At 62.0% G+C, this 57671-nt stretch carries 28 protein-coding genes and 1 tRNA gene (1 of these 29 running past the window's edge); 14 read left to right on the forward strand and 15 right to left on the reverse strand.

Annotated elements, in window-relative coordinates; translation table 11 throughout:
* Nucleotides 1–39: 39 nt before the first annotated feature.
* On the reverse strand, nt 40–1563 hold the full coding sequence (locus IAE77_RS11600) for a hypothetical protein (protein WP_294226451.1): 1524 nt from the start codon (nt 1561–1563) through the stop codon (nt 40–42).
* 264 nt (nt 1564–1827) lie between these two features.
* Nucleotides 1828–2469 carry a helix-turn-helix transcriptional regulator gene (locus tag IAE77_RS11605; protein ID WP_294226453.1) on the reverse strand — a complete coding sequence of 214 codons (642 nt, stop codon included), beginning with the start codon at nt 2467–2469 and terminating at the stop codon, nt 1828–1830.
* Nucleotides 2470–2735: 266 nt separating this feature from the next.
* On the opposite strand from IAE77_RS11605, the gene IAE77_RS11610 reads away from it, so the two are divergent.
* Entirely contained in the window at nt 2736–3791 is a 1056-nt protein-coding gene (locus IAE77_RS11610; protein WP_294226456.1) for a sugar phosphate isomerase/epimerase, read from the forward strand.
* Between the two features lie 4 nt (nt 3792–3795).
* Here the strand turns inward: IAE77_RS11610 and vccD are convergent, their stop codons facing one another.
* From vccD to vccA, 4 genes are read right to left on the reverse strand one after another with little or no spacing between them, the layout of a single operon-like run.
* Nucleotides 3796–4452 carry a Verru_Chthon cassette protein D gene (gene vccD / locus IAE77_RS11615; protein WP_345780979.1) on the reverse strand — a complete coding sequence of 219 codons (657 nt, stop codon included), beginning with the start codon at nt 4450–4452 and terminating at the stop codon, nt 3796–3798.
* Nucleotides 4434–5498 (reverse strand): Verru_Chthon cassette protein C, encoded by a 1065-nt coding sequence (vccC, locus tag IAE77_RS11620; protein ID WP_294226462.1) that lies wholly within the window; start codon nt 5496–5498, stop codon nt 4434–4436. Before vccC ends, vccD begins: the two co-directional genes overlap by 19 nt.
* Nucleotides 5499–5531: 33 nt before the next feature.
* Nucleotides 5532–6080, reverse strand: coding sequence for a Verru_Chthon cassette protein B (gene vccB / locus IAE77_RS11625; protein WP_294226464.1), 549 nt, complete (start codon nt 6078–6080; stop codon nt 5532–5534).
* Nucleotides 6081–6099: 19 nt separating this feature from the next.
* Nucleotides 6100–10626, reverse strand: coding sequence for a Verru_Chthon cassette protein A (gene vccA / locus IAE77_RS11630; RefSeq protein ID WP_294226467.1), 4527 nt, complete (start codon nt 10624–10626; stop codon nt 6100–6102).
* Nucleotides 10627–10764: 138 nt separating this feature from the next.
* On the opposite strand from vccA, the gene IAE77_RS11635 reads away from it, so the two are divergent.
* A complete protein-coding gene (locus IAE77_RS11635) occupies nt 10765–12009 on the forward strand; it encodes a hypothetical protein (RefSeq protein ID WP_294226470.1) in 1245 nt (414 codons plus the stop codon).
* Nucleotides 12010–12085: 76 nt separating this feature from the next.
* Here IAE77_RS11635 and IAE77_RS11640 read toward each other — a convergent pair whose 3' ends face one another.
* Nucleotides 12086–29704, reverse strand: coding sequence for an autotransporter-associated beta strand repeat-containing protein (locus IAE77_RS11640; protein WP_294226472.1), 17619 nt, complete (start codon nt 29702–29704; stop codon nt 12086–12088).
* A gap of 334 nt (nt 29705–30038) precedes the next feature.
* Here IAE77_RS11640 and IAE77_RS11645 point away from each other — a divergent pair, with 334 nt between their 5' ends.
* On the forward strand, nt 30039–31298 hold the full coding sequence (locus IAE77_RS11645; protein ID WP_294226475.1) for a hypothetical protein: 1260 nt from the start codon (nt 30039–30041) through the stop codon (nt 31296–31298).
* On the opposite strand, the gene IAE77_RS11650 is transcribed toward IAE77_RS11645, so the two are convergent.
* From IAE77_RS11650 to IAE77_RS11660, 3 genes are read right to left on the reverse strand one after another with little or no spacing between them, the layout of a single operon-like run.
* The gene (locus tag IAE77_RS11650) at nt 31293–31985 is read right to left on the reverse strand and encodes a response regulator transcription factor (RefSeq protein ID WP_294226477.1); all 693 of its coding nucleotides are present in this window, start codon (nt 31983–31985) and stop codon (nt 31293–31295) included. The two genes, IAE77_RS11645 and IAE77_RS11650, sit on opposite strands and share 6 nt — an antisense overlap.
* A gap of 26 nt (nt 31986–32011) precedes the next feature.
* Nucleotides 32012–33751, reverse strand: coding sequence for a histidine kinase (locus IAE77_RS11655; RefSeq protein ID WP_294226479.1), 1740 nt, complete (start codon nt 33749–33751; stop codon nt 32012–32014).
* On the reverse strand, nt 33748–34734 hold the full coding sequence (locus tag IAE77_RS11660) for an ABC transporter substrate-binding protein (RefSeq protein WP_294226482.1): 987 nt from the start codon (nt 34732–34734) through the stop codon (nt 33748–33750). Before IAE77_RS11660 ends, IAE77_RS11655 begins: the two co-directional genes overlap by 4 nt.
* A 175-nt stretch (nt 34735–34909) precedes the next feature.
* Between IAE77_RS11660 and IAE77_RS11665 the strand changes: the two genes are divergently transcribed.
* Nucleotides 34910–34984: transfer RNA gene (locus IAE77_RS11665), tRNA-Val, on the forward strand.
* A 16-nt stretch (nt 34985–35000) separates the two neighbouring features.
* Here IAE77_RS11665 and IAE77_RS11670 read toward each other — a convergent pair.
* The 3 genes from IAE77_RS11670 to IAE77_RS11680 are packed head-to-tail and all read right to left on the reverse strand — an operon-like array spanning nt 35001 to nt 39645.
* On the reverse strand, nt 35001–38210 hold the full coding sequence (locus IAE77_RS11670) for a LamG-like jellyroll fold domain-containing protein (RefSeq protein ID WP_294226485.1): 3210 nt from the start codon (nt 38208–38210) through the stop codon (nt 35001–35003).
* 53 nt (nt 38211–38263) lie between these two features.
* Nucleotides 38264–39304: a 16S rRNA (cytosine(1402)-N(4))-methyltransferase RsmH gene (rsmH, locus tag IAE77_RS11675; RefSeq protein WP_294226488.1), complete on the reverse strand. Its 1041-nt coding sequence runs from the start codon at nt 39302–39304 to the stop codon at nt 38264–38266.
* Nucleotides 39301–39645 carry a nucleotide pyrophosphohydrolase gene (locus IAE77_RS11680; RefSeq protein WP_294226491.1) on the reverse strand — a complete coding sequence of 115 codons (345 nt, stop codon included), beginning with the start codon at nt 39643–39645 and terminating at the stop codon, nt 39301–39303. The genes rsmH and IAE77_RS11680 overlap by 4 nt, the downstream gene beginning before the upstream one ends.
* 101 nt (nt 39646–39746) lie before the next feature.
* Here IAE77_RS11680 and IAE77_RS11685 point away from each other — a divergent pair, with 101 nt between their 5' ends.
* The 4 genes from IAE77_RS11685 (at nt 39747) to IAE77_RS11700 (ending at nt 46267) form a co-directional block, all read left to right on the forward strand.
* Entirely contained in the window at nt 39747–42287 is a 2541-nt protein-coding gene (locus IAE77_RS11685; protein WP_294226494.1) for a GYF domain-containing protein, read from the forward strand.
* 115 nt (nt 42288–42402) lie between these two features.
* Nucleotides 42403–44967: an alpha/beta fold hydrolase gene (locus tag IAE77_RS11690; protein WP_294226497.1), complete on the forward strand. Its 2565-nt coding sequence runs from the start codon at nt 42403–42405 to the stop codon at nt 44965–44967.
* Between the two features lie 80 nt (nt 44968–45047).
* On the forward strand, nt 45048–45455 hold the full coding sequence (locus IAE77_RS11695; RefSeq protein ID WP_294226500.1) for a c-type cytochrome domain-containing protein: 408 nt from the start codon (nt 45048–45050) through the stop codon (nt 45453–45455).
* A gap of 56 nt (nt 45456–45511) precedes the next feature.
* Nucleotides 45512–46267, forward strand: a complete 756-nt coding sequence (locus IAE77_RS11700) for a hypothetical protein (RefSeq protein ID WP_294226504.1) — start codon at nt 45512–45514, stop codon at nt 46265–46267.
* Nucleotides 46268–46273: 6 nt separating this feature from the next.
* On the opposite strand, the gene rlmB is transcribed toward IAE77_RS11700, so the two are convergent.
* Nucleotides 46274–46852: a 23S rRNA (guanosine(2251)-2'-O)-methyltransferase RlmB gene (rlmB, locus tag IAE77_RS11705; protein ID WP_294226509.1), complete on the reverse strand. Its 579-nt coding sequence runs from the start codon at nt 46850–46852 to the stop codon at nt 46274–46276.
* 93 nt (nt 46853–46945) lie between these two features.
* Between rlmB and IAE77_RS11710 the strand changes: the two genes are divergently transcribed.
* Nucleotides 46946–47602, forward strand: a complete 657-nt coding sequence (locus tag IAE77_RS11710) for an ElyC/SanA/YdcF family protein (RefSeq protein WP_294226512.1) — start codon at nt 46946–46948, stop codon at nt 47600–47602.
* Between the two features lie 71 nt (nt 47603–47673).
* Here the strand turns inward: IAE77_RS11710 and IAE77_RS11715 are convergent, their stop codons facing one another.
* Nucleotides 47674–50022: a PSD1 and planctomycete cytochrome C domain-containing protein gene (locus tag IAE77_RS11715; protein ID WP_294226515.1), complete on the reverse strand. Its 2349-nt coding sequence runs from the start codon at nt 50020–50022 to the stop codon at nt 47674–47676.
* 149 nt (nt 50023–50171) lie between these two features.
* On the opposite strand from IAE77_RS11715, the gene IAE77_RS11720 reads away from it, so the two are divergent.
* The 5 genes from IAE77_RS11720 to IAE77_RS11740 all read left to right on the forward strand — a co-directional run.
* Entirely contained in the window at nt 50172–50852 is a 681-nt protein-coding gene (locus IAE77_RS11720; RefSeq protein ID WP_294226517.1) for a hypothetical protein, read from the forward strand.
* A gap of 17 nt (nt 50853–50869) precedes the next feature.
* The gene (locus IAE77_RS11725) at nt 50870–52354 is read left to right on the forward strand and encodes a DNA polymerase Y family protein (protein WP_294226520.1); all 1485 of its coding nucleotides are present in this window, start codon (nt 50870–50872) and stop codon (nt 52352–52354) included.
* Nucleotides 52355–52358: 4 nt separating this feature from the next.
* Entirely contained in the window at nt 52359–55463 is a 3105-nt protein-coding gene (locus tag IAE77_RS11730) for an error-prone DNA polymerase (RefSeq protein WP_294226523.1), read from the forward strand.
* A 141-nt stretch (nt 55464–55604) separates the two neighbouring features.
* The gene (locus tag IAE77_RS11735) at nt 55605–57026 is read left to right on the forward strand and encodes a hypothetical protein (protein WP_294226526.1); all 1422 of its coding nucleotides are present in this window, start codon (nt 55605–55607) and stop codon (nt 57024–57026) included.
* A gap of 7 nt (nt 57027–57033) precedes the next feature.
* Nucleotides 57034–57671, forward strand: the beginning of a protein-coding gene (locus IAE77_RS11740) for a DUF1549 and DUF1553 domain-containing protein (protein WP_294226528.1). 1465 nt of this gene lie beyond the right edge of the window; only the first 638 of its 2103 coding nucleotides appear in the window; its start codon is at nt 57034–57036; its stop codon lies beyond the right edge, outside the window.

A 57671-nucleotide genomic window follows, 5' to 3' on the forward strand; every position in this document is an offset into this window, starting at 1 on the left:
TGCTCGCTTTCGCCGCTGTCATCGATTGGATGCAGCCGCTCAAGAGGTTTTAAAACACTGCCTAAGGCCAGTGGGTACCGTCGTCTGTCCCCACCCGTTGGCTCCCCACGATACAACCGTACCATCCGCCTTCAGAGCGACGCTGTGGCTACCTCCTACAGCTACGGCTACCACGCCGCTGAGTCCGGCTGGCACCGTGGCCTGACCATTAAGATTGTTACCCCAAGCGACCAAGGTGCCATCGCCCTTAAGCGCTAGAGTGTGATACCCACCCGCAGCAATGGCCGTCACGCCACTGAGTCCGGCGGGCACGCTGGTCTGGCCCTCACTATTGTCTCCCCAGCCCACAACATTGCCATCAACCTTCAGCGCCACAAAATGCTGCGATCCTGCTGCGACGGCAGTCACGTCGTTGAGTCCGTCCGGTGGCCACGGATAATACAAGTAGCTATAGCCCCAAACCTCAACGCCCTTGTCCACAAACAACGGCGCGCGGTCCATGCCCCGGCTGATGCGGTGGTTGCTGTGCTCGGCCACGTAGAGGTGGCCGTCAGGCCCGGTGGCGATGCCGCTGGGCAGGGCAAATCGGGCCTTCAGGCCGATGCCGACGGCGCTGCCGCTGACGCCGGGCAGGCCGCCTGTCGTGGTGACGACTCCGGCGGGTGTCACGCGGCGGATCGTCTGGTTGTAAATGTCCGCCACATGCAGGTTCCCGGCGGCATCCAGGGCGATCTCCGACGGGGAGTAAAAGCGCGCGCTGCTGCCGGCGCCATCCGCACTGCCGCTGCTGCCCGCCAGCCCCGCCACAGTCGTCACCACCCCGGCGGGCGTGACCTTGCGGATGGTGTGGCCGCTGTAATCCGCCAGGAACAGGTTCCCGGCGGCATCCACGGCGATGCCGGTGGGCGAGTTGAAGCGGGCGGCGCTGCCGGTGCCGTTGACGACACCCGCACTGCCCGCCAGCCCGGCCAGGGTGGTCACGACGCCCGCAGGCGTGATTTTGCGGACGAGGTGGTTGGAGAAATCTCCCACATAGACGTTCCCGGAGGAGTCCGTCGCCACGCTGGTGGGGTAGTTGAAGCGGGCGGCGGTTCCGGTGCCGTTGGTGCTGCCCGCGCTGCCCGCCAGCCCGGCAAAGGTGCTGACCACGCCTGCGGGCGTGATCTTGCGGATGGTGTGGTTTTCCGCGTCCGCCACATAGACGTTTCCGGCGGCGTCCACCGCCGTGTCATGGGGCCGCTTGAACCGTGCGGCGCTGCCGGAGCCATCAGCGCTGCCCTGCGCGCCCGCCAGCCCGGCAAAGGTGCTGACCACGCCCGCCGGGGTGATCTTGCGGATGGTGTTCGCCCCCCACTCGGCCACATACAGGTTCCCGGCGGCATCAAAGGAGAGGCCGTGCGGGTTCTCAAACCGCGCGGTGGTCCCGGTGGCGTTCGTGCTGCCCGGACTGCCCGCCTGCCCGGCAAAGACCGACCACTGATAGGACTGGGCGGCGGCGGGTGTGACGAGCACGACCAGCATGCCAGCAAGGACAAGGCGGCGGATCACATAGGATGAGCGCATGGAGGTTTCAGAATGGGTTTGAATGAAAAAGAATACAGTCCGGGCCAGGAAGACGATTCATGACTCACCACGACGAAGCATGAGCGGTTCCCCGAAGTCCCAGTCTGCGCCCGCAGCTCGGCGACCGTGAAAAGCAAAGCTCCGGAAACCGGAACTCCAGAGAAACCACGACAAGATGTCTTGCTCTTCGCTTTCCGCCTATCGGTAGGATTACCTATTCAGCAGCCGCAGTGAGCTTGCTGCCGACAGGCACGCCATCCATTTTTATTGGTGGGTCAACGTGGCGACAGCGGCGGTGCGGTTTTCAACGCCTAGCTTGGCCAAGATGGCGCTGACGTGGTGCGTGACTGTCCGGTGGCTGATGCCAAGGATGATGGCGATTTCCTTGTCCCGCTTGCCTTGGGCCATCCAGTGCAGCACCTCCGCCTCGCGACGGCTGAGTCCCGCCCGGCGCAGCGGCAGATGGTCCTGTGCCTCCACCACCGAACGCTGCTCAAGGGCCCGGGCCAGCACTTCCTCCGTGTGATGAGCCTGCACGACAAACCGCGCAAACTGCGCCGCCAGCCTCACATCCTCCTCCGCAAATGGCCGCCGTCCCTGGCGGTTCAGCGTCAACCCACCAAGATGCGTCTCTGTGATCAGGGGAATCGACATCTGGTGGATGACATCAAGAGGACGAAAGGCGACCTGATACAGATCTGTGCTTTTGAACTGGCGCTGACTCACAAAGTCAGCCAGCCGCACGGGATCAGAACCGCCTCCGGCGATGTATTGGTAGCAAGGGTGCTGCACCGGGACCAACACGCCTACCTGCTGCATGATCTCCTTCTCCTTGGTGCCGTAATCAATGTCGATCGCGGCTTGATACCCGCCGTCTTCCTTCCGCCAAAGCTCGAGGGAGTGCAAAGTGTCTGAAAAAAGCATCCGGGCCGCTGCGAACAGCCTGTTGTGGAAAGGACCCGTACCGTGCTCATGGAGCAGGTGGATGGCATCAAGAAGTGCAGAGTTTCGGTCAGTCATGCAGACAACAGCCAGCAGAATTCACGCCTTGTTTTAGGCATCTGGCAGTTCGACCACAAGCAAAAAACCACAGGCCAGCCAGGCTCATGCATCCAGCTTCGCAGGCAGCATTCCCCATCGACACCGCAGCGGCTTCCGCTAGCATGCGGCGCATGAACCGCCGCTCCTTCCTCGCGCGATCCGTCGCTGCCGCCGCTCTTCCGTCTTTCTCCCAAGCCGCCATCCAGGGCGGAAAGCTCGCCATCGGGCTGGATCACTTTGCCGTGCGGGGCACGGGCTGGAAGGCGGCGCAGTACATCGACTATGCGGCGTCGTTGAAGCTCGACACGGTGTTTCTCTCGGAGCTGATCGTGTTGGAAAGCTTTGAAGATGCTTATTTGAAGAGCCTCAAGGATCAGGCGGACCGGCTCGGCATCAAAGTCTATGTCGGCACCGGCAGCGTGTGCGAAAGCTCGAACACCTGGAAGCCTGCGAACGGCACGGGAGCGGATCACCTCGCTCTGACGATCAAGATCGCAAAGGCGCTCGGTTCGCCCGTGGCGCGTTGTTACCTCGGGAATCAAAAAGACCGCTCGACTGACGGCGGCATCGACAAACACATCGAAAACACGATCAAGTCGATCAAGGCCAACCAATCCCGTGCCGAGGCGGAGGGCATCAAGATCGCCATCGAGAACCATGCGGGCGACATGCAGTCGCATGAGCTGAAGGGACTGATCGAAGCGGCCGGGAAAGGCTACGTGGGCGCGAACATCGACCCCGGCAACGCCGTCTGGGCGCTGGAGGAGCCGATGAAGCACCTCGAAGTGCTGGGACCCGTCACCGTGTGCAGCAGCGTGCGTGACAGCATGCTGTGGGAGGACGAGAACGGCGCTGTGTCCGTGCAGTGGACGGCGGTGGGCGAAGGCCAGGTGGACTTCAAAGCCTACGCCAAACGTTTTGCCGAGCTGGCTCCGGGCGTGCCGCTCCAGGTCGAGACCATCTCGGGCTTCGCGCGTCCGTTCGAGGTGCAGAAGGACGAGATCTGGAAGATTTTCCCCAAACATCGCGACAGCGACATGTTTAAGGCCTGGATGGCGATGGCGAAGCGTGGCAAAAAGATACCCAGCTTCAAAGCTCCGGACGGTCCCGGCAAGAAAGACGCCGAGATCGCCTACCAGAAAGGCGAGGCGGAGCGCAGCTTTGACTGGCTGCGGGCGAACGCGTGATGATTCACGGGCGATAGCTGCGTGTGCGGCCGGTCACGGGGTCGATCTGCACCGTGTAGTAGTTCCGCGGCGCTTCCTCGAGTTCCTCGCGGTAGTTGTTCGAGGAGACCAGGGTCATGTACGCGTTGCGCAGCGGCACACGGAGGCTGGTGGTGCCGTTCGGATAGAACAGGATGCGTTTGAAGGTGGCCTCCTTGTCCGCGAATGGCGGCGTCGTCACCGTGCCGGCGTCGGTGGCGTTGAAGGTGCCGGCGAACAGCGGCGTCAACGCCCCTTCCACCAGGATGACGCGCCCTTCGCTCCAGTAGTTCGGATTGCCCAGCGGCTTTGACTGGTTCGTCGTCATGTCGTAGGTGATCATCTGCACGGCGTGGCAGCCTTTGACGCCGTCCTTGTCATAGAAGTAGAAGTCCACTCCGATGGGGCGGTTTTCCGTGACGGCCATCTGCTGGGCGTGGGAGAGCTTCTGCATGAGCGTGTCCCCGGCGGATGTCAGGCTGGCAGCCTGGATGGCGGAGAGCGTGTAAGGCGTGGCGAAGGTGAAGATGAGCCCCACGAGGACGACCACGACGAGGATTTCAATCAGAGTGAAGCCTCGCGTAAAGCTGTGTTGTGCGGACTGTGAGTGAGCAGGTGTTGTTTTCATCGGAGAAGACCCCATTTCGAGTTGCGCAGTGTGATGGTGGAGGAAAAGACGCGGTAGTTGAGCTGCTGGGCCTTCAGCGCGGCCTCGAGCGACGCCATGTCGGCGGCGTAATCCTGCCGCTGGGTGAAGGCACCCTCCGGCACGAGCTGGGGCATGCCTTCAGGATTGCGGTCGGCCAGATTCCGCGCGGAGCTCTCATCGATGGCGACGAGCGTGACGAGCACGCGCGGCGGCAGCATGTGCTGGGTGCCCTGCGGATTGTCGGTGGTCTCGTTGGCCAGCTCCGTCGAGTCATAGGCATACCTGGGGGCGATCGACCATGGCTGCGTACTCTTCAAAGCAGCGTCATCCGCCGTGACTTCGGGAGAGATGATGAGCGCGATGATGTTTTCCGCGATGGGGCGGCTGTGGGACGGCTTGTCGATGCTGTCCGCGTCGCTGATGACGCCGGTGGCCGCCGTTTGAAACCACTCGCCCGGCTTTGAGATGTAGATCGCGTTCTGCTCCGCCGGCGGCCGGTATTCCCAGAGGCGGAAGCGGCTGCGCATGTCGGTGACATGCTGCGGGCGGAAGGCCTCATCACTGCTGTGCAGGATGAAGAAGCCGCGGCCGCAAAGGAGACGGCTGAGGCCGTCATAGCCCTCGCGGTCACTCAGGCCGAGGCGGGCCTGGAAAAACATGGAGTGCGTCACGAGATTCGAGGACTGGCCGCTGCCGAGCAGCGTCGTGGCCGGTCCGGTGATGAACTGCAGCTCGGACTGCCGGATGTACCTGGTCGGCGCCTGGGTTTTGGACGCCGGCACCGTGGGAGTGTCACCCGTGTTGTATTGATAGGCGTGGTAGGTGTTCAGAATGGCCTGCCGCAGATCCTGCGTGATGCTCTCAAACGCCATGCGGGCCTCGCGAAACTGCTCCACGCGTGCCACGCCGCGTTTCCACGTGCGTTGCGTCTGGTTGAGCACCTGCACGGAGACCAGCAGGATGACCGAGAGGATGACCATGGACAGGGACACCTCCACCAGCGTGAAGGCGTGGGGCTTGGGGAAGACCTGACGTTTCATAAGTTCGATGGAGGTTGAGGTTCGAGCAGGGGCTCACTGGCCCATCTGGGCCACGAGCGCGTAGGCGGAAGTCACGCGAAGGGGTGAGGCGGAGGAGAAATCGAAGGCGGGATCGGCGGAGGTGGCGACGCAGATTTTCACGCGCCGCAGGTAGTTCTCCGAAGCTGCGGACGAGCTGCTGGAGCTGCCGGCAGGAAGAACGACATCCAGCGGCTTGTCCGGGATGTAGATCGAGGCCACGTAAGTCAGCGAGGAGGCGAGATCCTCCTCTCCCGTGGCACCGGAGGCGGAGATCTCCATGCCTTCCGAGGTGAAGTAACGCAGCGGGCTGTAGCCTTGCCAGGTCACCCGGTCCCAGGACATGGATTGCATCTCCCCGCTGAGTTTCTGGATGATCTTCGAGCCCACGGACATCTCCGCCGAGTTCCGGGCCATGGTGATGCCCTGCGGCAGCAGGCCCAGCAGGGTGATGAACCCCATGGCGGCGATGGCGACGGCGATGGTGACCTCCACGAGCGAGAATCCCGCCACAGGGACGGCTTTCCGCTGCGTGCGCCAGTTTGAATGCGATGTGTTTTTCATGCGATGGGCGAGTTGGGGTTCAGGGGTCGAAGCGTTTCTGGGCGATGACGCGGAAGCGGTGCAGTTCATCCAGCGGCTGCTTGGAAAGCGGGTTTCCGCTGGCGTAGTCGAGGTTCTTCTTCGTATCGAAGGCCGGATCGTTCAGATCGAGGTAGCGTTCGATGACGGCGGAGCCGCGATACTCGGAGGTGACCGAGTCGGAGCCGGGCACAAACGTCGCCGGATCGGTCGAGCGTGCCTTTTTGATCGCCTGCACGCGCATGTGCACCTGGTAGGTGTTGGAGCGCGTGGTGAGACGCGGATACATGTTCGTGTAGGGGCGCTCTTTCAGGTTGTCCGCCGTCACGGCGTGGTTCTCCCAGAAGCGGAGGATGCTGCTCGCGTTGTTCGCCTTCAGCAGATCGCTGATGCGGTCGGGCCAGGAGTTGGGAACCAGCGTGTCGGAGCCGCTCATGCGCTTCGGCAGCAGGTACATCTCGCAGATCTGTGCCGGAGAGATGAAGGCGAAGCCGGAACGGAAGCGCTCATCGAAGATCTTGAGCGTGGCATCGATGTCGATCTGGCGGTGCCAGTATTTTTTGCCTGATGCGCTCTCGTCATCCTTCCAGAACCAGGTCTGGCTCTGGTTCGTCGGCGGTTTGGGCGGGCGGGTCAGGTAAACCGGCGCGTCGGAATGAGCCACGGCAGTGAGGTACTCGCTCTTCATCACGGCGGCGAGACCCGTGGCGCGTCGGATGTGGCGGAATGGCGCCATCTGGTAGTTCATGTTGATCTTGCCTGCGGTGGAGCCGGGCTCGCTGATCACATAGGGCTCCACCACGGGCATCCAGAAGAAGTCCATGAAGAGATGGTCGGGCGGATCGATGCCCTGGATCGGCAGCCCGGCGGTGCCGTTGCCAAAGCCCTTCAATGCCTTCGGTGCGCCGATGTGGAACTGCTGTCCCTGCTTGGTGCTCCAGCTCTGCGGGCGGAACAACAGCGTGCGCCACGGCTCGCGCTTCATGCCACCCGTGTTGCCAGATTGATGCACACCCGTCGGCAGCGATCCAAACATGCCCGGCGAGGCCACCTGCCGGTTCGGCGAGAAATAGGTGGAGCTGCCGACCCAGGCCACCCACGGATCGGTGAAGTAGGGCACGAGCTGCTCACCTGTGTTGGTGTTGTACTTGCTGTAGGTGTTGCCCTCATCCGGTTTGTTGATGTAGGCACCGTCGGTCTGGTTCGAGACACCACGGTCAAAGTCGCCATACTTCTGCAATCCGGCTCCTGTGGCGGCCGAATACGGATGGTCGGGGAGGAAGGAGGCGGCGTAGGCGGCGTCCTTCACCAGACGCCAGCCTTTTTTGTCCTCGCCACGATCCAGACCGGGGCCTTCGCTCCAATGCCGCAGGACGATGTTGTGAGCCATGCGCTGCTTGCCGTAGAGCCGGTGCTGCTCGAACTCGGTGTTGGGCACGATGTACTGGCCCATGGTGAGACGTGGATCGCCATGTCGCAGCACCAGGGATTGCAGCGTGTCATCCGGCACCACCAGATTCCCGCGGTAATAGGTGCCGCCGAAAGGCACGTCGCCGTAATTGCCAATTTCATTGCCGATGTAGCGGAAGCGGCCGCCCATGCGGGTGGCAGGATCTGCCGCCGTTGTGGTGATGCGGCCATCCTTGTCACGACCCAGCGCTCCATCGGAGTGGAAGGACCACCAGTACGGCGCAGGCACCGGCTGGCGCACCCACCACGAGCCGTCGGCGTTTTGTCCCCAGGTCGTGTCCTCGTTCTTCTGCGCCAGCAACGGCGCGGGGAACTGGGACGGCGGGAAGCGGAAATTGAAGGTCTGCAGCAGCTTCGGTGTGCTGTCATTGGTCATGATCTTCACCGTGACATTGCCTCCGGAGAAGGCGATCTGCCCGCCATCCGCCAGATCGATGAAATCGCTGACGAGATTGTACTGGTTGCACCCTTTCAACGCATCCGACCGGCTGGCGTAGGTGTCATAATGCGTGCTGTCATTCCCCGGAATGCGCGTGTCCGCGTAAAGGATGCTGCCAGCGGTGTAGCCGTTCACGCCCTTGGCCACGGCCGGAAGCTTGCGCTCCTGAAGGAAGGCGCGGTAGGAGATCGTGCCGCCACGCTGATACACGCCGTTGGCGCTGCTCATGTGCTTGAAGGGACGGATGAGCGTCTTGCCGCCATTGACGGGGAACATCTTCTTGCCGCTGATGGTCAGCGAGCTGGCATCCACCTCGATGGCGATGTTCGGATTGATCAAGGTCCAACCGGTGGACGGTGTGAACCACTCCAGCAGGAAGGTCGCCTGCACACGCTTCACGCCATTGTTCAGCGGCGTGTCCTTTTCCAGCGTCCAGTTCCAGTTCATCGGATTGTAGCCCGGATGATTCGGACTGTCGCCCGGCTGCCCTTCGAGCTGGTGCGAGGCCGGGTAGCGGCTCTTGTAGAATCCCTTGGCGGGGTCCTGGTTGGTCGGGCTGAGCGGCGGAAAGTTCGAGTACCAGTTGCTGCTGTTGCCCCACAGGCCGCCATTCCACTTCGGCGGCTTGTATCCATTCGGCGCCGGGCCTTTGGGATCGATCTTCGGCGCCGATGCGCCGCCTGCTTGAGTGGTGCCCTGCGCACAGGCGATGAAGTGCAGACCGACTTCGCTGATCGTCAGGAAGCGGCCCATGCCGCGATAGACCTCGTCCTTGCCCTTCGGCAGCACCGTGGGCGTCACCTGTCCGTGGCCGGGGAAGCTGCCACCGGTGGAGTTGCGCATCGGCGTGAAGGTCTTTGCCGCCATGCCGGCGGTGTAGGCGTTCGTGCGGGAGGTGGGCAGGCCTGTGATCGAGGGATCAAGCCCCACGTTCTTTTCCGCGATGTTGTCGTCGTAGAGATTCGTGCTGCGGATGTAGTCAAACATCTCCACGAGGATCTGCTGGCGATTGTCGCCGTATTTCCGGGCAAACGTGGCGCTCTGCGCACCGAAACCGGGAATCGGCTGGTCTGTGAGCGCCATGAGGTAGTCAAAGAGCTGCTTGTTGCGGGCGATCCCGGAAAGCTCGGTCTGGCTGGTGCTGTCCTGCCGCGTGAAGAAGTAATCCTTGCCCGCCAGACGCGCGCTGTAGGCGATCGTGCGGTCATACACGGAGCGGAACTGCTCCGTCGTCGTGCGGTGGATCGGCCACATGCTGATCTTCGGCAGTCCGAAGGGATTCGTCTCCGGCGCACGGCTGCGCGGCGTGAGGAAGGGGCGCAGACGCTCGATCACCTCGTGATTCTCCAGCCCGGACCACATCTTGCCGATGCCGAGGTCGATCTCATCACGTCCCTTGCCCGCCTGGCCGTTGGCCCGCAGGAGAAACTCATCCACGCTGGGGAAAAGCCGCTCGCCCAGGGCCTTCTGCACCTCCTTGAAGTCCGTCGGGCTGAAATTGCGGTCCACAGGAACCAGCACGGAGCCTGCCTTCGACCCGCCGGGCAGCAGCTTCGGCATCAGGTCGTAAATCGCCTCCTTGTAGGTCAGCGCACGCTGGAAGGCTGTGTCATCCGACGACGGCGGATTCATGTTCTGGCCGGGAAACAGCACCGCGCTCATGCAGACCGTGGCCGGATGCCCGGGATACCGCTGGTACTCATACGCCATCGGCTGGTAGCGGGCCCAGTCGCCATCGCGATCATGAAACAGGCGCGGCGTGTCCCACGGCGTGCCTTCACCGGCGGTGTTGATGTTGATCTTCGTGCTTTCATCATCCGTCCAGAAGGCGATGCGGGAGATGATCGGATTCGCGCGGGTCGCCTCCACATTGCCGGCGCCGATGAATTTGCCGGTGTTGTCGATGTATCCCAGCGTGCCGTCCTTCAGCATGTAAAGCCACTCCACCGGCATCGGCAGCCGTTGCGTGCTGCCATCTCCGCCCGTGGGCGCCACCACGCCGTTCAGCGACTGGCCGGAGAGTCCGTTCGCATACGTGGTGTAGGTGAAACCTTCCACGGAATGGCCCGCATCGGTGGAGTAGGCCCGCGGATCAAGGATCGGGAAGAAGATGCGCGGCTTGCCGCCCGGATCGTCCACGTTCGGGCGCATGACCGGCTCGTTCATGTCCACATACTGCGCCGGACGCTTGTCCCAGTCCGTCGGCGGCACGTCGGCGGCGATCTCGGCCTCGGTCGTCGCCACCATCTTGCTGTCGGAGTAGAGCTTTGCGCCGCGCAGCAGGGTGCCATCCTCCTTGTACTGGCGCACCATGCCCGGCTGGGAGGTCCAGATCTCGCGGCCCGTGGTCTTGTCATCCTGGTGCGCCACACGCTGGATCTGGCTGATCGCCAGGTTGACCGCCGAATCGGCATGCAGACGCGCTTTCGCGCCTTCGACCTGGGCGGCCGTGGAGTTGTATTCGACCCGTGTCGCGCTCAGCAGCGCGGTCAGCAGCACCATGCTCAGTGCCAGCACGCTCAGCACGGTGATGAGCGCCACGGCACGCCGGCGGCGCACGTTTCCGCCCGCCAGCAACCGGCTGCCTTTGGACATACTTTGTATGGATGATGTATTCATGCGGTTGAGAGTCTGACAACCCGCGACGTTTTTGCCTATGAGCGCGCGGTTGACGTGTGAATCCGCCCCCGGCATGCCGCCTCCCACAGCATCATTTTAGACCCACCGAAGAATTTGCTTAGTTGTTAAGTTTCGCCCGTGACAGCCCACAAGCTTCACAGTAGTGAACCGATCAGATGTAGGAACGCGCCCGCTCCCACAGCAACATTCAATCCCTACCACCTCATGAAGCTCATCTGTTATGTAGTTCTGTTGGCATCAATCATGGTGTCTCTGGCACCGGCACAATCTGTAAGCGTTCTCGGACTCACGAAAACGCGGCACCACGACCAGACTGCGGCAGGAACAACCGCCTTTTATGAATATAGTCTCCGGGGCTTCGTGGAAGGCCAGTCCCTCAGCGCCAGCTTCCCTTCTCCATCCAACCGGTTCACTCGCTCAGGCGGTGGTCCTTATGTTTTGGGATATGTGAACGGCCGTTGGGATTATGAAGAGTTCTTTTCCTCCAAGGCACTTCTCGATGCCGCCTTTCCAAACACAAGTTATGACTTCCTTGTGGGTGCTTCGCCTGCTGTGTCGCTCACCTTTGCGTCGGACGGCTATCCCACCCAACCCGTGATCACTGTCTCCGCAGGTACATGGCACCAAGGCCGTCTTCTCATTTCTCCTGCCCAGGCTGCCTCTGGTTTCACACTGACCAGCAACCCGTCGAACGGCAATGGATTCCTCACGCTTCAGGTATTCTCCAGCGCCACAGACATAGTTGATGAAGTTGTCACGCTCAATCCAGGCCTCGACGCGACGATCTCCGGAACCGTTCCCCCTGGAAGTCTCGAGATTCAACAGTTCTACGACGTGCATGCGGAATTTGACCACGTTACGTCCAGCGCCTCGCTGACTGGACAGACTTGGGCCGCCCCGAACAGTTTTGGCTATGCGCTGTTCAGCTCCAACACCTGGTTTGAAATCGAGGTGCTGAATGAACTCACCGCCTGGCGCCTTCAGTATCTGGGCACCATTGAAAACACTGGCACCGCTGCTGACGATGCCGATGCGGATGGTGACGGCATCGTCAACGCGATGGAATTCGCCACGGGTCAGCATCCCGCCACTCGTGGCGTGCTAAACACCTCAGTCACGCGCACGGGTGGGAACGTGGAGTTCGTCTATCCCCGGAATGTTGCAGCCTTTGCCGCAGGCACAGAATACTTTGTGGAGTGGAGCGATTCCCTGCCTGGCACTTCCTGGAGCACCGTAGGCGTCGTCGAGGAAGTGCAGTCAGACAACGGCACTCTCCAGCAAATCAAAGCCACTCTTCCCGCGGGCACTGGCAACAAACGCTTCGTGCGCCTCCGTATAACCCTGCCAGCCCCGATCGAGTAGTCGATAAAGCAACGGACACGGCATCCACAGGTCACCCGGCTTGCCCCTGGGTGACATGTCGAGAAGAAGCCTGTACTCAACGGCGACGGCGGCGGAGGAACAGCAGCATCAAACCGCCGAACAGGAGGCTCATGCGGCCGGGTTCGGGCACCACGATGATGATGCCGTGGCTGAGGAAGAGGCTGGTGTCGAACACGAAGCCGGAAAGGCTCAGATCGGGCAGTTCCAGGTCTCCCAGCAGGCCGCCGGAGCGGAAGCTGCCGCTGTTGCCGACATCAAAGCCGTTCGAGGTGACGGAGGTCCAGTCGATGAGATTGAACACATCCCCCATCACCGGCTGGTAGTCCGAACCGGTGCTGGTGAAGCGGATGATGCCGCCGCTGTCCATGCTGAAGGACCCGCTGACGTTCACGCGGTCATGATTGCCTCCGGTCTGCGAGTCGTAGAAGGCGGCCTGGCTGGCCACGTAGCTGTTGAAGGTGCCCGCGCCGAGGCTGGCACTGATGCCGGCGGCATCGTTGTAGTCCGCGCCGCCCGTGGCCCCCATCTGCAAAGTGAGGCGGGTGGCGCCAGTGGCGTCGCCAGTCAGCACCAGGTTGCCATTCACCGTGAGAACGCCGATCTGGTCGCCTGCGGTGGCGATATTGCCAGGCGCGGAGGACATGCCCGGGCGCAACTGGCCGAGACCACCATCGCTGCCGATGATGAGGCTCATGGCGGGGTCGGTGACCACGGTGCCGGAGCCGCTGAAGGTCTGGTCGAACACGAGATCCGCGTCGGTGGCGTCAAAGTCGAAGGTCGCTCCGTTGTTCACCTCGATCCAACTGGTGGACGCGATCGATCCGGCTCCCGACAGCGCCAGAGTGCCTTCGGCCACGGTCGTCTTGCCGGTGTAGGTGTTTGTGTTGGTGAAGGTCACCGTTCCCGGGCCCACCTTCTTGATTCCAAGGGTGTCACCAAAATCGGATTCCGAGATGACGCCGGTGAAGATGACGCCCTTCTCGCCAGCGCCCGCGTCGTCGTTCGACGAGGAGGTGACGGTGACCTCGGCCACATTGTCCACGCCCGCGATGGAGCTGTGCTGCAGGGTGATGTTCCCCACGAAGTAGCTGTAACCGGAGGTGAAGCTGCCGCCCAGGATCACGCTGCCGGCGCCGTTGGTGTCATTGATGTCGATGTCATTGAAGATCATGAGGTCCGGCGCGGCGGCGATGAGGGCAACGTCCGGATTTGCCACATCAGCCAGCCAGTGCACGGGGTCGGTGTCATCGCCATTGACGGTGGAGATGTCCGTGGAGGCCATGAAGAAGCGGCCGCCCGCCTGGGTGACACCGCCGGTGACGGCGATGCTGGTGCCGTAGAGCATCTCGGACGATTCGTCGAAGTCTGCGGCGCGCACGAGGTTCATCACGGACTGCGATTCATTCACGCTGACGACGACATAGACGCCGTTGCGCTCCGGATGGTCGCCCTCGTCCTTCACCAGGATGCGTTTGCCGATATCGGCGGTCGTGAGCGTCACGCCATCGACCACGGAGCCCACATTGAGGAAGGCGCCGTTGCCTGCGCCGCCCGCGCCATCGCCGGCCGGATCAAAGCTGCTGCTGGCGGAGGAGATCAGGGACTTCGTGGTGGCGAGGTAGGCGTCAGAGCCCAGCGTGTGGCGGGTGTCACCCAGCTCGACCGCGGTGGAGGACAGCGCGTTGCTGTCAAAGACGCTCAGCGTGCCGCTGCGGATGATGGTGCCGCCATCAATCGCGAGCCCGGCCGATCCGGCGCCCGCCGCGTAGGTGTTCGAGCTGTGGAACTCGACCGTGCCGGTGCCGATCTTGCGCAGCGGCGTCGTGCCGAAACTGATGTCATTGATGGCGCCGTTGAACTGCAGGATGGAGGAGCCGTCCGCCTCGACGAAGACATTGTTGGACATGTCCTGATAGAGCAGCATGGAGGCCGTGGCATCGAATCCATAGGTGCCGGAGGTCTCACGCGTGCCGATGACGGTGATGCCTTCGTCATTGCCGTCCACATTGTTCATGGAGACCGGATTGAGCACGGCATTGGCCGTTCCGGAGAGGAGGAACTCGACCTTGGCATCAATCGGATTCACCGAGACGAAGGGTGAGCCGCCGAGATACATCGTGTTGCCCGGATCGCCGAGGGCGGTGTTGTTGGTGATGACGAGGGTGCCCATGACGACGCCCAGATTGCCCGCGAACGTGTTCACACCCGACAAGGTCTGCGTTCCGGAGCCGACTTTGAACAAGCTGCCCGCACCGCTGATGACGCCGGAGAATTCAGCGTCGTGGGTGTTGTCACCACCGATGCTGAGCGTGGAGTTGTCGATGTTCACCAGGGCGCCTGAGGTGCCCGACAGGGAACCGATGGTGACGATCCAGCCGGTGCCCGCGTTGTCCCAGTAGGGGCTCAGTTTGGCACCGTCACTCACGATGAAGCGGGAGTAAGGCGAGAAGGAGTTGTTCGACCCGGCATACAGGGTGCCCTCCTGCACGAGGGTGTTGCCCGTGTAGTTGCTGAAGGCGTCCACGACGTCGTTGCCGCCCGTGCTGGCGCCAAAGACCGTTTCACCAGCGCCGGTCTTCACGACCGTGAGCGGGGAGCTGCCGCCGCCGAAGTAGGCGCCGGCCACGCCATCACTGAGGCCGACGCCGATGTCCTGGTAGTTCGGGCCGCTCTGAGTGCCGGAGTCAAAGGTGATCGTGGCGGCGATGTTGGAGCCGTTTTCAATGCGGGAGCTGGGGGCCATGCCCGCGCCGCCGGTGAAGAGGAAATCCTGCGTGAAGGTGCGGCTCAGACCGCCGATCTGCAGGCGGCTGTTGTTGCGGAAGTTCACCGTGTTGGTGCCGAGGGCGGTCAGCGTGCCCAGACGCACGATCTGGGCGTCGTCCTCGTCCAGCGTGGTGCCGGCGTCGGCACCGATGGTCAGCGTGCCGGTCCAGGCCAGGTTGTCCCCCCGCAGCCAGATGGTGAAGTCGATGTTGTTGTCATCGTTGGCGCTGCCGCCTTCGTTCGCATCCACCCAGATGTTGTTGGAGCCGGTGATGTTCCCGCTGATGTCGAAAATGGCGTGCTGCAGGTGGCCGACGAGGTTCGGATCGAGGTTTGTCGTGTCCTCATAGTAGAAGCGCACCGGAACGCCCGCCGAGGAGCCGCTGCCGACATAGATGCTGTTGGTGAAGTGGACGACGGAGCTGGCGGGGAAGTAACCGGCGGCGATGCGCACCTCCTGCTTGATGTTGTCGCGGATGATGATGTCGCGATTGAAGGTGAGGTCGATCTCAGGGGAATCGATGCTCGTGGTGGAGTTGCCGAAGAAGGCGTTTTCAATGCGAAGCTGGATGGTGGAGGTCTGCGCGAGCGTGGGATCGCCGAAGTACACGACGCCGTTCGGATTGAACAGGGCGCCGGAGTTCATCTGCATGCCCACAAAGCCGTCCTGGATGTCGAAGTCACCCGTCCAGGTGTGCAGCGGCCGGTAGATGCGCAGATTGCCGTCTCCCAGCTTGATGATGTCGCCCGTGCCCATGACACCACCCTCGTTGGGATTGATGAGGAACTCGGAGTTGCCCGTGCTGCCGGCATCTCCATAGCGGTTGCCCTGCGTCTGGAAGGTGAGGTCGCCGATGATGTTGAGAATGCCGTCAAAGGTCGGCTGGCGCTGCGTGCTGCCGTCGAACAGGATCTGGTCGCCAGCCTGCTCGCCGATCTGGAACCACTCGCGGAAGCGGATCTGGCCGTCGCGGCTGCCGTCACCGCGTTTCATGGAGAATTCGATGATGGCGTTGTTGCGCACGATGGTGGCATCCGCCCACGATTCGGTGGTGCCGAAGATGGAATACTGCGCGTTGTCGTTGCCCTGGCCCTGGATGTCCACGCGGATGGCGTTGACGCCGTCGCCAATGATGGTCAGGCCGGTGTAGTTGTTCACCACGCCGAGCAGGTCCTGTGTGGCACCGTTGACCGCGCTACGGTCGCCAAACTGCACGGTGCCGGAGCCGACGATCGTCAGGCCGCCCGCGTTCGGATTGTTGGTGCCGTAGGCGGAGATGATGTTGTTGGCCTCGGAGGAGATCTGATTGGCCGCGGTGCCCCGAATGATGAAGGTGCTGCCGGGATCGGTGACGCTCAGCGTGCCGTTGCCGCCACCCAGGACGATGTTCTGGGTCAGGTAGGCGCTGAACGCCCCGGTTTCGGAGTAATTGAGCGTGCCGCCGTTGAGGAAGATGCCGGAGGCGGTGCCAAACGCGCCGAGATTGTTGAACGACACCGTCGAGTCACCCACCACGTGCAGACCGCCCGTGAAGGTGTTCGTCACGTCGTAGGTGGTGTTGGAATAGGTCAGGTCCACAGTGCCCGAGCCCGTGACCATGCGGGAGAGCGTCAGCGTGGTGCCATCGACGATGCTGACGATCTTCGTTCCGGCGGCGATGTTCATGCCGGTGACGTCCATTCCGGCGACAAGGCCGGTCGTGTCCGCCAGGGTGACGTTGTAGGAGTTCGTGCTGGTGGTGCTGCTGAGAATGGTCTCCGCAGCGGAGCTGCCGGCGACGAAGGACAGCTCGCCAGAACCTGCCACAACGACGTTTTGCGCGCCGGTGATGCTGCCATCAAAGCTGACCGCGCCTGTGGCGAAGTTGTGGATGATGAGGTCCGTGCCCGCACCGCCGGTCGTGACGCCCACGCCGGCACCGATGATCGTTCCGCCGGTGTGGTTGCTGGTGATGAGGATGCCGCCGTCCGCGAGGGTGATGGAACCGCTGGTGATCTCGCCCGCAGTGGTGTTGAAGCGCAGGGAATTGACCGCGCCGCCGGCGATGGTGCCGGTGACATCGACATTGGAGGCATCGTAGCCGGTGAAGGCCACCACATTGCCGGAGGCGTCCGTGGCCGCCCAGTCCGTGGCAAAGGGTTCGAAGGCCGCGTTTGCTCCAAACGTTGCGTAGGAGCCGATGCGCGTGACATTCTTCATCGCCGCGTTGGAGAAATTGACCACGCCGCCGCCGATGGACTGGAAGTGCACGGTTCCCGCCGCTGCACGCGTGATGGACGACCCGGCGATGCTCACCGTGCCAAAGCTGGAAACGCCATTGCCTGCCGCGGCGATGGCATTACCGCCCTGATTGAGCTTCAGGCTGCCGAAGTTCTCCGTGAAGGTGGCTCCGCTGCCATCCATGACCAGCGTGCCGCCTGCGAGGGTCAGGCCGGCGCCATTGCCCACGCGGCGGTTCAGATTCGTGCCGTAGTCGGTCATGTTCAGGATGCCGCCCATGACGTTCACACTTTCCACGGTGCTGTCACCCGCGCTGGAACCCATGAGATTGACCTGGCCCGCGCCCAGCTTCGTGATGGAGGAGGTCACCAGGTTGCCGCCATCGACGAAGTTCACGCGGAACGACACCTCGCCACCACGTGCGGCGAAGAGGCCGACATCACGCGTGTAAGTGGCCGTGCCCTGCGTGATGAACACGCTGCCATCGCCCGTGCCGAAGGTGACCATGCCGCTGATGTTCACACCGCCCATGGTGGTGTTCCCCGTCGTGTTGCCGAGGCCGTAGTTGCCGTTGCCGGTGGAGTTGCTGGGATCGTAGGTCTCCACGCCGACTTCCCAGGACTTGAGATTGAAGTTCGAGCCGCCGTTGAGCAGGAAGAAGCCGAGATTGGCCGCGCCCGTGCCGTTTCCGGACAGAATGTCACGGCCGCCCATCTGGAGGCCGATCATCGGATTCGTGGCGGCGGAGTTCACCGTGGCAGCAGCGTCGTCGGTGTAGAAGTTGCCCGTGCCGCCATAGTACAAGCTGCCGCGGATGATGCGGATGCGGCCTGCCGCGTCATGCTGCTGGTTGAGTTGCACGGCGGACTCGTTGTTCGTGGCCGTGACTTCCATGCGCAGAACCTGCGACTGGTTGTAAATGTCCACCGGGCCGGTGAGAGCGCCGGAGACGCTGTCACGCACCTGTCCGGTGATGTTGAACAGGCCGAACGCGCCAGTGTAGGTGGAGAACATGCGCGAATCCGTCAGCGCTCCGCTGCCGACCGGCGTGGAGCCTCCATAGATGTTTCCTTCCAGGGTGGCGAGGCCCGTGGTGTTGCTAAACACACGCGGGGTGAAGGTGCGTGCGTAGCTGGTGGCTCCGGCGGAGTCCACATTGTCCACGATCACATTCCCGGCCCAGACGGAGTTGTTTTCGATTTGCAGCGCCGTGTTGGTGCCGTTGATCTTGCCGATGTAGAGATCGATGCCCGCGATGCGCGAGCCCAGTCCGATGGCAAAGCCGCCGCCGGCCATGACATTGACCTGCGTGGTGGCCCCCAGCGCCTTGTCATGACGCGCATACAGGGTGCCCAGGTTCACGTTGGTGGGTCCCGTGTAGTAGTTCGGTGCCTGCAGGAACAATGAGGACGATCCAGTCTTCGTGAGACCGTTCGCGTTCATGATGCTGGAGTTCATGAAGAAGTAATTGTTGTCACCGTCGGTGGTGCGGTAGGCGTTGAGCGAGTCGCTGGTGTTGTAATGCACCCACAGGCTGCCCAGGTAGAAGTGCGCCTCCTGGCCGTCGAAGTTCACCGAGCCGCCGTTGAGCGAGCTGCGAATGTCGAGGTTCTGATTGGCGTCGTAAGCGGCTCCGTTGCGGTTCTGCACGCCGAAGTTGGCCATCTGGATGACACCCGACTTGATGGTGAGCACGTCGCCGTCACCCAGCATGAGGGTGGTCCAGTTGCCACGGCCGTTCACGCCATCAGCGAAGGTTTCGGAAGCAAAGGTCAGCGAGTTGACCTCGGCGGACTCCGGACTGTCGCTGGAACCGAGGGTGAGGATGGAATTGCGGCGGTTGGTGAACTCACCGGCACCGATGCCCGTGTCGGTGATCACACCGACGAGCTTCAGGTTCTGGTCCGCGTTGATGCCCTGGTCGCCCCAGTAAATCGAGGTGGTCTGAGCCGTGTCAGGATTGGCGATGATCTTGTATTCGGAATCGAGCAACGGGCGCAGGTAATGGTTGCCGCTGAGATCCGTGTCCACCGTCACCAGGCGTGAGGCGGTGTAATCCTCGTTGAAAATGTTGCCGGTGCCGCTGCCGTTGACCCAGGCTGGCCGCACGCCGCCGAAGAAGCCGGGCACGATCGCCGCGTTGCCATTGCTGCCATCGCCCGTGCCCACCAGGGCCGGCATCACGTCCACCTGCACCACGGCGCGGTTGCTGCCGCTGTTGAGGAAAGGACTGAAGGTGGAATCCGCGAACAGGGTGCCCGAATCGAACAACCGCAGATGCACGGAGCTGCCCTGCGTGCGCACGATTTCGCTGAACTGCCAGCCGGCGAAGTCATTCACCAGCTTTGGCGCACCGCCGACCAGCGTGGCACCGAGATCGAACTCGATGCCGAACACACCGGCGTTCACCGTGGCCACACCCACCCTTTCAAAGCCGGAAAACACGCCGCCGCTGGCCTCCAGACGCATGCGTGTGTAACCGTCGGCAAAGACCGGCATGTCGTCGCGCAGACGGTCGCTGAACTCGTCCACCGAGGTGCTGGAAGCCTCGAGGCCGAAGTAGGCATTGCGCTCCAGCACCAACTTGCCCATGCCCTGCACGTGACCCGCGACGCCATAGACGCGGTTCAGACCGGAGGTGGCGATGAAATCGCCCGTCCAGCCGGGAATGTTGCCATAGAAGCGGAATTCGCCGTTGCCGATCCTGATGATGTCCCCGGAACCAAAGGCATCGCCACCGCCGTTGTTCAGGTAGAGGTTGCTGCCGTTGCGCAGATTGAAGACGGCGTCGCTGCGGAACTCGGTGTGTCCGCGCAGATAGTTGCTGCGGGCCGTGCTGTTGGACTGGATCACACCGCCGCCCTGGTAGCCCTGACCATCGAGCGTGAGCCACTCGTAGATGGTGGGGTCGGACGTGGCGCTGAGCAGCAGGGTGCCGTTCGGGCCGATGTAGGTGCTGTCCACCCAGCCACCGTAAGTGCCGAGGATGCTCGTGGCGGAGCTGCCGGCGCTGGAGATCTGGATCGTGCCGTTGTTGATCATCGTCAGCGCGTTGTAGCCGTTGTACATGTTCGAGCGGATCACGTTGTCCGGAGCGCCCGTCAGCACCAGCGTGCCGCCGCCTTCCACCACCAGACCGCCGATGTAGGGACGGGTCGCGTCCACAGGCAGGTCGTTGGCGGGAAGGTCGGTCACATCGCTGGTGATGTAGCCGTTGATGGTCAGCGTCTTGCCTGCCGCCAGGTCAAACGTGCCGCCGCTGGCGCCAAGGAAGATGGTACGCGCACCGTTGAGCGTGATGTCATCGGTCACCGCCAGCGTGCCGCCATCAAGGTGCAGGTTGCCGCTGTCAAAGATGGCCCAGATGCCGGCGTTGCCTGTGCCGGCGGCCAGGGTGTTGACATACACGCCGCTGTCGTAGCCGGAACCGCCATTGGTCAGCGTGGTGCTGGTGACGACATTGCTGGAGGCGGTGAAGGTGCCCGTGGCACCGCTGCCGGAACCGCCGCCGATGAAAGTGAGATTGCCGGAGGCGCCGCTGTTGTTGCCGCTGTTCTCACGCACGAGCCTGGCGATGGAGCCATTGATGGCGCCAAGCTGCGACTCGCTGGAGATCTGCAGCACACCGCCGTTCACGTAGGTGTCGCCCGTGTAGGTGTTGGACCCGCTCAGGATGGTGGTGCCGGTGCCGCCGGTGACGAGGTTCACTTTGCCGCCGCCATCGGTGATGTTCGCGGAGATCGTGGCGGTTCCGTAGTTGTGCAGGAGGATGTCACCGGCTCCGGCACGTGTGAGGGTGCCGTTGGTGATGCTCACCGGCCCGCCGGCATCATGACTGACGAGCATGCCGCCATTTTCGACCGTCAGCGTGTTTCCGCCGAGGTTCAGCGTGGCCGCGGCACCGAAACGGATCGAATTCGTGACCGTGTCGGAGCCGAAGGTGCCTCCGGTGGTCACATTGGTGTTGTTGCCGCTGCTGAAGGCGTTCAGATCATAGCCGGTGAAGGCCTGCACTCCGGTGGTGCCCTGACGTGCGGCCCAATCCGTGACCTGGCCGAGAACATTGCCATAGACGGCCCAGTAGCCGAACCTTTCGCCGTCCGTGGTGGTCAATCCGGGAGCGCTGATGTTGATCTGGCCGCCGCTGTCCTCGATGAACGCCATCGTCACGCCGGAAGCGGGGTTCAGGGTGAGGCTGGAGTTGATGTTGACCGTCGCATTGCCACGCACGGCCAGGCGTGAGCCGCCGGAGTTCAGCGTGAGGTCGCCAAAATCCTCCTGCGCGGTGCCCGCGAGCGCGTCCACGATGAGATAGCCGCCGCTGAGCGTCAGAGCCGCTCCATTGCCGACACGACGGCTGGCGTTCACGTCATAACCGGTCAGCACCAGCGTGCCGCCGAGCATTTTCAGCGCTTCCACGGTGCTGTCGCCAGCGGATGAGCCGAGCAGGTTCATGGTGCCCGCGCCGATCTTGGTGATGGAGGAGTTCACGAAGTCGCCGCCGTCCACAAAATTCACCCGCATGTCCACCGTGCCGCCCCGAGCCGCGTAGAGGCTGATGTTGCGGTCATAAAGCGTCGTCGCCTGGGTGTAGCGGATGCTTCCCGTGCCCGTGCCGAAGGTGATGGTGCCCGTGGTGTTCTCACCGCCGATGGTGGTGTTGCCAGTCGTGTTGCCCAGGCCGTAGTTGCTGTTGCCAGTGAGGTTCTCCGGATCGGTGGTGTCCACGCCGACGTTCCAGGAGGACAGATTGAAGGTGCTGCCGCCATTGCGCATGAACAGCGCCACGTCCTGGGCACCGATGCCCACATTGCTGTCGATGATCGAGCGGCCACCCATCTGGAGGCCGGACATGTCATTGTCCGGATTGATCGCCAGAGCGGCGGCGTCGGTGTAGAAATTGCCATCGCCCATGTAGCGCAGCACACCGCGCACGAGCTGGATGCGGCCGGTGGCATCGTAGGACTGCAGAAGATTCACCGTGGCGAGGTCGGTGGTGCCGGACACCTCCATGCGCAACGAGTCATTCACACTGCCGGCCGGCGTGAGAGCGCCGGTGGACTTGTCGGAGACCTGGCCGCGCAGGATGAGCGTGGAGTTCGTGGCGGCCGTGTAGGTGGTGAAGATGCGCGGGTCAGAGCCCTGGGCGCCAGGAGCGATCGGCGTGTCGCCGCCGAAGATGTCGCCATCGATGAAGAAGACGGTGTTCGAGCTGCCGATCTGGACACGCGGCACAAAACTGCGGACGTAGCCGCCTGCGGTGCCGGTGGAATCGACGTTGTCGATGATCACATTGCCACCCCACTGCGCGCCTTCGCCTTCGGCATAGAGAGCCAGGTTGCTGCCGTTGAGTTTGCCCACGTAGAGGTCCACACCAAAGATCCGGGCGCTGTTGCCGATGATGAAATTCCCCGCGCCGGTGACTTCCATGCGCGTGCTCTGGCCGAGCGCCAGGTTGTGACGCGCGTAGAGGTTCCCCTGCGTCACGCGGGTGTCACCAGTGTAGTAGTTCGCGCCATCGAGCGTCACGCTGGACGCGCCGGTCTTCGTGAGGCCGAAGCCGCCGGTGTTCATGATGCTGGTGCGCAGCACGCCCGTGGTGTTGTCACCGTCCGTGTTGCGGTGGGCGTTCAACTGGTCGCTGGTGTTGTACTGCGTCCACTCGCTGCCGGAGTAGATGATGGCCTCACGTCCATTGAAGTCCAGGACGCCGCCCTGGATGAAGTTGTTCATGGAAACGTTGCGGTTGGTGTCGCTGCCACCACCGGCACGGTCCATCACACCCGAGTTGGCAAACATGAGCACGCCGGAGTTGATCTTGATGTTCCCCTCACGACCGAGATAAAGGTAGATGTCGTTCCCCGCGTTGCTGGTGTTGTTGACAACGGTGTGGGCGCCGAAGCTGACAGAGTTGACCTCCAGGGCGCTGTCGAGTTGCAGCGCGGAATTGATCCGGGAGGTGAAGCCACTGCCAATCACGTCCGCCTCGATGCCAACAATGCGCAGATTCTGGTCGGCGGCGATGCCGCTGGAGGCCAGATCGACCGGCACGGTGCCGGAGGTGTTGCCTGGATCGGAGATGATCTTGTAATCCGTCGAGCCGGGCGCGTCGGAGAGCGGGCGGAGGTAGTTCACCGTGGCTCCGGTCACCGGATTGATGCCCTGCTCCACCGTCACGAGGTAGCGTGACGTGCGGTCCTCATCCCAGATGACGCCGGTGGTGGTGTTGAAGAACTCAGGCCGCGAGCCGCCAAAGAAGCCGGGCGCGATGGAGGTGTTGCCATTGGAGCCGTCTCCTGTTCCGACCGTGGGAGGGGCGGTGTCCACCGCCACGCCAGCCACGTCACCCCACTGGCTGACGCCAAAGTCGGCCGAGGCGAACTCCGTGCCGGGATCAAGCGACCGCAGATGCACGACGCTGCCGGGAGTGCGGACGATTTCATCAAAGTGCCACAATCCGTAGTCGCCCTGCTGGCGGAGTGCTCCATTGACGACGTCGGTGCCGAGGTCGAACTCCAGGCCGAGCACACCGCCACGGACGGTGAGCACTCCCGCGTCCTCCTCCCCGGAATAGACACCGGCGTTCGGACGCAGACGCATGCGGATGTAGCCCTCCGTGAAGATGGGCAGCGTGTCCGAGAAGCGGTCACGCATCTCGTCGATGGAGGTGGAGCCCGCGTCGTAGTAGAGGATGGTGTTGCGCTCGAGAGTCAGGCTGGACATGCCCTGCAAATTGCTGGCGCTGGTCATGTAGAAGTCGCCGGAACCGTTGTAGATGCCGCCGGTCCAGTCGGGCGCGTTGCCATAGATCTGCAGGGTGCCGTTGCCGGTGCGGAAGATGTCGCCGTCGCCGTAAATGGTGCCGCCGCCTTCGTTGAAGCGCACGTTGCTGCCGTTCCGGTTCTTGATGAACATGTCCTCCTCAATGTAAAGCTGCCCGGAGAGACGGTAGGTGCGGGCCGTGCCGACAGTCTGCACGGTGCCACGACCTTCATAACCACGGCCGCGGAAGGTCATCCACTCACGAATGAGCGGATCTGAGGTGGTGTTCAGCAGCAGGGTGCCCTGGTCGCCGATGATGGTGCCGTCGATCCACGAACGGTTCGTCCCCAGAATGCCATCAGAGGCGGAACTGCCGGCGCTGGCGATGCGCAGGATGCCCTCGTTGACCCAGGTGATGCCGCCGTAGCTGTTGTACATGTTCGCCTGCGCGGTTCCATTTGGCGCTCCGGTCAGGGTCACCGTGCCGCCGCCGGTGATGATGAGATCACCGATGTCCGGATTGCGGTCGCTGGCCGGCCGGAAGTCCGCGCCGATCTGATTGGAATTGGTGAAGCCATTCGCCGTGGTGACGTGGTTGAACTCGCTGCTGATGTAACCGTTGATCGTGAGGTTCTTGCCCGCATCGACCATGAGCGTGCCGCCATTGCCGCCCAGGAAGATGGTGCGGGCGCCGTTGAGCTCCATCGTCTCAGTCACATGCAGGGTGCCGCCGTCGAAGTGCAGATTGCCCGAGTCGAGGATCGCCCACATGCCCGCCTTGTTCTCCGTGGTCCGGCTGGCGTCCTCGAGATTCACCCAGATGCCGGAAGAGTAACCGGAACCGCCGCTGGTCAGCGTGGTGGAGGTGACCACGGTGCTGCTGGAGTTGAACGTGCCGGTGGCGGCCACCGCAGGAGCGACCTGTGTGTCGAAGATGATCGATGTCCCGGTCTGGCTCGTGTAAGCAGCCGAGCTGGAGGATGACGAGTTGCCGCCATTGCTGACACGGATGAGCTGCACGATGGAGCCGTTCACCAGGCCGAGGTTCGCATCACTGGAGATCTGCACCACGCCGCCGTTGAGGTAGGTGTCGCCCGTGTAGGTGTTGCTGCCGGTGAGGACCGTGGTGCCATCGCCTGCATTCACCAGATTCACCTTGCCCGCGTTGTCTGCGATGACAGCGGAGACAGACGCGATGCCCGTTCCATAGTGGTGGAGCATGAGATCGTTGCTTCCACCGGTCCAGCCGCTGGTCAGGGTGCCGTTCGTGATGCTGACCGCGCCTGCGTTGGTGGCGGGCACGAGGATGCCGCCCTCATCCACGGTGAGCGTGTGACCGCCGAGGTTCAAAGCGCCCGCGCCTTCAAAACGGACGGTGGCGGTGTTGGTATCGGCTCCGAGAGCGATTCCAGTCGTGAGGTTTGTGTGCAGACCGGCGCCGAAGGCGTCGCTCGTGTAAGCCGTCAAGGCCTGCACACCCGTGGTGCCCTGACGGGCCGCCCAATCGGTGACACCACCGGCAGCGCTGCCGTAAACAGCCCAGGAACCGAGGAAGTCGCCATCCGTGGTGCTCAGCCCGGTGGCGCTGATGTTCACCGCGCCATTGCCATCCTCCAGGAAGGCGAGCGACGAACCGGCCTTGCGAGTCAGGTTCGCGGCGGCATTGCCGAGCGTGAGCGTGGTGTTGTTCTGCGTGTTGACGAAGCTGGAGCCGTTGAAGAGCCAGATGTGGCTGTTGAGCTGCTGGCTGCGGGCCGTGCCCTGCGCATCCAGCACCAGGCCGCCACCGCCCCAGCTCGACTGGCCCGCAAGCGCCTGCGTGGAGTTGCTGGCGAACTGGTCATTGCCCGTCATCTCACCCCAATGCGCCTCGCCCGCCATGAAGTTCCAGCGGTCAATGTCGGAGTTGCCGACGTTGTTGCGGTTGAAGATGACGGTTCCGGGACCGACGATGGAAACGGACGAATTGAAGCTCTGCACCGTGCTGTTTTCATCATCCAGACGGCCGTTCCAGACCATCGTGCCGCCACGCACCTGGAGGAAGCGCACATCACGCTCGGCGGTCTGGTTGACGAACTGCAGGCTGAAGTTCTGATTGTTCGTCATGCTGCCGAAATAAACCGTCCCGGACTCGTTTTCGCCGCCGATCGTCAGTGTGCCGTTGCGGTTGTCGTTGTAGGCGTAGAGATAGGGCGCGTTGAACACCTGGCCGTCCTTCGTCAGCATCAAATGGCTGTGGTAGGCGTTGGTGGTGCTGGTTCCGTCCGCACCGAGCACGGCGCGGGTGAAATAGTCGTTCGGCGTGATCAAGGCGCGTGCTCCGTCCGTGTAGAAACCGCCGGAACCCGCGGCTGTGAGCGGATCATACAGGATGCGGAAGTAACCCTGGCGCATGTCGATGCGGCCGGTGGCGTCCCACTGCTGGAACACGTTCACATTGCCTTCATCGTGGCCCGTCATCTGGAAGCGCAGCGCGTGATTCGTGTCGAGACGCGTGGCGGAGTCGCCGGTGCGGTAAACGGAGGTGATCGCGGCGTTCAGCGGGTCGGTCGCGAGGTTGCCCGTTGCCACGTCGCGGAACTGGCCACGAAGATTCACCGTGTAAGTCTCGCCAAAGCTCGTGGAGACGATCGGCGGATCAACGAAGGAGTCCGAGTCGCTGAAGTTCTCGTTGTGGTCGGTGTAGATGTTCCCGTACACCGACAACGTGCCGTTCGCACGGGCGGTGACCACATAGCTCTGGAATTCAGAGGAGCCGGTGCCATCGGCGACGTCGAGAATGATGTCTCCGCCCCAGGTGCTGTGCGTGGTGCCCTCATTGCGCAGGGCGGTGACACTGCTCTGAGTGGTGTTGCTCACGCGCAGATTGATGCCGCTGATGTTCGTGCCGTATTCAAGCAGGAAGGCGGAGCCGCCGCCGATCTGCACCTCACGCCCCGGACCGCCGGCACCGAGCGCACGGTTGTGACGCGCGATGATGGAGCCCTGCTCGCTGATGTAGATCGTGCCGCTGATGTCGTTCCAGGTGTCGAGATACAGGTTGTTGCGGCCGCTCTTGGTCAGATCGGTCGTGTTAATGAGGTGGGAGCGGATGTAGGAGCTGTTGCCCGTGATCACTTCATACCAGTTCGGCGTGTCGCGGTCGAGATCGTGCCAGACGGTGCTCGCATTGATCACAGCGGGGCCGCCGTTCATGTCGAGGTTGCCGCCGCGGATCAGGGCCTCGACGTTGGCCGAGTTGGCCTCCACGAAGCTGATGAAGTTGATCACGCCGGAGTTCACGGTCAGCGTCTTGCCGTTCTCGATGATGATGTAGTCCTTCGCGGCCGTGGGAACCGCCTGGCCGGAGGTGCCTGCGTCAAAGCTGATGGTGAGCGAGTTCACCGCCACATCCGAGGTCACGTTGCGGCCGGCGTAGTTGTTGCGGTCCGAGAAGTTTCCGCCTGTCGGCGAGATGTAGCCGTTCACCAGCCAGTTAGTGCCCGCCACCGGCGTCATGCCGACGTTGTACTCGGAGGCGGTCAAAGGACGGAGGTAGCCGTTGTCCAAGGTCATGAGGCCGGTGCCGCCGCCGCTGAACATGAAGCTGCCCTGCACCGATTCGAGCGGACGGGTGTGGGTGCTGATGGTTGGCGTGGCCAGAGTGGGCAGGACACCGCCAAAAACGCCCACCACGATCTTCTGCGTGTCCGTGCCGACCGCGTCAGCGCCCACAGTCACCAGTCCGGCGCTGTTGAGCAGTTCGATCCGGTCGTCCCCGGCGCCAATCCCGAAGGTGTGGCTCGGATTGGTGTCGTAGATCTTCAGGACGGAGCCGTTGTTGAGTGTGAGGCTCTGGAACGCGCCGTCAAACTGGCCGCCGGCACGGGTGTCGAGGTAGATGTAGTTCGTTCCGTAGTCGGAGACGATGTTGCCCAGGTTTTCCTGGTTCTTCGTCGTCACGTCCGTCTCCAGCAGCAGGTAGCCATTGCGGAAGTTGGTGAAGCCGGTGTCATTGATGCGGTCGTCGTTGTTGACGCTGGCATAAACCGGGTTGGCGGAGTTGTTCAGCAGCGCCACAGAGCCCCAGCGCGTGATCGTGATCGAGTTCGCCTGGTTGAGGCTGCCGTTCGCGCCCGCCAGGGACATGTTGAAGTAAACCGAGGCCGCCTGGCCGCCGTTGGAGCGGTCAAAACTGTTGCTGATCCAGCGTCCGGTGGACTGCTTTACCAGGACGTCGCCATCGAAGCCGGTGCTGTTCCCGGTGAGGCGCAGCTCACGTGAGCCACGGACCGCAAAACCGGTGCCGTTGTTTCCGGAGCTGGTGTTGTCAAAGACGCCGTTGATCTCCGTCACTCCGGGATGATCGAACGTGCCTGTGGTGCTGTTGTAAACGCCGGAACCGCCTTGAATGTCGAACAGGTTGCCGGTGCCGAAGTCATCCGGCGCGAAGCCACCGCCGACGAGATTGATCGTCACGTTGTTGAAGATGTGGTCGAAGGTTCGGCCGGCCTCGCCGTTGCCCTCACGCTGGAACACGCCGTTGTTCAAGTTGAACGTCATGGCGTTGAAGGTCAGCGTCTCCTTCGTCTGCTCCGCCAGCGTTCCTGTGTTGGCCACGCTCGCGCCCCAATAGGAACCCACGGAGAAGCGCGCGTTGCTGATCGAGTTCCCCTGGGTGGCGCTCTGGTTGATGTTCACGCCGAAAAGGTCAGTCGTGGTGCGGCTGCCATTCAGCGGATCGACGTTGTCATAAGGATTGCGGTTGTAGCTGATGTTGACGGTGAGGCCGTCGAGATTGATGCCGGTGGAGGCGCCGGTGCCGTTCAGCAGGCCGCGTGACTCGAAACGGACCTCGCCTTCGTAGATGTTCAACGTGGCGCCGTCCGCGTTCAGCACGTCCGCACCACGGATGATGAAGTCAGCGGCTCCGATCTTGGAAAGGGTGTTGTTGGTGGCACCGAAATCAAGCACCGAGGCCACGCCGGCCGTGGTGCTGGAGTCCTGATGGCGCTCGAGAACGATGGTGCCCTGCGAATTGACCAGCGCGTTCCAAGTCAGCTCCAGATGGGAAAGGTAGGCGGTCCCGGAGGAGTTCCGCAGAGCCCCCAGGCCATTCGGGCCCGTGCCTTCGATCTTGAAGATCTCCGTGAAGTCGTTCGCCGCATTGAAATCGTGGTCGCGCAGATCCACACCACCGTCACCGAGGACAATGGTCTCGTTGCCAACACCCACGGCACCGGCGTAGGAGGTGGTGTTGCTGCCATCAAAACGGATCAGGCCTGAATTGGCGACGATCTGCCCCTCAAAGGTGTTGGCCCCCTGAAGAACGAGGAAATTGAGCGATCCGGTGCTACTCGTGGCGGGCGAGAGGTCCGTCAGCGTGATGGTGGCACTGCCATTGGTGCCGCCGGAGATGGGTCCGTTGATCGTGAGCCCCTGGCTGTTGCTCACATCCGAGATCGTCACATCCAGCGGGTCTTGAATGGTGATCGCGGAGGAGATGGTGTTGTTGTTTCCGTTGGGCCCCATGTTGATCTGGGAGTTGGAGCCGTTGTTGTTGAGCACCAGCGTACCTCCGGAGATCACGAACGAATTGCTGCCGTTCGAATCGCCAAAATTGATGACCCCGAGCGTCACAATCGACCCCGGCATTCCACCATCGATCGTGACCGTGCGCGTGCCGTTGATGTCGTTGGTGAAGTTGGCGATGTCACCCGCGCCGTTGGGGATCACGCCCCCGACCCAACTGCCCGTAGCGCTCCAGTTGCCGTTGGCGTTGACGTTCCAAGTGCCCTCCGTCTGGGCGGTGGCTGTGGCCGGGAGGAGCGCGAGAAGCGCTCCTGCCAGAAGCATGACGAGCATGCGCTCCTTGCGACTCGATCCGCCATAGGCTCCGGGAAAACTGGCGTGCGGATGAGACTCGTGGGAAGACATCGTATTCATTGAGGTTGGCTGGACTTGAATGAGCGAAGCTGCCGGGGCACAGCTCCGAGATTTGGCCGCCATTCTGCCTGAATGGATGTTTCTTCCTATTGGGCGCGCAGTTTGGTATTAGCTGGGCTTTCAGCGTGCGATGGAATACACTTTCCAATCAGACATGACTGAAGGATTTGCTTAGCTCTCTGCGCAGCGCAGGACAGAGCTGCGCCGGCGCTCAATTCGCCCAAAAATTTTGATTTCATGGGGCGTTCATCTGGTCTCATGCCTTCCCCTCCGGTGCCGTCGGCACCGGCCATTTCAAAAAAAACTCCCCTGCCACCGCGCACATCGTTTGAACATGTTTCTTCCCGCCTCGTCACGTCATTCCATCGGATCATCATCGGCCCTCAGCAGCCGTTCCCATAAGCAACTGTGCCGGCTGGCCCTCCTCCTGGCGTTCACTTTCATCTCCAGCCTCCACGGGGAGGACGAGGTGCCCGCGGATCGGGGCGACCAGGAGGTGCAGAGCTCGGCTGAGGGTCCCTGGGGACGGCTGAGCTATTACCATTACTACTTGGAGGCGCCGGACTACGTGGTGGCCCAGTTTCCGCTGCCCGGTACGATCACGAAGTGGGTGTTCAACATCGGAGACTACGACAAGATCGAACCTCTGCTTGCTGGTGCGGGGATGGCACCGGAACGCATCGAGCAGATTATCCTGCCCCGCCGTGTGGTGAAGGATGAACGCTACGTGTATCTGTTCCCGTCGGCCGCCGACATCGAAAGTCTGACACCCGAGACGCGGTCCGCCATTTACACCGAGCTGGCCCGCAATCCGGCCAACGTCTTCCACTATTCTCCGGTCTTCTTCCTCGCGGACTCCGTGCAGGAGTGGGCAAAGGAATCCGGCCTGCCCGATGAAACCGTGTCCACGATCGAAAGACTGGCCTACCGGTCCGGCGACGCGCTGGTGTTTTCAGACATCCCGCTGCTGCTCACGCACGCGCAAAACGTCTCGGAGGCACGTCTCATCATGCAAAAGCTCACACGCGTGCGCACTTTGATGGCGGAGCTCGAAATATCGGAGGACGACTCGATCCCCGACCTGCTGAACTACTGGTCCACCGGCCTGGGCTTGCGACGCAAGGAGATGGAACCGCTGATGAAGGCGATCGTGAACACCAAGGGGGTCTCCCACCTCGACATCCTGCACCTGCTGCCGCCACTGCCCCGCAAGCTGCTCTACACCTACCCGGACATGAGCTATGCCACCGAGGGCCGCATGCCGGACTGTCACTGGACCAGCCTGAATTTCTTCAACATCCGGCCGCAGCAGTTCCTGCTCGACACCCATCTGGCCACCAGCCTGGTGAAGCAGGACTTCGAGAAGGTGGACCCGCCCTTCAGGTATGGGGACGTGCTCATGTTCATCGAACCGGACGGCAAGGCAGTCCACTCCGCCACTTATCTGGCGGACGACATCATGTTCAGCAAGAACGGCTCGAACATCCTCGCGCCATGGCTGCTCATGCGCCTGCAGGACCTGATGAAACTCTACAACGTCAGACCCGGACAGACGCGCATCGAAGGCTTCCGTCACCGGAAGGGCGCGTCATGAACGGCCAAGCTTGTGTGACTCCACCCAGCGGATGGCGAAACGCGTGACGGCGGCCCCGTCTTCGAGCTTCAGCTTCGTGCGGATGTTCATGCGATGCACATCCACCGTCTTCGGGCTGATGCGCAACGCGTCGGCGATCTCATGCGTGCCACGGCCGTCGCCGATCATCTGGAAGATTTCAAACTCGCGGTCGGTCAGCGCGTCGAGGCCGCCCTCCATCCGCGGTTTGGTCCCGCTGGTGTAGGCCTGGAGGATTTCCTCGGACATCCTGTCGCTCAACCAGCTTCCACCGGCCGCCACGCGGCGCAGGGCCGTCTCGTAGAGGTCGTGGCTCATGTTTTTCATCATGTAGCCCTTCGCACCCGCCTTCAGCGCCCGATGCGCGTAGTAGGCCTCGTCGTGCATGGACACCACCAGCATGGCCAGGTCTGGATGAATGGAGTGCACGTCCTTGATGAATTCGAGGCCGTTGCGGTCCGGCAGGGTGATGTCCACCAAAAGAATGTCCGGCATGTCCGCCTCGATTTTCTGCATCGCCGTCTTGCAGTCGCCCGCCTCCCAGCAGCATTCAAAATCCGGCAGGCTGTCGATGAACACCTTCATCCCCCCACGCATCATGGTGTGATCGTCGAGGATGGCCACGCGTTTGAAGGGCGGGGCGCCGGGTCTGGAGGGTGCGGTGCTCATGAGTGGTGTCGGAAACTGATTTGTCATCACTGCGCAAGAGGCATTTCGCAGATTGCGAGTGTCCCGCCGCGCGCCACATCCAGCGGCTGGAAGGTCAGCGCCGCGCCGAGGGCGTCCGCCCGCTGGCGCAGCAGATGAAGTCCCATGCCCCGTTTGCGGGTGCGTGATCCTGGGTCAAAAGTGTTCCCGTCGTTGGCCACTTCAAGCCGTAACACACGACGGTCATGCATCAGGCTGATGGCCACCCATGTCCCTCCCCCATGCTTCGCAGCGTTGGTCGCCAGCTCCTGCGCAATACGGTAAATCTGCGCGGCCTCCTGCGGCTTCAGCATTTCCGACACATCCTCGCACGAAAGACGGCAGGACACATTGAAACCGCGTTCCAGGAACTTCCGCAGATCCTCCAAGGCCTCCGGCAGCTCCTGCGCACCGACCACCACCGGAGCGAGACCACGCGCATAACCCCGCGCCACCTCTGTCGCCTCCGCGAGTTCGCGTGCCACCATCGCGGCAAGGGCCGCCTGGGGATGTTTTGCCGACTCCAGGCTCGCGCCCAGCACGCCGCACTTCAACTGCGCCGCCGCGAGCCGCTGGCACACATCATCATGCAGGTCCCGGCCGATGCGGCGCCTTTCATTCTCCGCCGCTTCCAGAAGGTGCCGCTCCATGTCCTTTTCCGCGGTGATCACCGCGGCCACGCCAGCCACCTGCAGGATGTCTTCTTCCCCATGACGCGTGGTGGAGAACCCGCGGCACCGCAGCCACTCCGTGCGCCCGTCCACCTGCAGGCGCAGCGCCACCTCCATCTCTCCCGGCTCGCGCCGCAGTTGACGCAGCAGACTCAAAGCCGGACGCACGTCCTCGCGCGGCAGCGACTTCAGCCAGTCCCAACGATGCGACATCAGCCGGCTGGCTGGCCTTCCAAACAGCGTTTCATACGCCTTGTTCACGTAAATCGGCTCGCCATCGGGTGGAGCCACCCAGAACAGGTCGCGCATGTTCGAGGCGATCTGGCTGAAACGCCATTCGGAATCCTTCAGGCGGTGGGCCGCCTCCTCGATGCTTTTGGAAATGATCGCGAGTTCGTCATCCCCGGGAATCGGCCCCGCCACATTCTCATCCGGTCCGATGTGACGTGTCTGCTCCACGATCAAGGCCACGCGTTCCGTCACCAGCAGCCGCAGCAGCGACCACAGAAGCAGGCAGCCGCCGGAAAGCAGGCAGGCCTGCACCAGCGACTCGTGCCATGCGTGGTTAACGGCCGCGGCAAAGACTGCCTTCAAATCGTACTCCAGCACCACCAGCCCCTGCTTCATCTCCCCTTTCACATCCATGAACGGGAAGATGGCCGTCAGCCTCCCGCTGCGGAAATCCTCTGCTATCGCGCCTTCCGACTTCTTTTTCGCCTCGCGGATCAAATGCGGCGAGATCGCCAGCGGACTGTCCCACAACGACATTCCCCGCCACTGCTTCTGCGTGGCATTGCGGATGATGTCCTCGCCATCGGTGATCACTCCCAGCATCAGATCCGGCTGCACGGACGCATAGCTGATCGCCAGATCCGCGGATTGAGGGAGGCCGCGCCGGAAGAAGTGCTGTGCCAGGCTCGCCAGCCGGGTCCCCTCCTGGTAAGCCTCGATCCGCACCTGCTGCACGCGCGATTCCACATCCCGTTTGTACTGGCGAGCGATGCTCATGCCGACCAGCACGAGGCCGAAGCCGAACATCAGCGCCGAAAGCCGGAACTGCAGCGTGTTAAAGCTCATCGCCCGCCTCCCTTCACAAAGCCAGCATTCAGGAGAACTTCTGTCCGCACATCCCCCGTCAAAAGCCCCGCTTCGGCCATCTCCGCTGCCATTTTGCGCAGACACTTCACCAGTTCGCCGGTCTCTGGATCCATCAGCCGCTGGTTTTCTTCCGCCGTGGGAAAATGGATCAAGCTCAACGTCCTGCCCCACTGCGCCGGGGTCAGGCCTTCACGCCGCAGGATCGCATCCAGGCCGCTGCTGTCGCCCGCCTCCCGAAAATCCGTGACGAGACGCAGATGCGCCTCCACCAGCAGCCGGATCGCCTCCGCATGCGCGTCAATGGCTTCCTCCCGGACAACGAGCACCCGGGTCAATTCCAGACCCGCCTGGCTCGAATCAAACAAGACGGCGGCTCCTTTGTCCTTCAAGCGCGTGCACCATGGATCAGACGTAACCACAGCGTCGAGATTGTCCGCCACAAAGGCCGACTCGGTCTCCGCCAGATTCAGCGGCACACGCTCCACATCGCTCAACATCATCCGATTCTCCCGCAACGCACGCATCAGCAGGTATTCGCCGCCGGATCGCAGCTCCACCCCCACACGCTTTCCCCGCAAGTCCGGCACTCCCTTCAAAAGCGGCCGGGCGAGAACGGCGTCCGACCCTTTCGACACTCCCAGGATCAACACCGCCCGAGGCCGGGCACCGTCCGCCTCCAGCCGCAGCAATTCATCCAGCGACACCACCGCCGCGTCCACCACACGCTTCCGGAAAGCCCCGGCTACCGCCGTCGGCCATGACATCTCCACGAAATTGATGCGGGTGGCGTTCGAACGTGCCGCCTGCCCGCCCATCAGCAGCGCCTCCATCCCCGGCCACACCGTCACCGCCACCGTGAACGGCCGCTCATCCCTCGAAGCCGGCCAGAACATCGCCGCCACGCACAGCACCAGCCCCACGAGCACGGTTGGAAGAATCTGTTGCTTCGCGGAAGGTTTCATGGCGGCAGCTCCTCGGCCGTACTCGGCTCATGAGTCGCAGAGATCAAGTCGGCAAACCTTCGTTCCTGCCCGCACCGGCGGCCGCCCCCGTCTATCTGCTTGCACAAATCTCACGACCAGCCTAGAGACCCGGACGCAAGAACAAGCCGGGGTTTCACAGCCCTTCCCTGCATCTGCGTGGATAGCTCAGTGGTAGAGCGGCTCGTTTACACCGAGTTGGTCGGGGGTTCGAATCCCTCTCCGCGCACCAGATGCCGATTGGAGACTTACCGGCTCACGTGAAGCCACTTCACGGCCTCCATGCCACTGGCGAGCTCTTTCACGCGGATCTCCCACGTTCCAGGCTCCTCATTCGGAGCGATGTCGAGGGACAGTTGCACGAGGCCATTCTCCGCCGCGTAGAACCCGGTGCCTTCGGTCGTCCTGCCACTCGCATCGCGGATGTCCACCCGCATGGGTATCACCGCCTTTGTTGGTGCTTCCTGAGTCGTTGTGATGCCAGCGCTGATTTTGACCTGGTTGCCGACCGTCGCCGTTCCCGGCACTTCGAGCTTCATTCCGAGGAGCGGCTTTGAGGTGATCATGAAGATCCGGCCGTCGCAGGGCCCCAGTTCGACCGGCCAGTTCAGCACTCCGTCGTCCCCCCGTTTCGGAACGATGAACTGAGTGCCCGTCAGCTCATACACGTTTGCAGACTCGCCCTTCACACTCACCACCCCCTTGGATGGCCGGCCGTTTTCCATCACCAAGCCATGCTGGCCCACGTAGCTGCCGTATTCGCGTTGGTCGTTCACGACGAAGACATAGGTCGCATCGCCAAACTTCCGGGTGCGAACGATGATCTCGGGATTGTCGCACGTCGCCTTCTGCGGCAGTCCGAATCCGCCGAGCGTCTTGGCCAGTTCCAGCACCTTGCCCTTGTCCTCGGCCGCCTTTTTTTCGCGTTTGAAGCTTTGAATGGTGAAGTCGGCCTTCAAACCCGGGCACAGGAACTCATCCGCGACGATCTTGCCGCCCTTCTTCTGCCAGTCGGCGATGCGGGCGACGACAGACTTCGTCAGCACATCGCAATACGGCATGACCAGCACCTTGCGGCCGCTCAGACCGCTCTTCGTGAGCAAGGTCTCCTCATAAAGAATGTCCGTCTGCACGTGCGCATGCTGCAGGGCCAGCCAAACGTCCGCCTCCCAGCCGTTGTTCGAGCCGTAACCGCCGCGCCGCGCGAACATCTGCGAAGTGAAGCTCTCCAGGAACGCCACCTCGCTGCGTTCGTCAGGAATCGCCATCAGCGTCGGCCCAAGCGGCTCGATCACGTCATGAATGAGCTGTTTCAAAACCGGTGCGGTATTTGGATTCGTGAAACGATAACCGCCCGGGCTGTCCGTCTGCACCAGCGACTGCCAGCCGTGATACATGATTCCCTGGATCGGTCGTGCGATCTTCGTCCACAGCGCTTCCTTCAGATGCATTGGCGCAATCGTGATGTAAGCGGCCTCAGGATCGTGGTCCTCCCACGCCACGACTTCACCCGGCGCCTTGCTGCCCATCGGTGCCGTTTGTGAGCGATACCAGATGAGCTGTGTCATCTTCATCACACGCTGGCGTTTGCCGCTCGCCTCGCTCATCGCGAAGAGCTGGTCGGCACACATGCCGATCTTCTGCGGATCGGGATAGGTATAGGTCCAGTGCGAGATCACATCCACACCACCGCCCGCGCCGCTGATGCTCGGCTGCCGCACCGCCGGATCGAAGAACGTCCACACCCGGCTCGCCGTGCTCTTGATGCCGCGATGGAGCGACGTGTGCAGGTTGTTCCAGCCGTCACCCACCGTCCAGAACCAGCGCAGGTATTTCAAAATGGGATGATCATCCGCAATGACACGATCCGCCGGGAAATCCTTCAACTTCGTCCAGTCCACGCCCCCCTTCGTCGCGATCTCGGCAGGAATGTCCGCATTGGCAAACTTCCTGTAAGCCTCCACATCGACCGGGTTGAAGCTCACCTGGCTGCTATCGCGCACCTCCGTGTCGATCAGCGTCGTCGTGAACGCGGGATGATCACCATACGCCTTCCCCACGCTCATGCCCACCACTTGGAAAAACGACGCGAAATCCGGCAGCGACGCGCAGATGTCCTGACGCGTGTAAGGCTTCCCGTCACGTCCGACACGCAGGTTCTTCGCGTCCGACTCGAGAAACCGGCTCGGTGACAGGCTGGCGACGACTTCGAGGCCGTTCGCGAGCGCCTCATCGAGCATCGAGCGATTCTTCGCGATGACTTCCGGCTTTGCAGGCGGCGAAACTTTCTTTTGCTGCCACATCTCGCCGTAGTCCGCGCCGAGCCCGATGAAATGTGTGAAGCCGATGTCCTTCAGCCGCGCGATCTCGCTGCCGCTCGCTCCCCACATGATCACAGGCATGCGCACCGGCATGCGCGGCACGATTTTCAACGCCGCATTCTGCTCCGTCGCATAGCCGCCGCTTTCAAAACGAGCGCGCAGGTCGTAGTCGCCCGCCTTCAGCGCCGTGTTCAGCGTGTATCGCGCTGTGAAAGCTTTTCCTGCTGCCAAATCGGGCACGATGAAGCTCTCCGTCTTGCCGCCGAGGCTCACCTTCAGCGCCGCACCCTTCATCGTCTCGCGTTTCAGGTTCGTCACGACGATGTCGATTGGCTTCGCCGTCTCCATGCGACGCCAAACCGACCTCGTCGCCGCGATCTGCATCGCCACGCGCTCGAAGCTCAGCACACCCTCGCAGATGCGCACCTCGTCGATGAAGCCTGGAAACCCGCCGTAGTTGCTGCCCAGCCGGTCACCGATGCTCAGCGCCTTCACGCCTGGCGTCACCGCTCCAAAGCCCGCCAGCTTCCCGCCGCCGAGCGCCACGCCGTCGCGATAAAACTTCCCCTCACCCGCGCCATCATACGTGAAGGCCACATGCTGCCACTCCTCACCCATCTTGAACGGCAGCGAATAAATCTGCTTCGACTCCGCACCGAAACCCAGCGTCACAAACATCCGCCGCATGCCGCCTTTGTCCGCCTCGCCGATCTGCCACTGGTAGTCCGTGTGATCAACATACTTCTTGTCGAGCAGGAAGCAGCGCAGCTCCGGTTTGAACTCCGCCTTCGCCCTGATCCACATCTCCAGCGTGAACGCCCCTTTCGGCGACAGCTTCGGCTTCGCCGCCGTCACCGCTCCATGCCGCTTGTCCTGCACCGGAAACCCCGGAAACGCTTCCAGCCCGCCATCGAATTTGCCCTTCGAGCTCAACACCGCGCCTTGCAGCGTCAGATCGTTCCCCTTGCCCGAAGCATCCTTCAAAGCCGCCTCACCATCGAACTTCCAATACCCCAGCACATGCGCGCCCGTGGCATCTTCCTTCGAATAACCCCTCTCCCAGGTCTCCTGAAGCGCAAACGCGGACAACGGCAGACACAAAACACCAAGGAGAATAAGTCGGGACGGTTGAAACATGGCTCACCAATACGAAGCCGGGCGACGGATTCGCTCAGCGAAGCCGAGCTGAACTACGTCTTCACCGCCCAACGCAGCTTCGCTGGTGCAGCGCGTGGATTGTCACGTGTTTCTTGAGGTGAAGAGCGGATCACCTCGTCGTTCGTCGCGCTGAACACGCCACCTCGCAAACCATCACGAAAAAGGTGCTTCACACGGCGGTCTTCGCCGGAGTGGAAGGTCAAAATGGCCACGCGAGCACCGGGGCGCAGACAATTCGGCAGTTGATGCAGAAACGTGTCGAGCGCGGTGAATTCCTCGTTCACGGCGATGCGCAGGGCCTGGAAGACCCGGCGCACGGTGGCCTCGCGTTCTTCGTCATCGACGCGATGCGGCAGGGCGCGACGCACGGCCTCGGTCAATGAGCGCGTTGTCGCATGATCCGTTCCAGCGAGTGCCTCCGCGAGCAATGCAGCGTGACGTTCGTCGGCATTTTCTTCGAAGATCGTCTTCAGCTTGGCGGCGGAGAGCTTTTGCAGCAGGTCGCTGGCGGAGACGCCACGCTGAGGATTCATGCGCATGTCGAGCGGGCCGTCGTGTTTGAAGCTGAAACCGCGGGCGGGATTGTCGAACTGCATCGAGGAGCAGCCGAGATCGGCCAGCAAGACGTCCACGCCATCACTCCAGCCGAGTTCAGCAAGCGCTCTTGGCAAGCCAGCGAAGTTCATGCGCTTCACGACGAGCGCGGACTCCTCGCAGCCACCAGCACGCAGTCGCGCCTCGGTCCGGACGATCTCGATGGGATCTTGATCGAGCGCGAGCAGCGTGCCGCCCGGTTGCACCGCTTTCAGCAACGCACTGGCGTGGCCGCCATAGCCGAGCGTGCAATCCACGGCACGTTCACCGGGCTGCGGGGCGAGGATTTGCATGATTTCCGGCAAAAGGATCGGCACATGCTGCCCCGCAGGCGTTTTGCCGGACGCGCGCACCTTTGCGATGGTCTCGGCGTAGCGCTCGGGATTCAGCTCCTTGTATTTATCCTCAAAACGACGCGGGTTCTTGCCCGAGTAGCGCGGACGACGGCGATGCGGCGTTGGAGTTTCCGCTTCGCTCACAGTTCGTTGTATTTGGCGTTGGAACCGCGTGCCTTCGCCACGGGATAGCGCTTCTCATTGCGCTCGATCTTGTCCAGCATCGCCTGGCCGAGATCGACGCCGAGATTGCTGGCCAGTTCAAACAGCAGGATGCCCACATCGGCCATCTCGTCCTTCAACTCCGGCATTTTGTCCTTCACGCGCTGCTCGATCTGCCCCGGCTGCTGCCAGACAAAGTGCTGCAGCAACTCCCCCGCCTCGGCGGTGATGGCGACGGCCATTTCCTTCGGATTGTGAAACTGCATCCAGTCCCGGGCGTCGCGAAACGCGCAGATGCGTTGGGTGATGTGTTCGATGGTCATGCCGCATCATGCGACGCAATTCTTAGAGGGCAACGATTTGCAGACAGGCGGCGTGGTCCTTGACAGGAAAAATCCAGGAGACGTGAGTACTGTTCAGCATCATGGAGCCCATTGCTTATTACATCGTCCACCATGCCCAACAGGCAGGCCCCTTTACGCAAGAGCAGTTGCAGGAGATGGTGGCCACGGGAACAATCACGCGCGATCAGGCTGGCTGGCGGATGGGCATGAATGAATGGAGACCACTGGGCGAATTGCTCCCAACAATTGTCCCCAGAACCCAGAAACCGAACTTGCAGCCTGCGCCTCCAGTGGTCATGCCAGAGCGGACCGAAGTCAGAAAGAAATCAAGGACGTGGCTTTGGGTGACACTGACGGTGCTTGTGTTTCTATTTGGCGCAGGTGCGCTGATTGTCCATGCCATGAGGGCCGTCATCAAGAGAGGCACAGCGGATCTGGCCTTTGTTCCACTGCAGGAGGAACGCAGGGAGCATGAGATCAAGTGGAAGAACAACGGGCCAAAATCCATCGGCCCAACTGACCAGCCGGACGGCAGGAACTTCCAGTTGGTGAGCTATGATTCACCAGCAGGAAAACTTTCAGCGTATCTGACACCAGACCCGAAAGACAGCAAAAGACACCCTGCCATTGTCTGGGCGCATAGCTCTTCTGGAGGTATCGACGATTCTTGCTGGCTGCCCACGGAAGACGGATACAATCTGTCGGCGCGCGCTTTTCGTGAGAAGGGGATTGTCATGATGTGTCCCTCATGGCGGGGCGAAAACGAGAATCCAGGTCGAATCGAGCTGCTCTATGGCGAGGTGGACGATCTGCTGGCCGCCATCGAACATGTCAAAAGGCTTCCTTATGTGGACCCTGCACAGGTTTACATCGGCGGACACAACGTGGGAGGAACGCTCGTGCTGCTGGCAGCATGCGCCTCAGACCAGTTCCGCGCGGCATTCTCGTTCGGAGGCATGGTGGACGGAGCTGCAATGCTGCGGAAATCGAAGCACGCCGAGCTGCCTTTCGTCCGCGAATCAGAACGTGATCTCGAATTGCGCAGCCCTTTGCGTTATGCGGCCTTCATCCGAAGGCCCGTGTTCTACTTCGAGGCCGTCAACTCCTTCGAGCACACTGCAGTCCGGCAGATGGAGCGTCGTGCACGGCCTCATTTTCAAGCATTTGTGATGCCTGGAACTCATTTCGACATTGTTCACCCGACGACACAATTGATTGCGGAAAAGATCGCAGCCGGTTCGGAACTCCATTTCACCAACGAGGAGCTGATCCGAAGCCATCGACTGGCCGACTACAACGATCAAAAAGCTCTTCTGGCCAGCCCGATCCATGATGACCACGGCCTTTCCGGGGTATTGGCGAAAGCAGTGCCTGGAAACACAAGCTTCCTCACCTTCAGCGATGTCAAGATCCTCGAAAACGCGCTGATCACATTCCATGAAAAGAAGGACTTGCGACCGGAGACGATGGTCATGATGGGCAAGATGGCAGCTCTCCGGCAAAGAATCAATGACGCGCAGGTCATCCGGTCATTCGACGTCAATGTGCCCCATTGGCTCTCCAAGCTGGCGCTCATGCGGCTCCAACTTCCTGCGGAGATAACTCAAGAAGAAGAAAACAGCATGTTCAACATCATGCTGGCCGTTGCAGGCACACCCGAAGGCATCGCTGCGGATCTGGTTGCCGAACTTGCAGTCAGAGGTCTTGGACCAGACGCAAAGCTCGAATGGGTCCGGTTGTTCACCATCTATGACGTCAGGCATTCGCAAACTGGACGCTTTCTCAACGCATTTGCCGGCAGTCCGCCTGGAGGCCCTGTCGGAGAGGCGTTACTCACACACATCAATCATTTGATTTCACAGGGCTGGGAGGGTGCCAATCCCTACAATTCAGCGCAAGGATCAGGCGTTCTACGAAGTTGGGTGGAGGACAGAAATCCGAATGAGCTTGTCCGAGCCTGCATCGCAGTACAGATGGCGGCCTTCCTTGATGCTGCGCTCCGTGAAGAGCTGCTTCAGCTTGCACTCAAGCACCCCAACAAAGCGGTCCACGTGCAGGCAGCGTGGTCAGACGTCAAAAGTGGCGGCACTTGGGGTGTGAAAGCGCTCAAAAACGCCTGCTTGGACATCGAGGTGTCAACATCGGCCCAAAATTGCCTGAGATCTTTGCTGCTCGAAGACGAAATACCAGAAACAGCCTCCAACCCCGACAACATCGCCAAGTCCACCCTCTCGCAAATGCTGGCACAACCCGGCCAGCTCGGGACCCAGCCTTTGAGCATTGAAGTTTATGATCAGAGGAATCTGTTCTGGCCGCCAGCCAAGGAGCGGCTCGACATCTGGCTCATCAAATTCACCTTCAAGGCCAGGGATCGTGACGAGATCATGACAAGCTACGCTTGCTACTCAAAGAACACACTGTGGTGGTCCTTGCAGGGAGATCTCAAGCCGGCCTCACCCCAGGAACTCTACCTGCATCTTTGCACCGAGGACCTGGCGTCCAGAGCGCGCAGAGCAGGCACTCCGCTCACGATGATAGATGCCAGGAGAAAGGCACTGATGGCACTGCGTGAAAACAATCCAGCTTTCTTTGATTCCGTGCGCGTCTCTGCGAAACCTTGAGTTACCCTCTGATCATCTGCACAGAAATCAGATGGCTGCCTTCTGGCAAGGCATCAGCCCTCCCGAAGAACGTGTCTCGAATAAGACGCGGCCATAGCAAACTCACATCCCATTCATGGAACCCATCCCATACCACATCATTCATCAGGGACAGCAGGCCGGGCCGTTCACGATGGAGCAGCTGCAGCAGATGCTGGCAGCCGGGCAGGTCACGCCGGATCACATGGTGTGGAAGCCGGGACTGGCGGAGTGGCAGCCACTGAAACGATTTCTTCCACCGCCGCTGCCACCAATCCCCTCCGTTCCAGCACGGCCGGCCATGCCCGCCCAGGCACCGGTGCTGACCGTCCCTGTGGCAGCCAAGCCGAAGAAGAAGTCGATGGCCTGGCTGTGGGTCACGCTGGCCCTGCTGTTCATGATCGTGGGAATCGGCGTCGTGGCTGCTTTCCTGGTGAAAGACGTGATGAAGGAAGGCACGGATGAGCTGGCTTTCCGGCCGCTGTTTGAGGAACGGCAGAACCACTTCCCCCAGTGGCGGGAGTCGAGTTTCGAAGCGGCGGGCCCGGCTGATGTGCCGGACGGCAAGATCTTTGAACTGATCCGTTATCAAAGCCCAGGCGGCAAAATGGCCGCCTATCTGACGCCGGATCCGAAGGACGGGCAGAGGCATCCGGCGATCGTGTGGGCGCATGGCGGATTCGGCGGCATCGGCAGCTATTTCTGGGAACCGGCAGGCAAACGCAACGACCAGTCGGCCCGTGCCTTCCGCGAAAAGGGCATCGTGATGATGTGCCCGTCGTGGCGTGGCGAGAACGACAATCCCGGCCGCTTCGAGCTGTTCTACAACGAGCTCCGGGACTTCCTCTCAGCCATCGATCACGTGAAAAGGCTGCCCTATGTCGATCCGCAGCGGGTGTACATCGGCGGACACAGCACTGGCGGCACGATGACGCTGCTGGCGGCTGTCTCCTCAGACCAGTTCCGCGCGGCGTTCTCCTTTGGCGGCATGATCGATGGCGTGCAGACGCTGGGCGATGGCGAAGGCTACGGCAACACGCCCTACGATCCGAACTCAAACATCGACCACCGCCTGCGCAGCCCGATGCGCTACGCCAGCTTCATCCGCAGGCCCACCTTCTACTTTGAAGGCGGCGAGTATTACGACGAGGGCTCGGCGGGATTGATGCAACTGCGTGCGCTGACGCACTTCGAGTCGTTCCACCTGCCGGGCGATCATTTCGACATCCTGCATCCAATCACGCATCTGATCGCGGAGAAGATCATCCAGGACACAGGTGCGCAGTGCAACATCCGCTTCACCGAGTCCGAGCTGCGACAGCGCTACAACGCGGCCTTCGCGACGAGCCTGGCCACTGAGCTCAATCGCTGGAGCCAACATGGAGGGAGCCTGGCCGAGGCCTTGAAGAAGGCCGATCCCGACGATGCCGTGCCACGGACCGAGACGGACATGATCGCGCTCAACCGCGCCGCGGAGCAGATCGTGAAGAAGAATGACCTCTCAGCCGGAGCCGCCGCCAGCATCGCCACCCTGGCGGCGATGCGTGACGAGATCGAGGACGAGAAGCTTATCGGATACTTCGACACCTTTGCGATGAAACCGCTGGTCGTATGGGCACAGGCGCGGCTGAAGCACCCTGGCCCCTTCAGCAAGGAAGAGGCTGAATCCTATTTCGAGACGCTGGCCGCCCTGGCGACCTGTGAGAAAGTGGAGGCGGCCGATCTGGTCATCTCAGCCGTCAGAAGCGGAAGGCTGCCGGACACCTATCAGTGGAACAGCGTGTTCAGGACCTATGACGAGGAACATCCGCACACGGAGCATCTCATGGCGACTTTCGCGGAGAACCCGCCCGTGACTTTCGCAGGCGTGCTGCTGCTGGACAGCGTGAACCAGCTCTTTCTCGACGACTGGGACGGAACGAATCCTTTCAACTCACCGCAAGGCGTCGCCGCGCTCAAGAACTGGCTGGAGAGCAGGAACCCTGACTACTACAGCCACGCGCACAGTGCCGCCCTTGGAACAGCGTTCATCGATGAAAAACTCCGTGCGGAAGTGCTGCCGCTCGCTCTTCAACATCCCGATCTGGCCGTCCGGATGGAAGGTGCATGGGCGGATGTGAAGAACGGCGGCTCTCAGGGGCTCACGCTTCTCAAACAAACCTGTCTCGAGTTGCACCAGTCCGATCGTGCGCAGGGTTACCTGAAGGAGTTGAAGCATGAGCAGGACATCCCGCCGGAGGCGCTGGAGCCGGCTTTTGCCGCGCAGGCCGTGATGTCACGCTGGCTGCAGCATCCGAACGAGCTGGGGGACGTTCCCAAGAGCATCGAGATCTTCGATCACAAGAAGCTCTTCTGGCCGCCTGCCGGCGAGGAGCGTGAGATGTGGCTCATCAAATTCACCTACCAGTTCAAAGACGATGCCGCGCCAAAGACCGGCTACGGCTGCGTGGGCAGCATGACCTGGTCCTCGTTCGAGGAATACCCGACGCCGCCGAAGCCGGAGGAGCTGTACCTGCACCACTGCGCACTGGAGATGGAGCGTGACGAGAAACGCAGCGAACAGGCCGCCAAGGCCGAGGATGCGAATGCGCGGGCGCTGAATGCATTGAAAAAGGGCAATCCTGGCGTGTTTGACTCGCTCGCTGTTCCCCCGAAACCCTGAAGGGCGGCCAAAATCGGCCCAGCCTCACGCAACGCATGCAAAGACGTGCAAGACTTCCGCGTTGAGCATTTCACCACACCATGAAACGCACAGCCATCCTCCTCGCCGTACTTGGACTTGTCCCCGCCGCTCTTCATGCCGCCGAGGATCCTCCCGTCGATTTCGTGAAGCAGGTCAAGCCGATCCTCGCTGACCGCTGCGTGGAGTGTCACAACTCCGAGACGATCTTCGGGGAACTGAACCTGCAGAACCGGGAACTCGCCTTCCGCAAACGCAAGACGAGTCCGGCAATCGTGGCCGGATCACCCGAGAAGAGCATGCTCTATCTGGCGCTGACCTTGCCGCCAAAGGACAAGAAGGCCATGCCAGCCACCGGCCACCGCATTCCAAAGGATGAGGTGAACACCATCCGCCAGTGGATCGCAGAAGGCGCGAAGTGGCCGGAAGGCAAGGACGGCGCGATCTCCGTCAAGCATCCCAAACCGTAAGTCAGGCGATTCTCTGAAACGAAGCTTGTGACGCAGGGTTCATGGCGCACCACGTCATGAACCCTTTTCACATCCCCCAAAGCCGTCGCGCCTTGCTGCGCAGCCTGCTGCTGACCACCGGCGGCATCATCACGGGCGACCTTTATGCCGAGGCGCTCACTCTCACGCCGCGTGCGACCGAAGGGCCGTATTACCCCGATCATCTGCCGCTCGATCAGGACAACGACCTCACACAAATCCTCGGCGGCAAAGCACCTGCTGGAGGCGTGGTGACGGAGTTTGGTGGTCGTTTGCTCAACGCGGACGGCAAACCGCTCTCCGGTCACATCGTCGAGCTCTGGCAGGCGGATGTGAACGGCTGCTACATCCACAGCAATGGCACGCAACGTGGCAAGGAGCGTGATCCGAACTTCCAGGGCTTCGGGAAGATCGAGACCAATGCGAAAGGCGAGTATCGCTTCCGCACGATCAAGCCGGGCCTCTACACCGGACGCACGATCCACTGGCACATCGCTGTCAAAAAAGGCGACCAGCGCTTCCTCACCACGCAGCTTTTCATCGCTGGCGTGCCGCAGAATGATCGCGATGGCATCTTGCGTGGCATGGGCTCGGAACAGCAGCGTCTGTCGGTCATTCGCGAGTTCAAACCGATGAGCAAGGACAGCCAGGAGCTCGTCGGCACCTGGGACATCGTGCTCGGCATGACTCCAGAGGAGCCAGAACAGCGCCGCAGTCCAGGAGGCCGGCCTCCGCGACGTCGTGCCGCCGGTCAGGACATCAAGGACCTGCTCTTTGGCCCGCCGCCGTTTTGATGGCTGTCACTTCTTTGCCATCCGCTGCCGCACGCACTCGAACAGGCACACGCCGGTCGCGACGCTCACATTCAAACACTCGACTTTGCCGGCCATAGGAATCTTCACGAGAAAATCGCAGTGCTCTCCGGTCAGGCGGCGCATCCCGGGGCCTTCCGCGCCCATGACGATGCCGATGCCGCCTTTCAGATCGAGATCGTAGAGGCTCTGCGTGGCTTCATCGGCCGTGCCCACAAGCCAGACGCCGAGTTCCTTCAGCTTGTCCATGGCACGGGCGAGGTTCGTCACCCGCACCAGCGGGATGTTTTCCGCACCACCGCAGGCCACGCGGATGACCGTCTCGCTGATCGGCGCGGATTTGTCCTTCGGCATCACGACCATCGCCACGCCCGCAGCGTCCGCAGTGCGCAGGCAGGCGCCGAGATTGTGGGGGTCCTGCACGCAATCGAGGATGAGCACCAGCGGGTCTTTTTTGTCCTCGAGGAGCGTGGCGAGATCGCTCTCGTCGTAGGTGCGCACGTTGCCATCGCTCCTGGCGTGGCGGTTTTGGCGGGCGATGGGCTGGTCGTGTCGGTTCGGGCGCATGAAAAGGGCCTGACATTGGCTGCGGAACCGCGTTTGGCAAAATCTTCGCGCAGCCAGCTTGCGATCTGTGTGAACTGACGGGAGACGTTTGCCATGGAAGCCGTTTTGAAACGCTGGTGCCTGCGATTCGCCGTCGTGCTGGGCGCAGTTGTGGTCATGCTGATCTGCGGGAGCGAGTGGCGGATCGCGAACCTGGCGAAGGAACGCTGCCTGGATGACGTGAACGCACTTCCAGAAGCGCCTGCGGCCGTGGTCCTGGGCGCTTCGCCCACCCTGGCCGATGGCCGGGCGAATCTGTTCTTTCTCCCACGCCTGGAGGCCGCGGCGGCGCTGTTCAATGCGGGCAAGGTGAAGGCGCTCATCGTCAGCGGTGACAATGGATCGCGGCAATACGATGAACCGACCGAGATGAAGCGCCTTCTGGTGCACCTGGGCGTTCCAGAAACGAAGATCGTGTGCGATTACGCCGGCTTTCGCACGCTGGACTCGATCGTGCGCGCCAGGGAGGTCTTCGGCCAGCCACGCTTCATCGTTGTTTCACAACGCTTTCACAATCAGCGGGCTGTTTACCTTGCGAAAGCGTTCGGGATCGACGCTTGGGGCCTCAACGCAAAGGACGTGCCCGTGGCATTGTCCTGGAAGACATTTCTGCGTGAAAAACTGGCCTGCGTGAAGGCCGTGCTCGATGTGAACGTGCTTCATACACAGCCAAAGTTCCTCGGCGAAAAGGTGGCGGTGCCGGTGGAGTGAGATGAAATGCGGCCGCGTTCTGGCAGTCAGCGGCCCTCCGCCGCTTTCGCGGCCGGCATGTCGTGAGGATGTCATAACCGCAGCAAAAACTCGTTCGAGGCGAGGAGGGCGTGGGTGAGTTCGATCCAGGCTTTGTCGGCGGGGAGCGATTCGAGGAAGGCATTCGCCTCATCGCGCTCGGTGCTGGTGATGGGACGGCTGAGGATGCGGAGCCAGAGGGCTTCGAGGCGTGCGCCGGGGTTCGGTTCGGCCTGCGTGACGAGTTTGGCGATGTCGGTGGCGCGGGCACGGACGAGGTCGCTGTTGATGAGGAAGAGCGATTGCGTGGGCACGGCCGTTTCGGCGCGTTTTCCGGCGATCTGCGCGGGCTGGGTGAAGTCGAAGACATCGCGCAGGCGTGCGGAGCCAGGTTGAGCGGCGGTGCGGATGACGGGCTGGTAGATCGTGCGCTCGAACTCCTGAATGGGGCGCGTCTTTTTAAAACTGAACGCGGGAGGGTTCACCGCGCCGGGATTGAGGCTGCTGACATTCTCCGGAAACTCGAGTGGGAGCGCTGTGCCGCCGCTGGAGGGCATCAAACGGCCGCTGATGGCGAGCATGGCGTCGCGGATGGCCTCGGCATCCAAGCGCGGGCGGTTCATGCGTGTCAGGAGGCGGTTTTCGTCGGACTTGTCAGACAAGTCGGACCGGTCGGACGCTTGCCGGTAAGTTCGAGAAAGCACGAGTTCACGAATGAGGCGCTTTTGCGACCAGCCGTGCTTCATGAACTGCGCGGCGAGATGATCGAGGAGTTCGGGGTGCGTGGGTTTTTCGCCGCGGGTGCCGAAGTAGTCCACGGTGCGCACGAGGCCTTCGCCGAAGAGTTTTTGCCAGATGCGGTTCACGGTGACGCGAGCGGTGAGAGGATTGCGCGAGTCGGTGAGCCACTCGGCGAGTTGGACGCGGCCGCTTTGATTTGGCGGGATCGGCGGAAAATCGGCCCAGTTCGCGACGCGGAGTGTGCCGCGTTTCACGGGTTCGCCGAGCGCATACGGGTTTCCGCGGATGGTGATGCGCATGTCGGCTGGTTTTTCGACATCGTGCACGGCGAAGGCCTTCGGCGTGTTGGGCGCGAAAAACTTCGCGTGCTCGATTTGGGCCTTCAGAGCCTTCGTATCGGCTTTTTCGGCCGTTTTGGCCTTCAAATCGGCTTCAAGAGCTTGGAGGCGTGATTCGTGATGGGTGAGCTGTTTTTCGCGGGCGGCCTTCTGCGCGGGTGTTTCGGGCAGATCGGCCTTGTGGACGCTGCTCCACACGCCGTTGTCGGTTTTGTAGGTGCTGCTGGTGCTGCGGAACATGCCCGCGAGCGCGTAGTAGTCCGTCTGCGCGATGGGATCGAATTTGTGATCGTGACAGCGCACGCAGCCGAGCGTCATCCCGAGGAAGGCGGTGCCGATTTTGCTGACCTGCTGATCGACGAGGTCATGCTCCATCTTCAATTTATCCACGGCGACGATTTCGACGTCGCCGAGCACGAGAAAGCCGGTGGCGGTGATGCTGTCCGCCGTCGGAGCGATGAGGTCTCCGGCAATTTGTTCGCGGATGAACTGATCGAAAGGTTTGTCGCTGTTGAAGGCGCGGATGACGTAGTCGCGATAACGCCATGCATGCTCGGCGAAGACGTTGTTCGAGGTGCCGATCTGGTCCGCGTAGCCGGTGAGGTCGAGCCAGTGACGCGCCCAGCGTTCTCCGAAGGACGGGCTGTTGAGTAGTTTGTCCACGATGCGTGTTTGCGCTTCGGACGGATCGGACTTGTCGGACAGATCCGACATGAAGGCGGTGATTTCCTCCGGCGTGGGCGGTAAGCCGGTGAGATCGAGATAGACGCGGCGCAGCCAGGTGTGTGCTTCGGCATCCGGCGCGGGTGCGAGGCCGGCGGATTCTTGTTTGGCCAAAATGAAGCGATCGATGTCATTCACGGGCCAGTTCGTGTTTTTGACCGCAGGTGGCTGTGAATCGCGCACGGGCTGGAAGGCCCAAAACTGCTTTCCGGCTTCGATGTTGATGCCGGTCGCTTTCACGACAGCGCCTGAGCGTGGGTCTGGCGCGCCCATCGACACCCACTTTTCGAGCACTGCGATCTCGTTGGCGGCGAGTTTGCCTTTCGGCGGCATCTCCATGTCCGGATTCGTGTAGCGAACGGCTTCGACGAGGAGGCTTTTCGAGACGTTCCCGGGTGTGATGGCCGCGCCGTGATCACCGCCGGTTTGCCAGCCGGATTTCGAATCGAGTGCGAGTCCGCCTTTGATCTTGGATTCGTGCGAATGGCAATCGTAGCAGCGCTGCTGAAGGATGGGCAGCACCTTCGATTCAAAGAACGCCGTGCCATCCTCCGCATGAGCGGAGACGGCGAGCAACAGGCATGCAACGAGGCGTTTCACGGGCAGGAGACGTTTCGGGACCTCCTGCTGTTGCTCGTGCGCTGATTTTATTCGCCCGTGGGGAGCATTTGACGCCGGTCGGGCGGTTGGGACGACATGGCTCAAATGCTAAACTTGCCACATCGTGGTTGGGACTGTAGATTGTTCACGTGAACAGCATCGACTCACCGCTGAACATCATCGCTTTCAGGGACTTTCTGAAGGCGCGTTTTCCAGAGGCGCATGCCGATTTGCCTGCGTGCGATGCTCCAGCGGCCGCTGCGACCAAGGTTTCGTGCGTGGAGGCGCTGGGCTTGCGCAAAGGGGCCATCACGGAGGTCGTCGCTGCCACTGGCAGTTGTGGCGGAGGGGTGTTGATCGCCGGTCTGCTGGAAAGGGAGGACACGTGCCGGGAACTGACGGCCTTGGTGGACGGGTCGGATGCGTTCGATCCCTGGAGCCTCGCTGCGGCTGCGCTGGAGAAAATGCTGTGGGTGCGCTGCCGTGAGCCCGCGCAGGCGATTCGCGCCTGCGACCTCCTGCTGCGCGATGGGAACATCCCACTGATCGTGCTGGATCTGCAATCGCACCCGGCACGTGCCGTGCAGGGGCTGCCATCGAGCGTGTGGCACCGCCTGCGCATGCTGGCGGAGAAAAGCGGCGTGTGCCTGTGCGTCTTCACACCTGTGCGTGCGGTGAGTTGTGCGCAGACGCGCGTGCTGCTGCAGCATCGCTGGAACCTGATGGATCAATATGAGGAACGCTCCGTATTGCTGAGTGCGCTGCCGGTGCGGATGGACCGCCAGCGCCCACGAGTGGTGATGCCGGAAGGGCTCAAGGCCACGGCTTGAGGAGGAGGTGATGTGTCATGTTCGCGGCGCTCTGGCTTCCACGGTTTCAACTGCAGGCGGTGCTGCGTGCACAGCCGATGAAGCAGAAGAAACCGCTGGTGGTGCTGCTGGATGAGACATCCGCCGGTTCGCGTGACAAGGAACGCATCCTGCACGCGAGCGAAGCGGCGGAGCATCAGGGCATTCACGCGGGCATGACTGCATCCCAGGCACAGGCACGGTGCTCGGCGCTGCTCTTTTTGCATCGTGATGCCGTGAAAGAGGCGGAGGCCCAGCGTGACCTGCTGCAGTGCGCCTCCGAGTGGACTCCTGACCACGAAGCCACGCTGCCTGGCTGCTGTGTGCTGGATCTGCGACGGCGGCGTGAGGCAGCAGGTCGGGAAGAGGCGAACGGCCTCAAAATATGCGAGCAGCTGCGGCAACGGCAGCTCGATGCGCGTGTGGGCTTCGCTACGAACGCGGATCTGGCCATGCTGGCCGCGCAAGCGGCACGACCGGTGATCGTTTTGCGTCATGAAGACGACGAGGCCCGCTTTCTCCATGAACTGCCCGTTTCAGTGCTGCGTCCTTCCGCGGACGTGCAGGAGGTGCTGGCACTGTGGGGTGTGCGAACGCTGGGTGGCCTGATCAAACTGCCGCGCGCGGATGTCACCGCACGACTCGGACGTGAAGGTCGTCTTTTATGGGACATGGCCACGGGAGGACGCCAGCGGCTGCTGAAGCTCGTGCGGCCGGCGGTGGATTTTCATGAGGAGATGGACCTGGAGCATCCGGTCGAGTGCCTGGAGCCGCTGCTTTTCATCCTGCGCCGGCTGTTGCAGGGGCTGTGCGAACGGCTGGCGGATGTCTGGCTCGTCGCCGCGTCGCTCCTGCTGACGTTGCGATTTGAGGACAAGACGGAGCATCATCGCGAACTGCACGTGGCGGAGCCTGTGCGGGATGTGGAGCTGCTGTTTCGGGTGTTGCATGTGCATCTCGACGGCCTCAGCGCCGCGGCTCCCATTGCATTCGTGGCACTGGCGGTCAGGCCGGTGCGTCCCGCTGGCAGCCAGGGCCAGCTTTTCGAGCGTGCGCTGCGTGATCCGAACCGCTTCGCGGAAACGCTGACGCAACTGGAAGCGCTGCTCGGTGCGGGATGCGTGGGGCGGGCCTGCCTGCTGCCCAGCCGCCGCACGGATGCATTCCAGATCGTCGGCTTCAGCGAACCGATGTCCGACACATCAAACATCATCCACAAACCCGCTGGCATGCCGCTGCGCCGGCGGCGGCCGTCACCCACGGTCGAAGTGAGAATGGTTCAAGGCAGGCCGGGAGAGTTTCGCCAAGGAAGAGTGCATCACATCATCGCCCATGCAGAAGGGCCATGGCTTTTGTCAGGCGACTGGTGGGACGCGAACACGCGTTGGGACAAGGAAGTGTGGGCCGTGCAGACTGATGATGGCACGATCCATCAGCTCGCGCGGCAAAACGGTGTCTGGCTGCTGGAGGGCACCCTGGGATAGCGTCATGGCCTTCGCGGAACTCCATGCTCGCAGCGCTTTCAGCTTCCTTCGCGGCGCATCATCGCCGGAGGAGATGGTCACACGTGCGGCGGAGCTCGGCATGAGCCACCTCGCCCTCCTGGACCGCGATGGCGTGTATGGTTCCGCGCGTGCCCATCACAAGGCGCAGGAACTCGGTCTGCGGGCCATCGTCGGAGCCGAACTGACAATGAACGATGGCAGCGCACAACCGGTGCTGGTGGCCACACGCACCGGTTATCAAAATCTCTGCCAGCTCCTCACGATGGCAAAGCTGCGTGCGCCGAAAGGCCAGAGCCGCATCGAGTGGCATGAGCTGGAGTCCTTTGCCGAAGGCCTCATCGCACTCAGCGGCGATGAGGATTCGCCTTTGCACCGTGCGCTGGCCGGTGATCCTGCCTCCGCTCCGGAAGTGATGGAAAAACTCACCCGCCTTTTCGGAAAGGAGCGCGTGTTCGTCGAATTGCAGCGGCATCGCGTGCGTGGCGAGGCACGACGCAACCGGCAGCTCATCGAACTGGCCGAACGCAGCGGCCTGCACCTCGTCGCCAGCAACGGGCCGGGTTACGCGAGACGTGAAGGCCGCCTGTTGCAGGATGCGTTCACCGCTTTGCGGAACCACACAAGCCTGGATGGCGCCGGATTGCTGCTGGCGGCGAATTCCCAGCGTCATCTGAAGGGTCGTGAGCAGATGAGCGGCCTTTTCGCGGACATGCCACAGTTGATCGACAACACCCAGCGCGTGGTCGATCTCATCGACTTCTCACTGGAGAATCTCGGCTACGAGTTTCCCTGCCAGGTGCCCGAAGGACGCGATCCCGAGTCGTTTTTGCGTGAACGGACCTTCGCGGGTGCTCGCGAACGCTATCCAAAGCTGACTTCGGAGATCAAAAACCAGCTCGAGCACGAGTTGCGCATCATCAGCAAGCTCGGCTTCTGCGGCTACTTCCTCATCATCCAGGACATCGTTCGTTTTGCCCGGGACAACGGCATCCTCGTGCAAGGACGCGGCAGCGCGGCGAACAGCGCGGTCTGCTACGCACTCGGCATCACGGCGTTCGATCCCATCGCCGGCATCAAGGGCAGGCTGTTGTTCGAGCGCTTTCTCAGCGAGGGCCACAAGAGCTGGCCGGACATCGATCTCGATCTGCCGAGCGGCGATCAACGCGAACGCGTCATCCAGGAGATGTATCGTCGCTTTGCCCCACACGGTGCTGCCATGACGGCGAATGTGATCACCTATCGCGGCCGCAGCGCGATCCGGGAGATGGGAAAGGCCCTCAGCCTTTCCGAAGATGTGATCGCCCGCTTCAGCGACCTGTATCCCCACGGCGACTACCAGCACACGCTGGAGCTGAATGAGCAATTGAGACGTGCCGGACTGCCGGACGAGCATCCGCGCATGGCCTCGCTCGTGCGGCTGTATCGCCTCGCCTACGGGCTGCCGCGGCATCTCGGCCAGCACAGCGGCGGCATGGTGCTATGCACGGCCGGACTGCACAAAATCGTGCCTCTGGAACCTGCGTCGATGCCCGGACGCGTCGTGGTGCAGTGGGACAAGGACGACTGCGAGGACCTAGGCATCATCAAAGTCGATCTGCTCGGTCTCGGCATGATGGCGGCCATTGAGGACACGCTAAAGATGTGCGCGGCACGCGGACGCCCGGTGGACATCACCCGCATCCCGAAGGACGACCCCGCCACGTATGAAATGATGCAGCAGGCGGACACGATCGGTGTCTTCCAGATCGAAAGCAGGGCGCAGATGGCCACGCTGCCGCGCATGAAGCCGAAGGAGTTTTACGATGTGGTGGTCGAAGTGGCCATCATCCGTCCCGGACCCATTGTCGGCAATCTGGTGCATCCTTATCTCAGGCGGCGTGGCCTGCCCGGGCCGCATGAGTGCATCCATCCCATGTTTGAGGACATCCTGCAGCGGACTTTGGGCGTGCCGTTGTTCCAGGAGCAGGTGCTGCAGATGGCCATGCGCATCGCTGATTTCGATGGCAGCGAGGCCAACGAGCTGCGCCGTGCCATCAGCTTTCATCGTTCCGATGAGCGCATGAAAAAGGTGATGAAGAAGCTGCGCGACCGCATGGAGGCCAAAAATGTGGAGAAGGAGGTGCAGGACCGCGTGGAGCAATCCATCCGCTCCTTCGCCTTGTATGGTTTCCCGGAGTCGCATGCCATCAGCTTCGCCCTGCTCGCGTATGCCAGTGTGTGGTTCAAGGTGCACCGTCCGGTCGAGTTCTACGCCGCGCTGCTCAACAACCAGCCCATGGGTTTCTACTCCCGCGCCACGCTCGTGCGCGATGCCAAGGCACGTGGCATCAAGGTGCGGCCCGCATGCATCGTGCACTCAGAGCTGAACTGCACGGTGGAGGCGGACGATGTCCTGCGTCTGGGTTTGAATCAGTTGAACGGCGTCAGCCGCCATTCGCTGCGGCGCATCCTGGCGGAGCGCAAGCAGCGACCCTGGCGCGATCTCGATGACTTTCTGCTGCGTTGCTCGTTGCCGAAGGATGAACGCCGTGTTTTCGCCAGTTCGGGAGTGCTGAATGCGCTCGGGCATCATCGTCGCAGCGCCCTGTGGCGTGTGGAGGAAGCGCGGGAGGCAGACCTGTTCTCCCATGGCGGCATATCTGGCAATTCTGACGGAAAATCCGCGCTGGAGCCGATGTCTCCCACCGAACGTCTGGAGGCCGATTATCACACGCAAAGCCTCACCACCGGCCCGCATCCGATGGCCTACATGCGCGGCCGGATTTCACAGGTGTGCCGTGCCAGCGATCTCAAAAGCATGCGCCACGGCCAGCCTGTCTCGATCTCCGGGCAGGTCATCTGCCGTCAGCGGCCCGGCACCGCGAATGGGCACGTTTTCATCAGCCTCGAGGACGAAACCGGCATCTCCAACGCCTTCGTTCATTCAGAGTTGTTCGAGAGGCTGAGGCTCGTCATCACCCAGGAGCCGTTTCTGCTCATCAAAGGCACCTTGCAGAACGTCGAAAACGTCATCTCCGTCTATGCGCTCGACATCGAGGCGCTGAACTTCAGCGCGGTCATCGGCTCGCACTCCCATGACTTCCATTGACGGCGGTTCGAGACGTGAACCACCTCGACCGCCATTCAACTCCGTGCGCACGATGGCCTTGGCATCGCATCGGGTGATGGGTTGCCTGAGGACATGACAAAGCCCGTGACAAAAAGCCGGCGCGGCCGCTGTATTGACCGCATGCGCACGCTCGCCCTTCTCTTCTTCACTGCTGTTTTCTCCCTGCATGCCGCCGACGCGCCGCTGCGTGCGGGCGCGGCCACATCGAACATCACGCCGGAGCTCGGCGGTGAAGTCGTCGGCGGTTTCGCCCCCTTCCCTTGCACGCACATTCACGATGAACTGCATGCGCGATGCCTTGTGCTGGATGACGGGAAAACAAAGCTGGCGCTGGTGGTGTGCGATCTGCTGGGCCTGCATCGCAGCGTGTCGCTGAAGGCCCGCGAGTTCATCGAGGCGGAAACTGGCATCCCGGCGGCGAACGTGCTGATCTCCGGCACGCACACGCATTCCGCCGTCAATGCGCTCGGCGGACCGGTGCGCGGCTATTTTTCGGACTTTGAACTCACGGATTACCAGAAGTTCGTCGCGCGACGCATCGCGGACGGGGTGCGGCGCGCGGCAAACCTGCTGCGTCCGGCGGAGATCGCGTTTGGCACCGTGGACGTACCGGAGCATGTGCACATCCGCCGTTGGTTTCTCAAAGAAGGCTCCATGCCGCCGAATCCCTTCGGGAAGATCGATAAGGTGAAGATGAATCCCGGCGCGGGCAATCCAGCGCTCGTCGAGCCGGCTGGCGAACCTGATCCCACGATCAGCATCATCGCGCTACGCGAGCCCGGCGGACGCATGATCTCGGTGTATTCGGCTTACTCGCTGCATTACGTCGGCGGCGTGAATGGCGCCGACATTTCGGCCGACTACTACGGCTACTACTGCGAGGCTTTGAAGCAACTGCAGACCGGTGGTGGCGAGTACCCGCCGTTTGTCGCGATGATGGCCAACGGCACCAGCGGCGATGCGAACAACGTCAACTTCCGCACGCCGCAGCCGCGCAAAAAGCCGTATGAGCAGATGCGCTACGTCGCCGAGGACGTCGCGGCGAAGGTGCACGCGACTTTGCAGAATCTGAAATGGCAAAGCGAGGCACTGCTGGCCTCACGCTATCGCGAACTCGATGTGAAATGGCGCAGCATCCCGGCTGAACTCATCGCATGGGCCAAGGAAACTGAGGCCAAGGCTCCGCGCATCCAGGGCGGCAAGGCGGATCTGCCGCTGGCCTATGCCGGACGCGTGCAACGCCTCGCCCAAGCGAGCCCGGAGACCAAATTCCCCGCGCAGATCCTGCGCATCGGCGACATCTGCATCGGTTCATCGCCCTGCGAGACCTTTGCGGAGACCGGCGTCGAATTCCGCAAGCGCAGTCCTTTTGCGAAGTCCTTCATGGTCGAGCTGGCGCACGGTTACTACGGCTACATGCCCACACCGCGTCACTTTGAGCTCGGCGGCTACGAAACGTGGCCCGGCACGAACAACACGGAGTCGCAGGCCTCCGTGAAACTCATGAATGCGCTGCTGGAAATGGCCGCGGAGGTAAAATGAGCCCGTCATGAGCCTTCGCACCTTGGTTTTCATTTTGGCACTCGCGGGAACTTCCGCGATAGCCGCTGGATTGAGCCTGGAGGAAGGCCGGAAGCTCTGGAGCCTCCAACCACCTCAAATCGTGCCCGGTGCGAGCATCGACAGTCTCGTGGAGGCGAAGCTGGCGGAGAAAAAGCTCAAGCCAAACGCGCCTGCGAGTCGGGCGGCGCTCGTGCGCAGGCTTTACTTGGATTTGACCGGGCTGCCGCCGTCTGACTTGTCGGACCGGTCGGACCTTTCCGACGTTGTTGATACGTTGTTGAAGAGTCCGCACTTCGGCGAGCGCTGGGGGCGGCACTGGCTGGACATTGCACGCTATGCGGACAGCAACGGGCGCGACCGCAATGTCATGAACTACCACGCGTGGCGTTATCGCGACTATGTCATCGCGTCGTTCAATGCGGACAAGCCATACGATGTGTTCGTCCAAGAGCAGATCGCGGGCGATTTGATGCCGGCGAAGGACAACGCGCAGCGAGATGAGCGACTCACGGCCACGGCCTTCCTGGCGCTGGGCGCGAAGGCCTTTGAGGAGCTGAAGCAGGATCTGTTTCACATGGATGTCGTCGATGAGCAGATCGACGTCATCGGGCGTGGGGTGCTTGG

The organism is Prosthecobacter sp. (assembly GCF_014879935.1).
In the GTDB taxonomy this organism is placed as follows: domain Bacteria; phylum Verrucomicrobiota; class Verrucomicrobiia; order Verrucomicrobiales; family Verrucomicrobiaceae; genus Prosthecobacter.

What these genes read in the sequence shown, in the direction of transcription:
- IAE77_RS11600 (WP_294226451.1), bottom strand. Translation starts at nt 1,563, where the DNA reads ATGCGCTCATCCTATGTGATCCGCCGCCTTGTCCTTGCTGGCATGCTG.
- IAE77_RS11610 (WP_294226456.1), top strand. Translation starts at nt 2,736, where the DNA reads ATGAACCGCCGCTCCTTCCTCGCGCGATCCGTCGCTGCCGCCGCTCTT.
- vccD (WP_345780979.1), bottom strand. Translation starts at nt 4,452, where the DNA reads ATGGGGTCTTCTCCGATGAAAACAACACCTGCTCACTCACAGTCCGCA.
- vccC (WP_294226462.1), bottom strand. Translation starts at nt 5,498, where the DNA reads ATGAAACGTCAGGTCTTCCCCAAGCCCCACGCCTTCACGCTGGTGGAG.
- vccB (WP_294226464.1), bottom strand. Translation starts at nt 6,080, where the DNA reads ATGAAAAACACATCGCATTCAAACTGGCGCACGCAGCGGAAAGCCGTC.
- vccA (WP_294226467.1), bottom strand. Translation starts at nt 10,626, where the DNA reads ATGAATACATCATCCATACAAAGTATGTCCAAAGGCAGCCGGTTGCTG.
- IAE77_RS11640 (WP_294226472.1), bottom strand. Translation starts at nt 29,704, where the DNA reads ATGAATACGATGTCTTCCCACGAGTCTCATCCGCACGCCAGTTTTCCC.
- IAE77_RS11645 (WP_294226475.1), top strand. Translation starts at nt 30,039, where the DNA reads ATGTTTCTTCCCGCCTCGTCACGTCATTCCATCGGATCATCATCGGCC.
- IAE77_RS11650 (WP_294226477.1), bottom strand. Translation starts at nt 31,985, where the DNA reads ATGAGCACCGCACCCTCCAGACCCGGCGCCCCGCCCTTCAAACGCGTG.
- IAE77_RS11655 (WP_294226479.1), bottom strand. Translation starts at nt 33,751, where the DNA reads ATGAGCTTTAACACGCTGCAGTTCCGGCTTTCGGCGCTGATGTTCGGC.
- IAE77_RS11660 (WP_294226482.1), bottom strand. Translation starts at nt 34,734, where the DNA reads ATGAAACCTTCCGCGAAGCAACAGATTCTTCCAACCGTGCTCGTGGGG.
- IAE77_RS11670 (WP_294226485.1), bottom strand. Translation starts at nt 38,210, where the DNA reads ATGTTTCAACCGTCCCGACTTATTCTCCTTGGTGTTTTGTGTCTGCCG.
- IAE77_RS11680 (WP_294226491.1), bottom strand. Translation starts at nt 39,645, where the DNA reads ATGACCATCGAACACATCACCCAACGCATCTGCGCGTTTCGCGACGCC.
- IAE77_RS11685 (WP_294226494.1), top strand. Translation starts at nt 39,747, where the DNA reads ATGGAGCCCATTGCTTATTACATCGTCCACCATGCCCAACAGGCAGGC.
- IAE77_RS11690 (WP_294226497.1), top strand. Translation starts at nt 42,403, where the DNA reads ATGGAACCCATCCCATACCACATCATTCATCAGGGACAGCAGGCCGGG.
- IAE77_RS11695 (WP_294226500.1), top strand. Translation starts at nt 45,048, where the DNA reads ATGAAACGCACAGCCATCCTCCTCGCCGTACTTGGACTTGTCCCCGCC.
- IAE77_RS11700 (WP_294226504.1), top strand. Translation starts at nt 45,512, where the DNA reads ATGAACCCTTTTCACATCCCCCAAAGCCGTCGCGCCTTGCTGCGCAGC.
- rlmB (WP_294226509.1), bottom strand. Translation starts at nt 46,852, where the DNA reads ATGCGCCCGAACCGACACGACCAGCCCATCGCCCGCCAAAACCGCCAC.
- IAE77_RS11710 (WP_294226512.1), top strand. Translation starts at nt 46,946, where the DNA reads ATGGAAGCCGTTTTGAAACGCTGGTGCCTGCGATTCGCCGTCGTGCTG.
- IAE77_RS11725 (WP_294226520.1), top strand. Translation starts at nt 50,870, where the DNA reads ATGTTCGCGGCGCTCTGGCTTCCACGGTTTCAACTGCAGGCGGTGCTG.
- IAE77_RS11730 (WP_294226523.1), top strand. Translation starts at nt 52,359, where the DNA reads ATGGCCTTCGCGGAACTCCATGCTCGCAGCGCTTTCAGCTTCCTTCGC.
- IAE77_RS11735 (WP_294226526.1), top strand. Translation starts at nt 55,605, where the DNA reads ATGCGCACGCTCGCCCTTCTCTTCTTCACTGCTGTTTTCTCCCTGCAT.